The 57,671-nt window shown below is 47.6% G+C and carries 48 protein-coding genes, 1 tRNA gene and 1 riboswitch (2 of these 50 cut by a window edge); of the genes, 38 read left to right on the top strand and 11 right to left on the bottom strand.

What is annotated here, in order from left to right; genetic code table 11:
- Together DWZ40_RS12290 and DWZ40_RS12285 are read left to right on the top strand one after the other, a co-directional pair.
- Nucleotides 1-230, top strand: partial view of a J domain-containing protein gene (locus DWZ40_RS12290; RefSeq protein WP_118543308.1) — the end only. It extends 901 nt beyond the left edge of the window; the window shows 230 of its 1,131 coding nt (coding positions 902-1,131); the start codon falls outside the window, past its left edge; the stop codon is at nucleotides 228-230.
- Between the two features lie 30 nt (nucleotides 231-260).
- Entirely contained in the window at nucleotides 261-1,235 is a 975-nt protein-coding gene (locus DWZ40_RS12285; protein WP_118543307.1) for an alpha/beta hydrolase, read from the top strand.
- Between the two features lie 80 nt (nucleotides 1,236-1,315).
- Here DWZ40_RS12285 and DWZ40_RS12280 read toward each other — a convergent pair whose 3' ends face one another.
- The 4 genes from DWZ40_RS12280 to DWZ40_RS12265 form a co-directional block, all read right to left on the bottom strand.
- Nucleotides 1,316-2,443 (bottom strand): 5-methyltetrahydropteroyltriglutamate--homocysteine S-methyltransferase, encoded by a 1,128-nt coding sequence (locus DWZ40_RS12280; protein WP_118543306.1) that lies wholly within the window; start codon nucleotides 2,441-2,443, stop codon nucleotides 1,316-1,318.
- A 199-nt stretch (nucleotides 2,444-2,642) separates the two neighbouring features.
- The gene (locus DWZ40_RS12275) at nucleotides 2,643-4,007 is read right to left on the bottom strand and encodes a threonine/serine exporter family protein (RefSeq protein ID WP_118543305.1); all 1,365 of its coding nucleotides are present in this window, start codon (nucleotides 4,005-4,007) and stop codon (nucleotides 2,643-2,645) included.
- Between the two features lie 260 nt (nucleotides 4,008-4,267).
- Nucleotides 4,268-5,638 (bottom strand): MATE family efflux transporter, encoded by a 1,371-nt coding sequence (locus DWZ40_RS12270; protein ID WP_118543304.1) that lies wholly within the window; start codon nucleotides 5,636-5,638, stop codon nucleotides 4,268-4,270.
- Between the two features lie 91 nt (nucleotides 5,639-5,729).
- Nucleotides 5,730-6,560, bottom strand: coding sequence for a MerR family transcriptional regulator (locus tag DWZ40_RS12265; protein ID WP_207664513.1), 831 nt, complete (start codon nucleotides 6,558-6,560; stop codon nucleotides 5,730-5,732).
- A 387-nt stretch (nucleotides 6,561-6,947) separates the two neighbouring features.
- On the opposite strand from DWZ40_RS12265, the gene DWZ40_RS12260 reads away from it, so the two are divergent.
- The 6 genes from DWZ40_RS12260 (at nucleotide 6,948) to DWZ40_RS12235 (ending at nucleotide 16,870) form a co-directional block, all read left to right on the top strand.
- Nucleotides 6,948-9,017 (top strand): diguanylate cyclase, encoded by a 2,070-nt coding sequence (locus DWZ40_RS12260; protein ID WP_118543302.1) that lies wholly within the window; start codon nucleotides 6,948-6,950, stop codon nucleotides 9,015-9,017.
- Between the two features lie 36 nt (nucleotides 9,018-9,053).
- A riboswitch (cobalamin riboswitch) is annotated at nucleotides 9,054-9,240 on the top strand.
- A 252-nt stretch (nucleotides 9,241-9,492) separates the two neighbouring features.
- The gene (locus DWZ40_RS12255) at nucleotides 9,493-10,590 is read left to right on the top strand and encodes an ABC transporter substrate-binding protein (protein ID WP_243035327.1); all 1,098 of its coding nucleotides are present in this window, start codon (nucleotides 9,493-9,495) and stop codon (nucleotides 10,588-10,590) included.
- Between the two features lie 31 nt (nucleotides 10,591-10,621).
- On the top strand, nucleotides 10,622-11,689 hold the full coding sequence (locus DWZ40_RS12250; protein WP_118543301.1) for an iron ABC transporter permease: 1,068 nt from the start codon (nucleotides 10,622-10,624) through the stop codon (nucleotides 11,687-11,689).
- The gene (locus DWZ40_RS12245; protein WP_118543300.1) at nucleotides 11,686-12,474 is read left to right on the top strand and encodes an ABC transporter ATP-binding protein; all 789 of its coding nucleotides are present in this window, start codon (nucleotides 11,686-11,688) and stop codon (nucleotides 12,472-12,474) included. The genes DWZ40_RS12250 and DWZ40_RS12245 overlap by 4 nt, the downstream gene beginning before the upstream one ends.
- A 44-nt stretch (nucleotides 12,475-12,518) precedes the next feature.
- Entirely contained in the window at nucleotides 12,519-13,091 is a 573-nt protein-coding gene (locus DWZ40_RS12240) for a GNAT family N-acetyltransferase (RefSeq protein ID WP_118543299.1), read from the top strand.
- Nucleotides 13,092-13,243: 152 nt separating this feature from the next.
- Nucleotides 13,244-16,870 carry an AMP-binding protein gene (locus tag DWZ40_RS12235; protein ID WP_182431728.1) on the top strand — a complete coding sequence of 1,209 codons (3,627 nt, stop codon included), beginning with the start codon at nucleotides 13,244-13,246 and terminating at the stop codon, nucleotides 16,868-16,870.
- Nucleotides 16,871-17,127: 257 nt separating this feature from the next.
- On the opposite strand, the gene DWZ40_RS12225 is transcribed toward DWZ40_RS12235, so the two are convergent.
- Nucleotides 17,128-17,628, bottom strand: coding sequence for a pyridoxamine 5'-phosphate oxidase family protein (locus DWZ40_RS12225; protein ID WP_118543341.1), 501 nt, complete (start codon nucleotides 17,626-17,628; stop codon nucleotides 17,128-17,130).
- Nucleotides 17,629-18,297: 669 nt separating this feature from the next.
- Here DWZ40_RS12225 and DWZ40_RS12220 point away from each other — a divergent pair.
- The 13 genes from DWZ40_RS12220 to DWZ40_RS12160 all read left to right on the top strand — a co-directional run bounded on the left by DWZ40_RS12220 (nucleotide 18,298) and on the right by DWZ40_RS12160 (nucleotide 34,024).
- Nucleotides 18,298-18,672, top strand: a complete 375-nt coding sequence (locus DWZ40_RS12220) for a metal-sensing transcriptional repressor (protein WP_118543340.1) — start codon at nucleotides 18,298-18,300, stop codon at nucleotides 18,670-18,672.
- A gap of 108 nt (nucleotides 18,673-18,780) precedes the next feature.
- Nucleotides 18,781-21,336: a heavy metal translocating P-type ATPase gene (locus tag DWZ40_RS12215; RefSeq protein ID WP_118543296.1), complete on the top strand. Its 2,556-nt coding sequence runs from the start codon at nucleotides 18,781-18,783 to the stop codon at nucleotides 21,334-21,336.
- A gap of 202 nt (nucleotides 21,337-21,538) precedes the next feature.
- On the top strand, nucleotides 21,539-21,745 hold the full coding sequence (locus DWZ40_RS12210) for a hypothetical protein (protein ID WP_147354191.1): 207 nt from the start codon (nucleotides 21,539-21,541) through the stop codon (nucleotides 21,743-21,745).
- A 42-nt stretch (nucleotides 21,746-21,787) separates the two neighbouring features.
- On the top strand, nucleotides 21,788-22,147 hold the full coding sequence (locus DWZ40_RS12205; protein WP_118543294.1) for a heavy metal-associated domain-containing protein: 360 nt from the start codon (nucleotides 21,788-21,790) through the stop codon (nucleotides 22,145-22,147).
- A 136-nt stretch (nucleotides 22,148-22,283) separates the two neighbouring features.
- Nucleotides 22,284-22,354, top strand: a tRNA-Gly gene (locus DWZ40_RS12200).
- A gap of 169 nt (nucleotides 22,355-22,523) precedes the next feature.
- Nucleotides 22,524-23,150: a lactate utilization protein gene (locus tag DWZ40_RS12195; protein WP_118543293.1), complete on the top strand. Its 627-nt coding sequence runs from the start codon at nucleotides 22,524-22,526 to the stop codon at nucleotides 23,148-23,150.
- 85 nt (nucleotides 23,151-23,235) lie between these two features.
- Nucleotides 23,236-23,907, top strand: coding sequence for a DNA alkylation repair protein (locus DWZ40_RS12190; RefSeq protein ID WP_118543292.1), 672 nt, complete (start codon nucleotides 23,236-23,238; stop codon nucleotides 23,905-23,907).
- A 205-nt stretch (nucleotides 23,908-24,112) separates the two neighbouring features.
- Nucleotides 24,113-24,346 carry a hypothetical protein gene (locus DWZ40_RS12185; RefSeq protein ID WP_118543291.1) on the top strand — a complete coding sequence of 78 codons (234 nt, stop codon included), beginning with the start codon at nucleotides 24,113-24,115 and terminating at the stop codon, nucleotides 24,344-24,346.
- Entirely contained in the window at nucleotides 24,247-24,468 is a 222-nt protein-coding gene (locus DWZ40_RS12180; RefSeq protein ID WP_118543290.1) for a JAB domain-containing protein, read from the top strand. The genes DWZ40_RS12185 and DWZ40_RS12180 overlap by 100 nt, the downstream gene beginning before the upstream one ends.
- A gap of 308 nt (nucleotides 24,469-24,776) precedes the next feature.
- Nucleotides 24,777-28,700, top strand: coding sequence for a hypothetical protein (locus DWZ40_RS12175; RefSeq protein WP_118543289.1), 3,924 nt, complete (start codon nucleotides 24,777-24,779; stop codon nucleotides 28,698-28,700).
- 146 nt (nucleotides 28,701-28,846) lie between these two features.
- Nucleotides 28,847-33,001 carry a leucine-rich repeat protein gene (locus DWZ40_RS12170; RefSeq protein WP_118543288.1) on the top strand — a complete coding sequence of 1,385 codons (4,155 nt, stop codon included), beginning with the start codon at nucleotides 28,847-28,849 and terminating at the stop codon, nucleotides 32,999-33,001.
- 430 nt (nucleotides 33,002-33,431) lie between these two features.
- Nucleotides 33,432-33,695 (top strand): type II toxin-antitoxin system prevent-host-death family antitoxin, encoded by a 264-nt coding sequence (locus tag DWZ40_RS12165; protein WP_118543287.1) that lies wholly within the window; start codon nucleotides 33,432-33,434, stop codon nucleotides 33,693-33,695.
- The gene (locus DWZ40_RS12160) at nucleotides 33,692-34,024 is read left to right on the top strand and encodes a type II toxin-antitoxin system RelE/ParE family toxin (RefSeq protein WP_118543286.1); all 333 of its coding nucleotides are present in this window, start codon (nucleotides 33,692-33,694) and stop codon (nucleotides 34,022-34,024) included. The genes DWZ40_RS12165 and DWZ40_RS12160 overlap by 4 nt, the downstream gene beginning before the upstream one ends.
- Before the next feature lie 187 nt (nucleotides 34,025-34,211).
- Here the strand turns inward: DWZ40_RS12160 and DWZ40_RS12155 are convergent, their stop codons facing one another.
- Nucleotides 34,212-36,539, bottom strand: coding sequence for a glycogen/starch/alpha-glucan phosphorylase (locus tag DWZ40_RS12155; RefSeq protein ID WP_118543285.1), 2,328 nt, complete (start codon nucleotides 36,537-36,539; stop codon nucleotides 34,212-34,214).
- Between the two features lie 111 nt (nucleotides 36,540-36,650).
- On the opposite strand from DWZ40_RS12155, the gene DWZ40_RS19580 reads away from it, so the two are divergent.
- Entirely contained in the window at nucleotides 36,651-36,797 is a 147-nt protein-coding gene (locus DWZ40_RS19580) for a hypothetical protein (protein ID WP_182431727.1), read from the top strand.
- Between the two features lie 51 nt (nucleotides 36,798-36,848).
- On the opposite strand, the gene DWZ40_RS12150 is transcribed toward DWZ40_RS19580, so the two are convergent.
- The gene (locus tag DWZ40_RS12150) at nucleotides 36,849-38,333 is read right to left on the bottom strand and encodes a hypothetical protein (protein ID WP_118543284.1); all 1,485 of its coding nucleotides are present in this window, start codon (nucleotides 38,331-38,333) and stop codon (nucleotides 36,849-36,851) included.
- Between the two features lie 14 nt (nucleotides 38,334-38,347).
- Nucleotides 38,348-39,202: an MBL fold metallo-hydrolase gene (locus DWZ40_RS12145; RefSeq protein WP_118543283.1), complete on the bottom strand. Its 855-nt coding sequence runs from the start codon at nucleotides 39,200-39,202 to the stop codon at nucleotides 38,348-38,350.
- A 172-nt stretch (nucleotides 39,203-39,374) separates the two neighbouring features.
- Here DWZ40_RS12145 and DWZ40_RS12140 point away from each other — a divergent pair, with 172 nt between their 5' ends.
- Both DWZ40_RS12140 and DWZ40_RS12135 read left to right on the top strand, forming a co-directional pair.
- On the top strand, nucleotides 39,375-40,085 hold the full coding sequence (locus DWZ40_RS12140) for a LytTR family DNA-binding domain-containing protein (protein ID WP_182431726.1): 711 nt from the start codon (nucleotides 39,375-39,377) through the stop codon (nucleotides 40,083-40,085).
- Entirely contained in the window at nucleotides 40,085-41,449 is a 1,365-nt protein-coding gene (locus tag DWZ40_RS12135) for a GHKL domain-containing protein (protein WP_118543281.1), read from the top strand. The genes DWZ40_RS12140 and DWZ40_RS12135 overlap by 1 nt, the downstream gene beginning before the upstream one ends.
- 22 nt (nucleotides 41,450-41,471) lie before the next feature.
- Here DWZ40_RS12135 and DWZ40_RS12130 read toward each other — a convergent pair whose 3' ends face one another.
- Nucleotides 41,472-42,869 carry an amidohydrolase gene (locus DWZ40_RS12130; RefSeq protein WP_118543280.1) on the bottom strand — a complete coding sequence of 466 codons (1,398 nt, stop codon included), beginning with the start codon at nucleotides 42,867-42,869 and terminating at the stop codon, nucleotides 41,472-41,474.
- A gap of 239 nt (nucleotides 42,870-43,108) precedes the next feature.
- Between DWZ40_RS12130 and DWZ40_RS12125 the strand changes: the two genes are divergently transcribed.
- On the top strand, nucleotides 43,109-44,161 hold the full coding sequence (locus DWZ40_RS12125; RefSeq protein WP_118543279.1) for an XdhC/CoxI family protein: 1,053 nt from the start codon (nucleotides 43,109-43,111) through the stop codon (nucleotides 44,159-44,161).
- Nucleotides 44,162-44,318: 157 nt separating this feature from the next.
- Here the strand turns inward: DWZ40_RS12125 and DWZ40_RS12120 are convergent, their stop codons facing one another.
- Complete coding sequence (locus DWZ40_RS12120) at nucleotides 44,319-45,185, bottom strand: TylF/MycF/NovP-related O-methyltransferase (protein WP_118543278.1); 867 nt, start codon at nucleotides 45,183-45,185, stop codon at nucleotides 44,319-44,321.
- 225 nt (nucleotides 45,186-45,410) lie between these two features.
- Here DWZ40_RS12120 and DWZ40_RS12115 point away from each other — a divergent pair, with 225 nt between their 5' ends.
- The 7 genes from DWZ40_RS12115 (at nucleotide 45,411) to DWZ40_RS12085 (ending at nucleotide 51,790) form a co-directional block, all read left to right on the top strand.
- On the top strand, nucleotides 45,411-46,469 hold the full coding sequence (locus DWZ40_RS12115) for a molybdopterin-binding protein (protein ID WP_118543277.1): 1,059 nt from the start codon (nucleotides 45,411-45,413) through the stop codon (nucleotides 46,467-46,469).
- Between the two features lies 1 nt (nucleotide 46,470).
- A complete protein-coding gene (gene moaC / locus DWZ40_RS12110) occupies nucleotides 46,471-46,992 on the top strand; it encodes a cyclic pyranopterin monophosphate synthase MoaC (protein WP_118543276.1) in 522 nt (173 codons plus the stop codon).
- Nucleotides 46,993-46,994: 2 nt separating this feature from the next.
- Nucleotides 46,995-47,951 carry a GTP 3',8-cyclase MoaA gene (moaA, locus tag DWZ40_RS12105; protein WP_118543275.1) on the top strand — a complete coding sequence of 319 codons (957 nt, stop codon included), beginning with the start codon at nucleotides 46,995-46,997 and terminating at the stop codon, nucleotides 47,949-47,951.
- Nucleotides 47,952-47,955: 4 nt separating this feature from the next.
- The gene (locus DWZ40_RS12100) at nucleotides 47,956-48,906 is read left to right on the top strand and encodes an MOSC domain-containing protein (RefSeq protein ID WP_118543274.1); all 951 of its coding nucleotides are present in this window, start codon (nucleotides 47,956-47,958) and stop codon (nucleotides 48,904-48,906) included.
- Nucleotides 48,907-49,079: 173 nt separating this feature from the next.
- Complete coding sequence (gene modA, locus DWZ40_RS12095; protein ID WP_118543273.1) at nucleotides 49,080-49,964, top strand: molybdate ABC transporter substrate-binding protein; 885 nt, start codon at nucleotides 49,080-49,082, stop codon at nucleotides 49,962-49,964.
- A gap of 74 nt (nucleotides 49,965-50,038) precedes the next feature.
- Nucleotides 50,039-50,716, top strand: coding sequence for a molybdate ABC transporter permease subunit (modB, locus tag DWZ40_RS12090; protein ID WP_118543272.1), 678 nt, complete (start codon nucleotides 50,039-50,041; stop codon nucleotides 50,714-50,716).
- 3 nt (nucleotides 50,717-50,719) lie between these two features.
- Nucleotides 50,720-51,790, top strand: a complete 1,071-nt coding sequence (locus DWZ40_RS12085; protein ID WP_118543271.1) for an ATP-binding cassette domain-containing protein — start codon at nucleotides 50,720-50,722, stop codon at nucleotides 51,788-51,790.
- Here the strand turns inward: DWZ40_RS12085 and DWZ40_RS12080 are convergent.
- Nucleotides 51,787-52,182 (bottom strand): LysR family transcriptional regulator, encoded by a 396-nt coding sequence (locus DWZ40_RS12080; RefSeq protein WP_118543270.1) that lies wholly within the window; start codon nucleotides 52,180-52,182, stop codon nucleotides 51,787-51,789. The genes DWZ40_RS12085 and DWZ40_RS12080 overlap by 4 nt on opposite strands.
- A 248-nt stretch (nucleotides 52,183-52,430) precedes the next feature.
- Between DWZ40_RS12080 and DWZ40_RS12075 the strand changes: the two genes are divergently transcribed.
- The 6 genes from DWZ40_RS12075 to DWZ40_RS12050 form a co-directional block, all read left to right on the top strand.
- Nucleotides 52,431-52,742, top strand: a complete 312-nt coding sequence (locus DWZ40_RS12075) for a hypothetical protein (protein ID WP_118543269.1) — start codon at nucleotides 52,431-52,433, stop codon at nucleotides 52,740-52,742.
- Nucleotides 52,743-52,914: 172 nt separating this feature from the next.
- On the top strand, nucleotides 52,915-53,424 hold the full coding sequence (locus tag DWZ40_RS12070; protein WP_118543268.1) for a histidine phosphatase family protein: 510 nt from the start codon (nucleotides 52,915-52,917) through the stop codon (nucleotides 53,422-53,424).
- Nucleotides 53,425-53,587: 163 nt separating this feature from the next.
- Nucleotides 53,588-54,379 (top strand): EFR1 family ferrodoxin, encoded by a 792-nt coding sequence (locus DWZ40_RS12065; protein ID WP_118543267.1) that lies wholly within the window; start codon nucleotides 53,588-53,590, stop codon nucleotides 54,377-54,379.
- Complete coding sequence (locus DWZ40_RS12060) at nucleotides 54,376-55,743, top strand: MATE family efflux transporter (protein WP_118543266.1); 1,368 nt, start codon at nucleotides 54,376-54,378, stop codon at nucleotides 55,741-55,743. The genes DWZ40_RS12065 and DWZ40_RS12060 overlap by 4 nt, the downstream gene beginning before the upstream one ends.
- A gap of 144 nt (nucleotides 55,744-55,887) precedes the next feature.
- Nucleotides 55,888-56,679: a ZIP family metal transporter gene (locus tag DWZ40_RS12055; RefSeq protein ID WP_118543265.1), complete on the top strand. Its 792-nt coding sequence runs from the start codon at nucleotides 55,888-55,890 to the stop codon at nucleotides 56,677-56,679.
- Between the two features lie 138 nt (nucleotides 56,680-56,817).
- A protein-coding gene (locus tag DWZ40_RS12050) for an alpha-hydroxy-acid oxidizing protein (RefSeq protein ID WP_118543264.1) crosses the window boundary here: on the top strand, nucleotides 56,818-57,671 show its 5' portion. 169 nt of this gene lie beyond the right edge of the window; only the first 854 of its 1,023 coding nucleotides appear in the window; its start codon is at nucleotides 56,818-56,820; its stop codon lies off the right edge, out of view.

The raw sequence follows: 57,671 nt of genomic DNA, 5'->3' as shown, positions 1-57,671 counted from the left end.
TGGGTCACCTTTCGCTGAAAGAGGACTGGCTGTATTTCTGTCTGATTCCGCTTCTGAAAAAACGGAAAGGCCAGATAAAAATGGTGGTGCGGCAGAAAAAGGCGGTGCGAAAGAATGGAAGACGCCAGACTATGGCAGAGATTGATCTGTATTTCCGTATGGAACCGGAGCTATCGTGGCATGCTGACAGTGATACGAATCTTGAAATTGCAAAGATTTTGAACTTTTGATCTTCGGGAAAGTTGGGGTGATATTATATAATGAAGAAACGGGAATTTTACCTGCCGTCCAGTGACGGGAAAAACAGGCTGCATTGTGTGGAGTGGATGCCGGAATTAAAAAATGGACAGCAGCCGCAGATTCGGCTCTGGGTACAGCTGGTACATGGGATGAATGAGCACATGGGCCGCTACGGAGAATTTGCATCTTTTCTGGCAGAGCATGGCATTGCCGTGATCGGGCATGACTGTCTTGGACATGGCTCAACAGCGCCGTGCAAAGAAGAACGGGGATTTTTCGGGGAACATCAGGGTGGAACGTTCCTGATTCGTGATATGCACCGCATTGCCAGCTACGGAGCCAAACGGTTCTCACATGCAAAGCATGTGATGTTGGGACACAGTATGGGTTCTTTTCTGACCAGACGGTATCTGGCGGCCTATCCGGGGGCAGAACCGGATGGCGTGATCCTGTTAGGCACAGGTTTTCCATCTCCCGGCCTTGTGTTTACCGGCGAAATGCTAGCGATGATGTTTGGAAAATTATGTGGAAATCATTATCGGAGCCGTCTGCTGTATGAAATGTCGATTGGAAATTACAGCCGGAAATTCTGGCCGATCCGGACACATTATGACTGGCTGACCAGGGACGAGCGTTATGTAGACCGTTTTCTGCACAATGAAGTCTGTAATTTTATCTTTACGGCAGGAGGATACCGGGACTTTTTCCATGAGATCCGCGCTGCAGAAGAGGCAGAACAAGACGGATATATTCCGAAAACGATTCCGTATCTGATCCTGTCCGGTGACCAGGACCCGGTGGGAGAGCAGGGGAAAGGTGTCAAAAAGCTGGTGAAGCTGTATCAGAAAATTGGAGTGGAAGATATCACAATGAAGTTATATCCAGGGGCACGACATGAAGTGCTGAATGAGGTGAATCGGGAAGAGGTGTTTAAAGATATATTTGAGTGGTTAGGAAAATGGCTAGACAGTAAGCATGAGGACGACAAAGAATAGCCGACTGGATGCTTGGCCAGGATAATAAACAAGAAGAAGCCCTCAACTGTGCGGCAACACGGTTGAGGGCTTCAATGATTTTACAAACATTCACTGCGCCAGACTTCCTCAGCAATTTCTTTGACCAGAGCCAGTTTTGCCCACTGCTCTTCTTCGGTGAGCTTATTGCCAATTTCGCAGGATGCGAAGCCGCACTGCGGGCTGAGATACAGGCGGTCGAGCGGGATATATCTGGCAGCTTCATGGATCCGGCGGATTACGGTCTCCTTGTCCTCAAGCTTCGGGGATTTGGTTGTGATCAGACCAAGTACCACTTTTTTGTCCGGGCTTACCTTTGCGAGCGGAGCGAAGCCGCCGGAACGCTCATCGTCATATTCCAGATAGAGGGCATCAACGTGTTCCTGGGCGAAAACATAATCTGCAACGGAGTCATACGGACCGCTGGTAAAGAAGGTAGAGTGGTAGTTTCCGCGGCAGATGTGAGAGTTGATCACCATGTCGGCCGGTTTTGCTTCCAGCGCCAGATTGTTGACTTTCAAAAGTTCGGTCTTTACGTCGTCCAGATTAAGACCGAGAGCACTGTAACGCAGTTTGGCAGCATCGCCTACGACTGCGCCCCAGGTACAGTCGTCGAACTGGAGGTTGCGGCATCCGGCTTCATAAAACTGACGGATCACGTCCTGGTAAGCGACACCGATGTCATGGATCAGTTCTTCGTTGGTCGGATAGAACTTTCTGGTGCTTTCCAGGTTTAGCGGAACGATCATCTGCTGGAACATCTGGGCTGGAGCCGGAATGGTATATTTTGCAACGGTATTCTCATCCTCGAACTGCTTTAAGAATTTAAAGTACTCTACAAAAGGATGTGCTTTCGCTTTTACCTTGCCAACCAGATAAGTATCTTCAACTGCTGCAAGCTCTGCGTGAAACGGTACGCCGGAACCGCTCTGTTTGTGGGCAACACCCTCAAAACCCCACATAAAGTCTAGATGCCAGTAGGTTCTGCGGAATTCTCCATCGGTGATCACATGATAACCGGCAGCCTTCTGCTTTGCCACAACATCGCGGATCGCATCGTTGATCACGGTGTCTAACTGATCTTTGCTGATCTTGCCTTCTTCGAACTGTTTTTTGGCCTCTTTTACGGATTCCGGGCGTAAAAAGCTGCCTACGTAATCATAACGGAATGGTGTATAGAAATTGCTCATGGGGAATGCTCCTTTTCGATTGTTTTTCCATTTGCAGTTTGGAATTGATGTATTTATTGTACGGACAAGCAGGGAATTTGTAAAATATGGGAAAACAGCGGTTTGCCATAGGATAAAACTATAGCGAATCGCTGTTTTTGTTGTCTGACATATCGAGGCGGTGGCAGGGGAGAGCCTGTTGATTTTATTGGAAATTTGGTTACGTGCAGTAACGGAATGCTTTGTCGGTTATGATCCGGGCAAAGATCAGTCCAAGAGGCAAAGCAATGATGATCATGATCGCAGCGGCGAACCAGGAGACTGCTTCGGTCAGCGACATGATGCCAAAGTTGTAGATTGCCCGGTACAGATAAAGCCCCGGAACCATGATTACGATGGATGGAACGGTAAGAGAGATCCGCGGATAACCATTGTATTTTTTGATCAGGGAAGACAAAAGTCCTGCCGTGAGCGCACCGCTGAATGCGGCGGCTGCAGCTGGTACACCGGCAAGATCCACAAGCTCCAGACGGAGGGTATTGGCGATGGCGCCTATGATGGCGGCGGTCGCAGCAATCGGGATGGAGCTGTTGAACATAATGGAGAAGCCAAACACACCAAAGAAGCTGGCAATCAGTCTTAGCAGCAGGTGAAGACCCGGGGCAAGATTCATGGAAGAAAAATCCTGCGGATGCAGGTTGAGAAGAAGTGCCATGATCCAGGCAAACATGGTTGCCACAACAACGATGATGATGGAATAGGTAAGCCGTTCCAGACCGGATCTCAGATCAAGCTTTGCAAGGTCGATCCCGCTGGTAATAAACGGGAATCCAGGGATGATGAAAAGCATGGAACACAGGTATCCAGCCTCATGAAATTCGGGTATATGAAAGATAAGTTCGGCCAGGTTCAGCAGCAGGGCATAGACCAGGCATGCTGCGGATACGGAGACCGCGATATTCATATAGAGGGTAAAATGATGCTTGATCAATTTGGTGCGGATGAGGTTTCCAATTCCGGCTGCAAGAAAGGCAAGGATCATTTCCACAGGACCTCCGCCAAGCAGAAAGGTGAAAGCACAGCAGGCGATGGCGGCCGCCAGACCCAGCCGGAGCGGAGAGTAAAGCGCATGAATTCTCTCGATTTCATCCAGGCACTTGTGGATTTCTTCTCCAGTCAGGTGCGCTTCCTCGTGCGGAAAACTGTCAACAAACTGCTCCATGCGGTATAGTTTGGCTGTGTTGACTCCGGTGTTGGCGATGCACAGTGACTGGGAAACACAGTCATGACCGTCAAAACAGTTAAATTCAATGGACATAAGACCAACATCTACCGCGCACGTAACCCCCAGTTCTCTGGAAAGCCGGTTCATGGAAGTGCGGACACGCCAGGCTCCGGTTCCGCAGGAAAGCATGATCAGCCCAACCCGACCGATGACGGATGCTTTTTCAATCAATCCGGCTTTTGCGATCAGCACGTGGCTGTCTGCATCTGCATAAGCATGCCATGGAATTTCCATGTGATTTTTTTCCATAATGTCGGTATAGGCCTGCGGCTGACCGGTTGTGAAGGGATTATTTATCATCGGTACTCACTCTTTTCTGGTATTTTTGCTGCTGTTTGCGCTGCCCGTAAACAGTGACATATTTTTCTCAAAGAGATTATACCGTTGTGTGTACAATATGAAAACAGTATCATTGATATAGTGATTATATAAAATTTGTATGGCTTGATTTTCGAAAAAATCTGCTATTCCACCCGCAGCCCTCCCCTGGTTTCATAATCCATGCGGCTTTCTGCCACATTCTGTTCAATCAAATAATTTATATAAGTAGGGCGTGCTCTTTAATCATGATTGGTCTGTCGGGAAGTTGTGAAGAGTTTTTCTGCGTGTTTCCCATGCTTCATCCACATAAACGCGCCGGTGCAGATGATCACAGACAGAAATGAACCGGCTGGTGCGGCAAATCCCATCGGGAACAGCGTGTCCGGGTATTGTCTGGATGCCAGGTAAGCAATCGGAATACGTGCGCAGATAATGGCCGCCAGGTTGTGCATAAAGGAAATACCGGAAAGGCCATACGCGCAGAAATATCCGCTGAAGCAGAAGTGAATCCCGGCAAAAATGGTGTCCCAGATATAGCTGTGCAGATACTGGCTGCCGAGACGGACCACATCGGCGTTATCCGAAAACAGATGGACTGCCGAGCCACCCAGAAACTGCATGAGTACGGAGATCACAATCCCGTAGAAAACGGTAATACTCATGGCGCAAAGCAGCGTCTGGCTTGCCCGCTCGTGCTTTCCGGCACCGATATTCTGGGCAGAGAGTGCGGAGACAGTGGAGAGCATGGAGGACGGGACCAGGAAAAACAGGCTGATCATTTTTTCCACGATACCGACTGCCGCTGCATCGTTTAAGCCACGGCGGTTGGCAATGATGGTGATCACGATGAATGCGATCTGAATGAATCCGTCCTGCATGGCGATCGGAAAGCCAATCTTTAAAAGATTTCCCATAACCGCTCTGACCGGTTTTAAATCAGCTGCATGAAAGCCCGGAATCATTTTTTTACGGAATACCATGGTCAGGGAGACCAGCACGCTGATCGTCTGGGACAGGGTAGTGCCAAGTGCTGCACCGGCAGGCCCCATATGCAGTGCTCCAATGAACAGGTAGTCGAGGGCAATGTTAAACGCACAGGCAATGGCGATGAAATACATCGGACTTTTCGAGTCTCCCATCCCGCGGAAGATGGAGCTGATGATGTTGTAAGCCGTGATAAATGGAATGCCGATAAAGCAGATCGTTAAGTAGATGATGGTGTCCTTCACGGCCTCCTGCGGAGTGGACATGATTGCTGCGATCGGCTTTACAAAGTACAGCAAAACTACGGTAAGGCAAATGGAAAGCAGCATGAACAGCGTTACGGTATTGCCGATGGACCGGTTGACCTGTTTGCGGTCACTGGCTCCGACGGCACGTCCGATCATGACGGTTGTTCCCATGGCCAGTCCGACGATCATGACAGTAAGCATGTGCATGACCTGGCTTCCGATGGAAACGGCCGTGGTAGCACTGACCCCGTTAAACTGACCGATGATGAACAGGTCGGCAGTTCCGTAAAGCGTCTGCAAAAAATAGGAAAGAAAGTACGGAAGCGAGAACAGCAGGATGGTTTTCGGCACGCTTCCAGTTGTTAAATTGTGTTCCATGAATATGTCTCCTTTGATTGAAAATAGGTTTTACAGGCTGATAGCTTTTTAATCTGTGAATAGTTAAGCTCCATGCGTTCGTGAACAGTCATTACGCATTGCACTGTATTGGAATGCAGATTTCGGTTACAAATTTGTCCGTGTCGTTTGTGACACCGTAGTCGATCAGCGTGATTTCGCGGGAAAAGCCGGTAATCTGCATTTTGTGCATGGAAATATAGTCCAGCAGCTTCCGGTACTCTTGCGGTGCTTCGGTATGCTGCCCGTGAAAGCGGATCCGCACAGCCAGCGTTTCCGGCAGTGTGAGTGTGCTGCCGCGATAGAGATCCTCCTGCTCCAGCATGAGGAAGATTCCATCGTACGAAGTAATCTGATGACTCAATAGATGTTCGCAGGAAATGCCGACTCCGACTTTGCCAAGGAAGATCAGTGCTTCGGACTGGGATTCGTCGAGCTTCTTCAAATTGGTTTCCATATCGAGCGGTTCGCCGGTTTTTAGGGAATCATCGATCCATACGATCCGGCTTGCTGGCAGCTGAATCAGGGAGATGGTATCAAGTGGGACACTTTGTGCGTCTAAAAGCCAGTTCAGGCGATGCTCGATTTTTCGTTCGATGCGTTTTAACGCTTCCTGTTTTTCAAGAACGATCTGCCTTTGATGAAGCAGTTTCTCTTCGATGGAAGAAATATCCCGGTTCTGCAAAAAATCAATGATCTCAGCCAGCGACATATCCAGGGCTCTCAGATAGCGTATGGTATTGAGAATTTCAAACTGTTCGGTACCGTAATAGCGGTAGCCGGAATCTGGGGAAATGTATTCCGGTGTGAGCAGACCGATCGTTTCATAATGTCTCAGGCTGCTGACACTGAGATGAAACAATTTCGACACTTCTCCGATTGAAAACAAATTTTTTTTATCCATAGGCAGGACCTTTCTGTACTGCAAAGTTTTTTTGATGAGTTTTATATGCTGCTGCATTTTGTATTGCACGTTTTTTATTATAAACACTACAATGATTATAGAGTCAAGAGAAAAAGTAATAAAACAAAATTTTTCAATACGGAATAAAAATAAAGAGAACTAATTGACAATAATTGGGAATATTTATATAGAAGAAACAGGAATGGAAAGACCGGTGAAACTTGGAAAAAAGCCAGTTTCACCGGTCTTTTTGGACGGAATTTTATGGATAGTTATGCTCAAAATCGACAAGTTTCGCCATAAATCTGCCAAGCATATCGCGTAGGATGTTGAGGCTGTGTTATAATACTATTATATTGCGCCTAAATATAGAAAGTGTATCAGAACATGGAAACAAAAGAGAAACATATGGACTTAAATAACCGTTTTTTGGAAGAAGCTGTTTTTGCGATTGCAGATGGTTACTGCAGCATCAACCTCACGAAGAACCTGATCCCAGGTGTCATGCATCAGGTCGTGGACGGGGTAAATTATGACTTAAATAAACAGCTTGGAATGCCGGAAAATTCCAGCTTTACAGAGATCGTGGCGCAGTGGGCCCTGACGATCCCGGAAGAAGGACGAAAGGATTTTCTGGATGTTCTGGACCGGGAAAGTCTTTTGGCGCGTTACCGAAAGGGGGAACGCCATATTTCCTTCACGTATTGGACGAGGACGGCGACCTACGAGCCGATGCTGGCAGAGGATCATCTGGCGATGTTTGAAGATGAGAAAACGGGCGATATCCTGGGGGTAAATTATGTGCTGGACCGCACGGAGCAGCACCGCTTAAAACAATATAAAGCACAGCTGGAGCAGAAAACGCAGAAGCTGGAAGCTTTGCTGGAGGTGGAAAAGGTATACAATACCAAGCTGTACCTCGATGCGCTGACCGGTGCTTATAACCGCCGTTATTATGAAGAAGTTGTGCATGATTTTACCGGTCCTTCCGGTGTGGCATTGATGGATCTGGATGATTTTAAGATCTATAATGATACCTATGGTCACCAGGCGGGAGACCGTGCCCTGGAAACTGCGGCGAAAGCGGTCCGCGCCTGCATCCGCACGGGAGATATGTTTATCCGCTATGGCGGTGATGAATTTTTGCTGGTTTTAGTCGGGATTCCGTCTCATTTCTTCCAGGCAAAGCTGGATCAGGTACGCGAAAAGGTATACCATGCCAGTGTTCCAGGGTATGCGCATATTCAGCTTTCCATGAGTATCGGAGGTGCCATGCAGACGCTTGCAGAGCCGATGGAAGCAGTTGTCTGCCGGGCAGACCGCCTGATGTACCAGGCAAAGCGTCATAAAAACAAGGTGATCGTGGAGGGCAGCGAAGAGGAACAGAGTCTGGCACATGGCGCTGCCTCCAGCCGGGAACACCAGAAGATCCTGATCGTGGATGATTCCCAGTTAAACCGGGAGCTGCTTGCTGCAATCTTAAGTGACGATTACCAGATCATGGAGGCAGAAGACGGTCAGGAAGGATTGAAAATCTTATATGAGAATCAAAAACAGATCGCGCTGATACTTTTGGATATCAATATGCCGAAACTGGATGGGTTTGGGGTATTGAAAGCCATGAATGCAAACCATATCATCGAAGATATTCCGGTCATCATGATCTCCAGCGATGACTCGGAGGTGGTGATCCGTGAATCTTATGAGCTTGGAGCTTCTGATTATGTGAACCGCCCGTTCGATGCGCGGATCGTGTACCGCCGTGTGGCAAATACCATCAAGCTCTATGAAAAGCAGCGGCGTCTGGTGCAGCTGGTGTCCAGGCAGATCCGTAAGCAGGAGCACAATACGTCCATGCTGGTTGGGGTGTTGAGCCAGATCGTGGAATTTCGAAATGGGGAAAGCGGCTCTCATGTGCGTAACATCCGCAGAATCACAGAGCTTCTGTTAAATTGTCTGACTGCGATCACGGATCAATACAAGCTCACGTCGCAAGAAAAGGAAAATATTCCACTGGCTTCTGCCCTGCACGATATCGGCAAGATCGCAGTGGATGAGAAAATCTTGAATAAGCAGGGAAGACTGACAAAGGAAGAGTTTGAGATCATGAAAACGCACAGCATGATGGGAGCCGAGATGCTCCAGAAGCTGGAGAACTTTGAGAAAGAACCGCTGCTGCAGACAGCCTATGAAATTGCCCGTTGGCACCATGAACGATGGGATGGAAGCGGATACCCGGATGGACTGAAAGAAGATAAGATCCCGATCAGTGCACAGCTGGTATCCATGGCTGACGTTTACGATGCACTCACCAGTGAACGGTGCTACAAGCAGGCGTTTTCCCATGAGACTGCGATTGCAATGATCAAAAATGGGGAGTGCGGGGCATTCAATCCATTGCTGATCCAGTGCCTGACCCAGGTGGAAGAAGAACTGAAAGGGAAAAGTAGAAAATAACAGGTTTTGTATTGACAGTTTCAGCCTGTATGTCGTAAACTATGCTGCGGAATCAGTGTCGGTCGTTTGGGACCGGTGAAAAGGGAAACGGGTGGAAGTCCCGTGCGGTGCCGCCGCTGTAAGCGCATAAAAGGCAGTCTGCATTTCACTGTATCATTATGGGAAGAAATCGGACAACATTGCCGCGCAAGCCAGAAGACCTGCTTTTTCCACTTTTGCTGTCACGGTCCATGACATGGCAAGGGAAACAAGGGGAAAGTCTGCTGTTTGACACGCATGTGTGAACAGGAATAAACGTGTCCCCTGGATGCAAAATACGGTGCATCATTCGGTTTATCGTTGGATAGGCTGAATGGTGCTTTTTCTTTTTTATATGACATTGCGATAGGGCAAGTTATGTTTTTGCATCACATTCCTGCATGGGTGTACAGAAAATTAATTTTTACTCATTTTCAACATCAGGAGGAAAACAATTATGAGAAACAAGAAACTGGTAACATTCACGATGGCTGCCTGCATGATGACAGGCCTGGTAGCTGGCTGCGGCGCAAAAAATGCAGATACTGCTTCCAAGGCAGAGACTGCTGCTGAGAGCAGTACTGAAGAATCGAAACAGGCAGAAACCGAAGAATCCAAAGCTGATGAGGCAAAGACAGATGGTGCAGAGGAAGCTTACGAGCCGGTTACCATTACCTTAAACCTGCAGCGTTCTGGTCTGGGTGAAAATGTAGAATATACCTTTACCAAAAAGCTATCTGCTGTTGTGGCATCCGGTGATCAGATGGCAGATTTCTTCTTTGATCTGGGACTGGAAGACCAGATGGTTGGTTACACGAAGGGAAGCTGCTGGAGTACGGTTTCCCAGTATCCGGCAAGAGACAAGGTGCCGCAGCTTCTGGAGGCAGGAAAGGGCATTTCCAATCTGTCCAAAGAGGAGCTTGCAGCTACCGGCTGTGATTTCCTGATGGGCTGGGACTCTGTATTTTCTGATAAAAACTTCGGAAAAGAGTTCTGTGATGCAAACGGAATTGCCATGTATTTCCCATACGTATGCTCCGATCAGGCAACCTTTGAGGATCTTTACAAGGACTATGAGACCTTAGGAAAAATCTTCCAGGTAGAGGATGTTGCTTCTGAGAAGATCCAGGCAATGAAGGACACCCTTCAGGAAGTAAAAGATACTCTCGGTGAGGATGTTTACCAGAATCCGGTTACCGTATTTGCTTATGATTCCGGTGAGGATGCACCGTTTACCGCATGTCAGGGTATGCCGGGCGACATCATCAAACTGGCTGGCGGAATCTCCATTTTTGATGACATTGAGGCTGGCTGGGCAACTCCTTCCTGGGAAGAAGTTGTAGAGCGCGACCCGGATGTGATCCTGATCCTGGACTACACCGGAGACATTTCTGAGAAGAAAAATTTCCTGGAGACCAACGAGTTCACCAAGGATTTAAGAGCTGTCAAAGAGGGCAAGATCTACTCTGCATGCTGCAGTGATATGCAGGGTTCTGCAGGTTCTGCAGAGGCTGTCAAAGAGATCGCAAAGCAGCTGTATCCGGACAAATTCTAATTGGCCCCGTTTTAGGAGAAAAAAACAGAAAATGAAATCAGAAATCAGTAAAAACAATGGACGGAAAACGGGCCGTTTTGCCGTAACACTCCTGATTGTCCTGCTTCTGATCGCGTTCGTCACAACCATTTCCGTGACACTTGGAGCCATCCATGTGTCGCCGGATGAAATCTTAAAGATCATCGTAAATAAGGCATCGGGAAGTGATCTGTTTCCGGTTACCTGGGAGCAGAAAACGGAAAATATCATCTGGAATATCCGCTTTCCGCGCGTGATCATGGCCTTTATCGTGGGAGCCGGATTATCGCTTTGCGGTGTGCTGATGCAGGCGCTGACGAAGAACCCGTTGGCAGATCCGTATGTGCTGGGCATTTCCTCCGGTGCTTCTGCCGGTGCGGTCAGTGTGATCATTTTGGGGTGGTTCAGCTTTCTGGGCGGCTATGCGGTAATCTTTGGCGCAACGCTGGGAGCGGCAGCGGCCATATGCCTTTCCTTGAGCATCGCCTCCCTGAAGGGCAGGATTACCTCCACGCAGCTGGTTTTAGCCGGAATTGCCACTTCTGCGTTGTTTTCCGCGACCACAAACCTGATCGTGTACGGATTCAACAACGGTTCGGACAAGACAAAAATGGCGCTGTACTGGATGGTGGGTTCCTTAAGCGGTGCTACCTGGAGCCGGGTAAAATACGTCTTTATCGTGGCGGCTGTGACCATGATCCTTATCATTTTAGTTTCCAGGGAGTTGGATGTGCTGCTGCTTGGTGATGATGTGGCAGAGACATTGGGAGCTGACACCAGACGCATCAAACTGCTGATCATTCTGGCTTCCACGGTGCTCACCGGCGTGGTCGTTTCGGTCAGCGGCGTGATCGGATTTGTAGGCTTGGTCGTGCCGCATATCATGCGCGGATTTGTAGGTTCCGTGCATAAGCGGCTGATCCCGGTATCGATCCTGGGAGGCGGACTGTTCGCCATGATCGCGGACCTGATCTCCCGCGTCATCATTGCGCCGGAAGAACTGCCGATCGGTGTGATCGCGGCATTTTTCGGTGCGCCGTTCTTCCTCTATCTGATCCGGAAAGGAAGTGTGGGCCGATGAGTTTATATGTAAAAAATCTGGATTACCAGATTGGAAATGACCAGATCCTAAAGCAGATTTCCCTGGAAATCCGGGATGGAGAGTTTGTGGGACTTGTGGGACCGAACGGCTGCGGAAAGTCCACGCTGTTAAAGCATATTTACCGTACGTATAAGCCAAAAGGCGGCACGATCTTTTTAGACGGCAAAGATATTACAGAGTTTTCTGCGAAGAAAATGGCGGGAGAACTGGCTGTCATGGCACAGGAAAACCAGCTGGAATTTGACTTTACCGTGCGGGATATGGTCATGTTTGGCCGCTACGCACACAAGAAATTTTTGGAAGGTGACACCGCAAAAGACCGGGAATTGTGCGAACAATGCCTGCGGGAAGTCGGCCTGACTGGCTATGAAAACCGCTCATATTTAAGCCTTTCCGGTGGGGAAAAACAGCGTGTTCTGCTGGCCCGTGTACTGATGCAAGAAAGCCGCTATATCGTGCTGGATGAGCCGACCAACCACCTCGATGTCAGCTACCAGTACCAGATCATGGATATTCTGCGCGGGCAGAATGTCACCGTCTTTTCCTCGATTCATGACTTAAATCTGGCAGCACTTTACTGTGACCGGATCCTGTTTTTGTATCAGGGAAAGATCGTGGACAGTGGGACACCGGAAGCGGTGCTGACGCAGGAAAACATCCGGAAGTATTTTGGAATCGAAGCGCAGATTACGAAAAATGATGTGACCGGGAAGATTCAGATTTATTATCTGCCGGGATGGGTGAGGAAAAAAGCTTGTAAGTAACAGCAGAAATTTTACAAAATAGGAATGATTTAGGAGAATTTACTATGTTGCAGCGAATGGTATTATCGCAATTTCCAGAAATTTACCGTATTATGGAAGCCAGCTTCCCTGATGATGAGTACCGTCCATATGAAGAACAGCTTGCTCTATTCGAAGAGCCGGAGTATGGCATTTATTATATGTCAATTTCATCGGAAAGCTTGGAATCACAAGTTTCTGATAGTGTTTTGAAAGACAAGCCTGCCGGCTTTCTTGCAGTGTGGGAATTCGTTGAGTTTATCTTTGTGGAACATTTTGCAGTAGATCCGAAGCTTCGTAACAGCGGGACAGGCTCCGGTATGCTTCAGGAACTGGTAAAACTTAGTAAAAAGCCGGTTTGCCTGGAGGTGGAACTTCCAGACGCCGAATTGGCACGCAGACGTATTGGCTTTTATGAGCGCAATGGTTTTGTTTTTAATGATTATTCGTACATGCAGCCGCCGATTTCCAAGGGAAAATCTCCGGTGCCGCTTCGTATCATGACATACGGAAAGGCTGTGTCGCAGGAAGAATTCGAGCAGATTCAAAAAAGTCTTTATCAGCGTGTTTACAAGTGTGAGCCAGGCTCTTTCGTTTAAAAATTCGAACTGGTCAAAAGGTTTACACAAAAACTGTGCAGTGCTATATTTGAGACAGATACTAAAAATCTGTCTCATTTTTAATTTGCGGGATCTTGAAAATGTATCGTCGATGCGTCCAACCCCGGAAAGTGGGATCCACAGGAGTACATTTGCTCCATGAAAGGAATGGTATGATCACCTACGAGTCTACAAGAACGGTCCACGCGCTGGTGCACAATGCGGCAGCGGAGCATAAGGACCGGGTATTTTTACAATATGAAGAAAACGGAGAGGTTTTCCGTGTTACTTACGAGCAGTTTGCGAAGGAGTGCGATGCGATCGCGGCCTGGACCAGGGAGAAGCGGGCCGAGGTGGGGCATAAGCTGAAGGTCGGCATTCTCGGTGTCAGCAGTCACCATTATCTGGCGGTGCTGCTTGGGGTTATGAGCGGCGGTGATACGGGAATTCCGCTGGATGTACAGCTCAATGCGGAGAAGCTGGCGGATTGTCTGAACCGTTCGGATGTGGATGTGCTGTTTTATGACTGGGACTTTCATCCGATCACGGAGCAGGTGCAGGATGTCTGCCCGAATGTGACGGAGTATATTTCACTGCAGCATGGCAAGCATGTAAACTGTTCCGATAAGATCCTGAAGGCATACGAAGGCAGACAGGTGGAGTCAGATGCGAAGGCGGAGGAGTGCGCCATGATCCTGTTTACTTCCGGTACGACCGGGCGCGGGAAGGGCGTGATGCTGTCTAACGGCAACCTGATGGATAATAACTTCTGTACCACGGACACCAATCATCCAGAGAATGAAATCTATTTAAATGTCCTGCCGATCCACCATGTTTTCTGCTTAAACGGTGATGTGTTTACGGTCATGCGTTATGGCGGGATCCTCTGCTTAAACCGCGATATGAAGAAGCTGGCAGAGCATATTCTGCTGTTTGAGCCGACGGTCATCCGCATGGTTCCGATGATGGCGAAAGCACTGTATAACCGCATTGCAATCTTGAACCGCCAGCACCCGGAAATCCCGGTCCGCAAGGTGAAGGAGCAGGTGCTTGGCAGAAGACTTCACAAGATCATCAGCGGCGGCGGCTACCTGGCACCGGATCTGGCAGCGAATTACCAGCGTCTTGGCATTGCCATTGCACAGGGCTACGGCATGTCGGAGTGTTCCCCGAAGATTTCTTCCCCGGACTGGACGAGACCGGATAAGATCGCATCGGTTGGCCGTATCGTGGACCGCTGCCAGGTGCGGATCGTGGATGGCGAGATCCAGGTAAAGAGCCCGTCTGTCATGATGGGATATTATAAGGAGCCGGATAAGACGGCGGAAGCAATCACGCCAGATGGATGGCTTTGCACGGGCGATATTGGTCATGTCGATGAAGAGGGCTTTTTATACCTGACCGGCCGGAAAAAGAACCTGATCATCTTAAGCAATGGTGAGAATGTGGCACCGGAGGAACTGGAAAATCTCTTTGAAGATGAGCGTCTGATTGAGGATATTCTGGTGTACGGGGCAGATGACAGGATCTGCGCGGAGGTGTACCCGAACTACAAGTATGCGGAGGCTGCGAACATCACCGATATTGAGGGAACCGTGGCCCAGATCATCAAAAAACACAATGAGGAGCTGCCGACCTTTAAGCGCATTTTGCGCAGCAGTATCCGGGAGGTCCCGTTTGCGAAAACCTCTTCGAAAAAGATCATCCGCAACCAGTATCTGGAAGGAAAAAAGGCTGAGGAACAGAGTGAAAAGAACCTGCGTATGCCGGAAACGGAGTTTCAGAAGCAGATCTATGAGTGTATTGCAGGCGTTCTGGGACACCGCCGTTTTGGCATTGATACGGAACTCTATGAGGCTGGTCTGGACTCCCTTGGAAGCGTTATGCTGCTGACAGATCTGTACCAGATTTTAAAGATTTCCATGACGCTGGATGATCTGGTGCAGCATGCAACGGTTCTGAAGCTGGAGGCATTTGCAAAGGATGGAGCAGGAAAAGACCAGGTGGATTACACGGTGCGCCCGGTATATCCGCTGACCAACCTGCAGCTGTATTTTGCCTATGTTATGCGTGGAAATACCACGGCAAACCTGCCGTTTTTCTACAAGCTGGATGAGCGTACCGACCTGCGCCGCCTGAAATTTGCGGTGGAGCAGCTGTTTGAGGTGCATCCGGAATTAAAGGCCATCATCCAGATGTCCGAGGGCCGTTACCAGATGTTCCGCGATGATAAACGTAAGATTGAGATTCCGGTCGTGAAGCTTGGGGATGCCCAGTGGGAGGAGACGCGGAAGGGACTTTTGTATCCGTATCTGTACGGCGAGGGAGAAAACCTGTTCCACATTGGCATTTACCAGACTGATTCCGCAAACTATTTCTTCTTTGACATTGCCCATATCATCGGCGATGGCATGACCATGAATGTGCTGCTGGAGGACTTAAACCAGCTGTATCTGGGCAAGGCGGTAGAGCCGGAAACCTATACGTTTTACGAGTACATCCTGGATGAAAAAGACCGGGATGCAAGAGGACTGCGTGCGAAAAATGAGGAATATTTCCGCGGCCTGATGAAGGATTTCAAGGTAAGAAAAAGCATCCTTGCCCGGAAGGACTGCTATCATCTGGAGCATGGAGTAGATGCTGTGTTAAAAGGCCGTTTTGAGAGCCTGAACCGGAAAAACGTTACGGCATTCTGCAAAAAATACGGAGTGTCGGAGAATGTCTTTTTCCTGACTGCGTATAACTTGAGTATTGGTCTGTTCAGCAATGAAAAGGACACGGTTTCTTCCTCGATTCACAGTGGAAGAACCGACAGCCGCTGGAACCGTCTGGCGGGTCCGCTGTTTCTGACGTATTTCTTCCGCTGCACGGAGGAAATAGACCAGACCGTGCCGGAGCTGCTAAAGAAAAACGGAAAACAGATCATGGATACCATGCGCTGTTACATATCGAACCTGCATGCGGACGAGATGTTCTTCCAGTATCAGGGTGACATTGTGAACTTAAATACCGTGGGAGGGTATCCGGCGAAGCGGGAACATCTGCAGTTAGATTCCCTGCCGTTCCATCTGCAGGTATTTACCGATGATCGCGGTTATTACTATGAACTGCGTTACTGGGAGAACCGGTTTGACACCCTTCAGCTTCAGAACTTTATGGAAGTGATGGAATGTCTGATGGATGCCATGCAGGAGGAAACACTGGTGCGCCGCTTAAAACGGCATCTGCCGGACAAGCTCTTCCCGCTGCATTACACGATTTTGGTGGAAGCACTGAACCAGGAAGCCAGAGGACAGCTGGTAAGCGGTGTCGATGGAAAAAAGCAGATCAAGGTGTATGTCTTTGATGAGAACTGCAAGAAGAAGCCGTTTGGAGCCTGGGGAGAGCTGTATGTGATGGATCACAAGCCGGAAACCTGCTTAGATGAGATCACAAACCCGTACGGCCCTGGAAAGCTGTATGATACTGGCCGGATCGCAAGAATTTTGCCGGACGGTTCCCTGGATTTTCTGGAGCAGGGCGGCAGAACCATCATGCAGGAGGGACTGACTGGCCGTCATTTCCATGACCTGCATCAGCTGGAAACTGTGCTGATGCAGATCCCGGGTGTGGAAGAGGCAGAAGCGTATGTCCGCTACGCAGAGGGCAACAAACTGCTTCTGACAGCCGAAGTCAAAGGAACCATGGAGCAGGACGAAGATGCGCTGAAGGCTTATGTAGAGGCGCAGTGCGGAAAGGCACATGTGCCGGCGGAGATTGTGATACAAAGAAACGTGTAAATGCCATATTGGAGCGGACCGGCTGCTTATTTAAAATCTGTGGAGATGAGCAAGGTTTGCTGCGTTATCGGCTTGGAAGGCATTCTGAATTGTCTCAAAAATAAAAAAATCAACAGGGGCTATTGCAAAATGAAGTCCAGAATTTTTAACATATCGGTGAATGCGAGCGTACAACGATATGGGAAAGTGCCGGACTGCATTTTGCAGTAGCCCCTGTCTTGCGTTATGTATCAGAAAAAGCTTTTTAGACCAGCAGATTAGGAAAGACTTTCCTGTTTTCTGGCCCGTGTCAGTTCAATTGCTTCCTTCCCGGTTACATAGTCAATGCTAATCTCCACACAGCACAGCGCATTCCATTCCCGGTGGATTTCCTGATCGACAGCTTCCTGGTTCGGATTGTATTTCAGACCGAATACTTCTGCGGCGTGAAAAATTTCTTCTTCGGTTTCCAGAATCCGGGCAGTTCCAAACAGGATCACGCTCTTAAAGTACGTGGTCAGTTCCTCAGAAACGATGTCATCTTTTTCGATGACGCAGAGGGAGACTTTGCTGTTTCGTTTGATCGAGTCAATCTTGTGACCGGTTTTTGCACCGTGAAAATAGATCTTGCCATCTGCGTAAACATAGTTCACCGGTACGGTGTAGGGGTATCCGTCATCTCCGGAAAGTCCAAGGATGGCCGTCTTTCCGGTTCTTAAAATTTCAAGAGTTTCTTCTTCTGATAACTGCTGTTTTTTTCTTCTCATTTCACGAAACATCATAAATTCCACCTTTCTGAATGATAATAAAAAATGCGTAACGGTTCTGTAGCTTTCTGGCTGCAAAAACGAAAAAACACCCGCCTGTACATCTTCTAAGGCCTGACGATGTACATCGAGTGTAATGCTGATTCTACCCGGCGGCAGAACATTCATTGCTGTTTGCATGCTGCGAAAACAACAAATAATCGTATTTATTATAAACGGGTTTAGGCAGGGTGTCAATTTGTTGATGCTGGATTTGTGGTGTTTTTGGCAGGAGATTTGCCAATTTGAAATGGATTGAAAGGGGATTATCGTACAGTGCGAATCCTTGTTGAGAAAAAAACTTCACGATGCCTATTGACAGAGTGGAAGTTTTTTTTTATACTCAATATACCCCATGGGGGTATGTGAGGCGGATGGATCGTATCAGACATAACCGTATGGAAAATGATCGGATACATTCGTCCTGACAGCGGCAGATGGTTGTCTATGCTTTGCATGACAGACCAAAAATCGGGCATGATAACAGGACTGCCGGGCGCGCATGCGTGAACCGCAGCATAACAGGAAAGGTGGAATTACATGGAAGATACAACCCCAATGGAAACCAGATGCCAAATGGAAGAGACAACTCCAATGGACAATACAGCCTCAATGGAAGAGAAAATTTCAATGGAAGAGAAAATGTCAATAGAAGGGATAGTCTCAAAGGAAGAGAAAGTTCCCAAAGAACAGGCAGATGCACTTGAGCAAAAAGAAGAAAAAAAGTGCTGCTGCTGTCATAAAAAGAAAGAGCGTTCCGAAAAGGAATACAAGGACCTGATTCACCGCCTGAACCGCATCGAAGGGCAGATCCGCGGAATCCGCAATATGGTGGAGCAGGATGCCTATTGTCCGGATATTCTGATCCAGGTGGCAGCGGCGAATGCAGCGCTCAACAGCTTTAACAAGGTGCTTTTAGGGAATCATCTGCGTACCTGTGTGGCGAATGACATCCGCGAAGGACATGATGAGACGATTGACGAATTGCTGAAAGTTTTGCAGCGTCTGATGAAGTAATAGCCGTAGTCTGAGTGCCATAGAAACGGTGCAGGAAAAAAATGGAGAGCGAAAACGCTGTAAGGTGTTTTTGAGATAGAAACAAAGAAGGAGGAATTTGCAAGCAATATGGAACAATATACAGTAACCGGGATGAGCTGCGCAGCCTGCAGCAGCCGCGTGGAAAAAGCGGTTTCCAAGGTGCCGGGCGTGACATCCTGTTCGGTTAGTCTTCTGACCAACTCCATGGGAGTGGAGGGGACAGCAAGTGCAGCTGATATCATTTCGGCAGTGCAGAAAGCCGGATACGGTGCATCGTTAAAAGGTACCGGAAAAGACGGAGCAGTCAAAGCGCAGGCGCTGGATGCGGAGGAAGCATTAAAGGACCATGAGACACCGGTCTTAAAGCGCAGGCTCTGGTATTCCCTGGGATTTTTGATCGTGCTCATGTATTTTTCCATGGGTCACATGATGTGGGGATGGCCGCTTCCGAAGTTTTTCGATGGAAACCATGTGGCCATGGGACTGATCCAGCTGATCTTAACTGCCATTGTCATGGTCATCAACCAGAAATTCTTTCTCAGCGGATTTAAGAGCCTCTGGCATAAAGCGCCGAACATGGACACGCTGGTGGCGCTTGGTTCCATGGCAGCGTTTGTTTACAGTACCTATGCACTGTTTGCCATGACCGACGCCCAGGTAAAGGGCAATGCAGATGCGGTCATGAGCTACATGCATGAATTTTATTTTGAGTCCGCAGCCATGATCCTGACACTGATCACAGTCGGAAAGATGCTGGAGGCCCGCTCTAAGGGCAAGACAACGGATGCCTTGAAGAGCCTGATGAAGCTGGCACCGAAGACGGCGGTGGTGGTGCGCGGCGGCGAAGAAGTTACCGTTGGCATCGAGGAAGTCCAGAAGGGCGATGTCTTTGTGGTCCGCCCGGGTGAGAACATTCCGGTGGACGGTGTGGTGTTAGAGGGCAGCAGTGCCGTAAATGAGGCGGCCCTGACCGGTGAGAGCATTCCGGTCGATAAGACGGTGGGAGACAGTGTGTCTGCCGCAACCGTGAATCAGTCCGGCTTTATCCGCTGTGAAGCAACGAGAGTCGGCGAGGATACCACTCTTTCCCAGATCATCCAGATGGTCAGCGATGCAGCAGCGACCAAGGCGCCGATTGCAAAGGTTGCTGATAAGGTATCCGGTGTGTTTGTGCCGACGGTCATCACCATTGCAGTGCTGACCACGCTGGTATGGCTGTTTGCCGGACAGAGCATTGGTTTTGCTCTGGCACGCGGCATTTCCGTGCTGGTCATCAGCTGTCCTTGCGCGCTGGGTCTTGCGACTCCGGTTGCCATTATGGTAGGAAACGGCATGGGCGCGAAGCATGGCATTATGTTTAAGACTGCAGTTTCCTTAGAGGAAGCTGGCAAGATGGATATCGTGGCACTGGATAAGACCGGTACCATTACAAGCGGTGAGCCGAAGGTGACCGATATGGTCCTGGCAGAGGCAGACAGTGAGCAGGAACTTCTGAAACTGGCTTATGCATTGGAAAAGAAGAGCGAGCATCCGCTTGCTCGTGCTATCAACGAGCGTGCAGAGGCAGACGGCATTACCGCAGGCGAGGTGGAAGACTTCGCAGCCCTTCCGGGCAATGGCCTTTCTGCCATTTACGAGGGCAGCGAACTCTGCGGCGGAAACTTCACCTTTATCAGCAGCGTTGCATCCGTATCCGGTGAGATCCGGAAAACGGCAGATCAGCTGGCAGAAGCTGGAAAGACTCCGCTGTATTTCAGCCGGGACGGGAAGCTTCTTGGTATGATCGCGGTGGCCGATGTCATCAAGGAAGACAGTCCGCGTGCCGTGAAAGAACTGCAGAACATGGGCATCCGTGTGGTGATGCTGACCGGAGACAATGAGCGCACGGCAAAAGCCATCGGCGCACAGGCCGGTGTGGATGAAGTCATCGCCGGAGTACTTCCGGAGGGCAAGGAAAGTGTCATCCGTTCTTTAAAGGAACAGGGCAAGGTAGCCATGGTTGGAGACGGCATCAACGATGCTCCGGCCCTGACCCGTGCCGATATCGGAATCGCCATCGGCGCAGGAACCGATATCGCGATCGATGCGGCCGACGTGGTTCTGATGAAGAGCCGGTTAAGCGATGTCCCGGCAGCAATCCGCTTAAGCCGCGCAACGCTGCGTAACATCCACGAGAACCTGTTCTGGGCATTTTTCTACAATGTGATCGGAATCCCGTTAGCAGCCGGAATCTGGTATCCGCTGTTTGGACTGAAGTTAAATCCGATGTTCGGCGCGGCGGCTATGAGCCTTTCCAGCTTCTGCGTGGTAACCAATGCTCTGCGTCTGAACCTGTTCAAGATGTATGACGCATCCAAAGACAAGAAGAAAAAACAAAGCAGACCACATGATGAAAGTCATGTTGATCATAAAGAGAAAAAGGAGAAGAGAACTATGACGAAAACCATGAAAATCGAAGGAATGATGTGCGGTCACTGTGAGGCAAGAGTGAAAAAGACTCTGGAAGGTATTGAGGGTGTAACCGGCGCAGAGGTAAGCCATGAGAAGGGAACCGCAGTCGTTACCCTGGAGAAAGAGGTCGCAGACAGCGTGCTGAAAGAGGCTGTAGAGGCACAGGATTACAAGGTGGTATCTGTAGAGTAATCGTAAGTAACGTGACATGTGCGGAAGTTCCCTGTTTTACAGGAAGCAAAGCGAAACGTCCGGCGCATGCATGATACAGCTTAAGTTGCGGCTGACAAGATCATGCGGCTGTCTGGGAAAGCACAGGCAGCCGCAGACATTGAAAAAAGAAAAAACTGGATTTGGGTCAGAAATCCAGACGAAACAATCAGGAGGAAGAGCCGTGTCACATTCACAAAATTCTATGGGCTACATGGTGGTGCTTTGCATCATCCTGTACATAGTGGGCGTATCCATTTATCTCTTCGTAAAATTTGTAAGAAAAAAACTGGATGAGGCGAGAGACCGCAGATTCCAGAGAGAACATCAGGTAAGTCCGATGAGCGAAATGAAAACGGAAGATCCGTCGGAAAAGCAGATTCATTCATAAGAAAAACGAACAGAAAAAGAAGACAGAAGGGAGCAAGCTATTATGACAGACATGATTGTAATCTTAGTCATTGCAGTATTTGTACTTTTTGGTGTAAAATCCACCATCAAGCATTTTAAAGGCGAGGGAGCCTGCTGTGGAGGCGGCGGTGGAAGCCTTCCGCCAGAGAAGAAAAAACTCGAGAACCCGGTCATCGGAAAGAAGACCGTTAAGATTTCCGGCATGCACTGCGAGCACTGCGTCAACGCTGTCACCGAAGCCATCAACAAGATTGACGGTGCATCCGCAGAAGTCAGCCTGCACGGCAAAAAAGCCGTGGTAAGCTATGACCGCGAGCTGGATGAAGCACTGCTCAAAAAAACGATTGAGGATGCCGGGTATAAGGTGGAAGCGATCAAATAACAATTTGATTAACTTTAATAGGGCCGTGTGAGTTGCCTTTCGGCAACTCACACGGCCCTTGTCATATGTTAATATTGTTAAAAATTGTGATTGCATTTTTGAAAATTTTATGATATGATAACTTTCGTCGTGAGACGCGGGTGTAGTTCAATGGTAGAACACCAGCCTTCCAAGCTGGATACGTGGGTTCGATTCCCATCACCCGCTCTATTTTTTTGGGAAGTCCGATGAATTTACGGATTTCCCTCTTTTTTTGCCTGTTTGGAATTTATTGAGATTTTCCATCAACAGCGTTATAATAAAATAACATAGTTGCGAATCAAGCGTTATGGGAATTCGTACAAAACGGATAACAAACAGAATGGAGGACGAGCAGATGAACGAAAATATGGTAAAAAGAAATGAATGTCTGGCCAAGACGGTGATCAAGGGTCTGGAGTCACGTAACATGTCTGGTTATTATGCGGCAAACAAAGAAGAAGCATTAAAACAGGCATTGCAGTTGATTCCGGAAGGCAGCAGCATTGCCATGGGCGGCTGCACCAGTGCTCATGAGATCGGACTGATCAAGGCTCTGGAAGAGGGAAATTACCATTATATTGATCGTGCAAAACTGGAACCAAGAGCAGGCTTAATGGCAGCTTATGATGCTGATATTTTTCTTAGCAGTGCAAACGCCATTACAGATGATGGTATTATGGTCAATATCGATGGAAATTCCAACCGCGTCTCCTGCATTGCACAGGGACCGAAAAAAGTTATTTTCATTGTAGGAATCAATAAAGTCTGTGCGGATCTGGACAGTGCCATGAAGCGTGCAAGAAACGTAGCTGCTCCAATCAATGCCCAGCGCGTGAAAAGCAACACGCCATGCAGCAAAACGGGCACATGTATGGACTGCAAATCTCCGGATACGATTTGCTGCCAGTTTCTGATTACAAGATATTCCAGACATGCAGGAAGAATCCACGTCATTCTGGTAAATGATGCATTAGGATTTTAACAACATACTGCAAGAATTCTCTTATTCTTTATAAGTGTTGAGATGAACTGCAGACAGGAAACTTAACGGCAGTGGGGGAGAAAGTATGATTCAGGACCGTTTATTGGCATTGCAGGATCAGACATATGGTGATTTCCAGAGTAAGCTGCTTCCGGGAATCTCAAGGGACCGTGTGATCGGAATCCGTATGCCTGCCATGAGAAAACTGGCAAAGGAATTTGCCAAAGAGGAGGAAGCGGACCGTTTTTTACGACAGCTTCCGCATACCCATTACGATGAAAATGTGCTTCATGCGCTCTTGCTCATGGAAATAAAAAACTATGAGGAGTGCATGAAAGCGGTGGAAGCATTTTTGCCCTATATTGACAACTGGGCGGTATGTGACTGCCTTTCCCCGAAGGTTTTTCAGAAGCATAAAAAAGAACTCCTGGAAAAGATCCGGATCTGGATCGCATCCGGGCATTCTTACACTTGTCGTTTTGGTATGGGGATGCTCATGCGCTGGTTTCTGGATGAGGATTTTAAGCCAGAATATTTACGTCTGCCTGCATCCGTACGTTCAGATGAGTATTATGTCAATATGATGACTGCGTGGTTTTTTGCGACTGCGCTGGCGAAACAGTGGGATGCCACGATACCGTATTTTGAAAAGCCGCATCTGGATCGATGGACTCACAACAAGGCCATTCAGAAAGCGCGGGAAAGTTACCGTATTACGCCGCAGCAGAAAGAATATCTGAAGACGCTGAAAATATAAACAATATTGCACAGTAAATAGCAATAAGTCCAAAAGCCCCACTACATAAAAAAATGCAACCACTACTGAAATGGCAGAGATAGGCTAACTATCTGCCAAGATTCAGACAAAGACGGAGAAGATGCTAAGGGAAGCGAAAGAGTGTTTAAAAAGAAAGCATTTTTCTTTCGGTTTTCACAGGTAGAACCAATACGGAGGGCAGAAGATGAATGTGAAAAAGTATGATGTCAGAGTAAGGGAAAGCCGGATACCGTATCTTGTAGCGGTAGGAAAGACAAGGATTACCGATGAAGATATGCACCAGTCTCCAAAACGGATAGCAGATGTGATAGGGACGGTATACCATGCGGACCGATTGCCGGAAGAGCATATGTTTTTGCTGTCGTTCATAACCATCCGAGTGGAGACCCAAGCCCATCAGATGCAGATATTAAAATAACAGAACGAATTGCCATGGCTGCCAAGGTATGCGGCGTCGATATGTGCGACCATATCATTATAGCCGGGGCACGGAAAAATGCGTATTTTAGCTTTCGTGAGAATACGGGTATTTTGCAATAATTCGTACAGGCTAAGTGATGCGGGTACAGGGGAGCCCCTGTGCCCGCGAGGGAACCCCCGATGCTCCCCGGCCCGCCTGGGCCGCGCCCGTTCCCTCGACCCTCCCGTAAAAACTTTTGCTAAAAAGCTATCAAAATCCATATATATTTGACAGTTATTGTGGAAAAGAGTATTATTTAAAATGAATTTTGTCATAAAGATAAGGTCGATAAAATTAAGCGCTTATATAATGAGAATATGGGATTCCTTTTATGTTACAGTGGGACCACACACTTTCAAAATGTATTCGCATGAGGAGGAGGAATACCATGAAAAAGAAAAAGTTACTGTCGTATATCTTGTCTACAAGTCTATTGATTTCTCTTACATCCAATCCAGTTTTGGCTATGACTGGGGGGGGGGTAAATATCAATCAAGAGATAACATCTGTACAGGAAAATCAAGATAATAATTCCAATCAAAACGAAAAAGATCAGGAGTCAGATTCAAAGGATATTTCAGATTCCAAAGACCAGGATAATGAACCATCATCGGATACTCCGGATAAATCGGAAGAAGACTCTGATAGCGGGGACAAAGAATCTGATCAGGACAAGGGTTCGGATAAAGCTGAAAAAGGATCTGATGCTGATGATCTGAATAAAGATCATAAACAGGATGATCCGGAATCGGAGTCAGATAAAGGCAAGGATTCCACAGATTCTGACAAATCAGATAAGGAAGATGATAAAGATCCGGTAAAAGAAGATTCATCTGAGAAAAAGGATGATGTATCCGATTCAGATTCCACAGATCAGGAAAAGAAAGATACTGAGAATGAAGATAAAACTGGTGAGAAACAGGAAGATGATTTAGAAACATCTTCTGGTAAGAGTGATTCTTCATCAGAGACCAAAAAAGAAGAGGAAGAAGCAGATCCGGATTGTGCCCAGTTGGAAGGCTGCGTGAATGGGAAACACGATAAGGATTGTCCTTTGTATGAAGAAGATGTGGATTTGCTTCCAGATCTGGAATGTGCGCATCTGGCTGGCTGCGTGGACGGAAAACATGATCCAGATTGTCCATGTTATAAAGAAGCAGATCCGTTGATGCTTGCCCGTGGCGTTCAGGTATCGGATGCAATCTATCTTGATGCGTCCGGAGACAATACAAATAATGGTACAAGCGCAGAGACAGCTGTTCAGACCTTAGAAAAAGCTTATGAAATAGCTGAAGATGGAGATACCATTTATTTGCTTTCTGATATTGTGTTACATCAGCCAACGGTATTAACGGGTGATAAGTCTGTGACCATTGAAAGCGCTTCTGATGATGAAACACATACAATTACATATGCAAGTGCCACTTCACCTAAACCAACAAATGAAGATTACATGATCAAGATAGGTAATGAAAAAGGCACCCAAGTTCATCAAACGCAACAAGTGGTACTTGCGAATTTGGTGATAGATGCTGAACCCCAGGATATGCGGTGTCTAAGAGTTTGCTCTGGCGCCAGTCTGACTCTGGAGGATGGCGCAACCGTAACAAATGGACGGGCAATCTCTCATGATGGAAACACGGGATGTAACGACTGGGGTGGTGGCATTGTGGTAGATGGCAATGCAATGCTGACGATGGAGGACGGATCTAAAATTACAAATTGTTCTGCAGAGTGGGGCGGCGCAGTTTACGTAAGCGGTGAAATGGTAATAAATGGAGGCGAAATCAGCAATAATACAGCAGTTGGAGATATTTTTGAGATTAATGGAGTAAATAGATCTGCAAGTGCACATGGTGGTGCTATTATGGTCCGGGCATGTAAGGCAGATTATGATAACACTTATAATGAACCGGCGAAACTTATCATGAATGGAGGAGAGATTAAGGATAATGCGGCTACTGCGGATGCCAGTGCATTTGGTGGTGCTATAGCAATCCTTGGGGCACCAGATGCATCGAATGAGCCAAATGTGTTTGAAATGTCAGGAGGCTTAATTTCAGATAATCATGCGGTTGATGGTGGTGCGATATCTGCTTATATTGCGGATAATTATTGGCAGGGAAATGTAGAGATTCAGATTTCAGATGATGCTACTATAAAAGAAAACAAAGTAAGACGTTCTGGTGGTGCCATCTATTTGAATAGCAATAATGCAGGAAACTATACAAACAAACTGGAAATAACAGGTGGTACTATTTCTGAGAATAAGGCTGTCAATAGAGGAAGTAAAGGCGGCGGTATTTATTTATTGGGACAGGGTGACTTGCTATACCTGGTAGATGGTAAAATTGAGAATAATGAGGCAGGTATTGGTGGAGCCATCTCGATTAATTCATCAGGAGAGAAAAAAGCGAAAGCCTGTGTACTTGGGGGTACAATTGCGGATAACAAAGCTACAGACGGATATCCAGCGCAAGATACTCAGCCGGAACGGTATTATTATGGCAATGCGATTGATCAGGATGGTGAGTTGTACCTAAATGGCATAAGTGCGGATATCCGTGGAGACATCCGGATTAAATGTGATGCAGTTGGAAGTAGAATTTTCACAAATCGCTTTGTAACATTAATTGGCGCGTCGGAAGATATGAATGATTATGAACTTTCTTCTGATCAGGCTGGATCGGTAGATGGAAGAGCGGTTGTTGTGCCTGGTAATGTTACGTATGATGGAATGGATTATGAGGTTGCGGATGCTGAGCCGTATGTGTCCCATTTTAAGCAGAACCATAAGAGAATCGTTACTAATACGGATTATAAGAATCAGGTTCCAACAGGTACGAATCATGAAAAGAGCCTGGTTCTGTATGGAAAACATGCTGTGGAAATCACCCCGATGGATATTACCATTTACGTCGGTGGAAATGGGTATGATGGTGTGATTGGTTCTGATGGTCAGTTTGCTACAAATGATCTTCCAGAGATCGGATTTTACCTGACACTTCCGGATGAATTAAATGAGCTGCTTGGAAGTACGCAGGAAGAACCGAAAGACCTTAGTGACTATGTTGCCCTGACTTATAACGACAGTTCTAACCGCACAACGCGTGACTGGGCTTTACAGTTATATGGAGAAGAGGACAGCAGTCTGGCAAAGGTAGATGGCCAGCATGTTTATATTTACAAGCTGATGTCGAGTAAAATAAATGGCACGGCTGAGCAGATACCGCTTCGTATGCAGTTTACGGATGAAGCTGGCAATGTTATGGTAGATTCCAAATTCCCTGTCAATGATACAGACCAGTTCCGTGACTATAAAGTTGATTTTTATTCCGGAGATTTGGATGCAAAGTTTTATAACGTTACCGTCCAGGTTAATGGAAGCACGCAAACATATCCGGTCATTTTGAACAGCGGAAGTTTGAAAGTACGTGGAAACAAGGATCAGACCTATCGGGATATTTCCGATACCATGCCAAGTGTGGATCCGCAAAACAAAGGAGTTATCCTGGCAGAGACAGCACAGGATAATACGCAGTATTTCATTAATAAAAGCAATGTGAATGCAGACCCTGCAGGCGTAAAACTTCTGGTTGATCACAGCCTTGATGATACGCTGTTGACTGCTTACCTGAATCAGAATAAAAATGCGGATGGTAAATATGTTTATCAGTTCAGGTACCTTGACCTGGTTGATACACATAACGGAAACGCATATATGACGATGGCAGGTGGTCAGAAGATGAACATTTACTGGCCGGTTCCGGAAGATGCGAAAGAAGATTCTACATTCCATATTGTGCATTTCGGAGGATTGAACCGAGAGAGCAATGCGGATATGAATGATTTACTGAGAAATCATATTCCGGAAGAATTATCCAGTGAAAAAGTTTTCATTGACGGTCAGGCGTTCATTAAGTTTTCGGTTGGAAGTTTTTCACCGTTTGCCTTGATGTATGAAAATGGCAGCACATCCGGTAATGGAGGAAATTCCGGTAACAGCGGCACATCGAATGGAAATAATGGTTCTTCTGGTGGAGGAAGCAGTTCATCTGGCAGTGGAAGCAGCGGTAGTCATTCCAGTGCTGGATCCGTTACTGCAGGAACCACACAACAGGAAAAGCCGGAAGAAACTAATCTGGCAGAAAATGTATCTGCAGTGGATAATACAGACGAGATAAAAGAAGAAAATCAGGTTGAAACTGTACTTCCAAAAACAGGTCAGTCAGATAACTGGTCTGCAGTGCTTCTTTTCAACAGCGCAATCCTTCTTCTTTTCACCTGTTTTTTTAAGAAAAAAGAACACTAACAAAAAAATGAAGCTGGGCAGCAAAAGTTGCTGTTCAGCTTCTTACAAAGCAAAAGAGCGTATATATTGCGAGAATATGTGATTCCTTTCTTCATTGGGACTATTTAATTTCAAAATACATACATTCGGAGTAAGAAAGGAATAATATGAAAAAGAAAAAATTATTATCGTACATCTTAACTACAAGTCTACTGATCTCTCTTACTGCTAATCCGGTATTATCCATGGCCGAGGAAACAAATCTGAGCCAGGAAATTACGGTTGATCAAGATAATCCTGATCAAGATTCTAAATCCCAGAACATTTCATCAGAAAAAAATGCAGACTCAAAAGATAAAAACGAGAACGATGGATCAGACCGTGGTGATGAAATAGAACCGTCTGAAGATGGAAAAACAGAAGATCTGCAGGAAGATGAAGACAAAGCCAATTTATCTTCTGGAAAAGATGAAAAGCCGGATCTGAATGGATCGGATGGTGACCAATCAGAAGAATCGAAGAAAGATTCGATAAATGATTCTTCTGAGGAAGACTCTGATCAGGCAGATGCAGACTATGGCAGATTGGACGAAGATGAAAATATTGATCCTGATTTTAGTCAGCCAGTTGAAAATCCAGAGGAATCTTCTAGTGCTGCAGGTACTACTGCAAATTCTGGAAGTACTTCGGGCGGTTCTGGAACATCGAAAAAGAATGATGCTGATTTAGATGAATGTGAGCATTTAGAAGGTTGCGTGGATGGCAAACATGATCCAGAATGCCCGTTATATGAAGGAGAAGTGGAACTGCCGTCAGAAGCCGAATGTGCGCATCTGGAAGGGTGCGTTGGTGAACTTCATGACAAGGACTGTCCGCTCTATAAGGAGCTGAATGCTGCACTTTCAGCAAAACTTCCTTTGGCAGTACAAGAAAATATTTATGAAGATGTTTATATCACTGTTGATGGAGTCGAGTATCGGTTTGATTTTTATCCAGATACTCACGATGCAAAATTGACAAGGATAACAAATCCAAATGCAACTACAGACGTTGAAATACCGGAAAAAGTAAGTTATCACAATGAAAATGAGAGCGATGATGAAGAATATACGGTAACAGAATTAAGCCTTAGCTTTTGGGCGTCTAAGTGTACAAATGTTACTAAGCTGAATATACCAGACACCGTAGAAACATGTAACAGTTATTTTAGATGTTTTTCTAACTTAGAAGAAATTACAATTCCAGGATCGGTAAAAACATTTTCCGGAAGCTTTCAATCTATGGACCATTTGAAAACTATAACTTTTGAAGAAGGTGTAGAAGAACTTGCCGGAAATTCACTGTTAAGTAATTGTGCTGTAGAAACAATTCATTTACCAGATAGTTTAAAAAGAATCACTGCACCTAGTGCGTTTTCTGGTGCTTCAAAATTAAAAACGATAGAACTTCCAGAAGGAATTGATATTCGTGAAGGAAGCTTATTTGCAGAAGATAGTTCACTTGTTTCAATAACATTGCCTGCGTCAATTACAAAAATCAATGATTCCATGTTTAAAGATTGCAGTAGTCTGGAGACTGTAACTGCAGAAGGAACCATTACAGAAGTAGGTCAAGAGGCATTTGAAAATAACACAAAGCTGACCAATATTCCAGATCTTAGTCAGGTCACATCCATGGGGACTTTTGCATTTTCTGAATGTAATAATCTGAAAGGCGAAGTTAATTTAGCAAGTTTGAATGATATTCCATATCGTGCTTTTTTAAATACACCCATTGAATCGGTTGTTTTGAGTGACAGTCTGCAGAAGATTGATGATGAGGCATTTTCAGGTACTAAAATAGCCTCGATCACATTTCCGGAATCACTGACAGCCATTGGAAGTGAATCTTTTGCAAATACTCTGCTGAACCAGGATACCTTAATCATTCCGGATAATGTGGCAACGATTGGATCGTCTGCGTTTTCTGGCGCAACCATCAAAAAACTTGTTTTGGGAAGTGGTTTGACTAATACATCAAATAATGAATTTTCAGGGATAGATGGATTGGAGTCTGTAACGGTTCAAAATAGTTCAGATGTATTGAATCTTTCCAATGCAGGTCTGCCGCAAAATGTAACCATAAATTATACGATTCCATCTATTTCAGATACAGTAGGTGATACGATTTCCAGTGAGGCAGGTGCTCCAAGTCTGCAGGAAGCTGTAGACACTGCAGCGGATGGAGAAACCATCAAAATTAAAAAAGATATTAAGCTGAGCAGTCAAGTTACGATTCCACAAGGAAAATCGATTACAATTACTTCTGATGATGATTATACGATTGTCGGCGTAAAAGACGGTACTAAGCCGGAAAATTTATTTGAAGTGTTAGAAGGAGCAAATGTTATTTTTGCCGGGAAACTTATTTTATCAGGTAGGTATAATGACAAGAGCATTATAAAGAATCATGGTACCGTAACGATTACAGATGACGTAACCGTTCGGGATGCAACCATAAAATATGATGAAACCGGTGCGCTGGAAAATAGTGGGACCAATGCGAAACTTGTTATTTCAGGCGGGCAAATCACAAACAACAAAATCATAAATCATGCGGAGTATAGTGCGACAGTCCTGATCAAAGATGGTGCTGCTTTTGAAATGACTGGTGGCAGCATTCAAGATAATAATTCTGTTAATGCAAATTACTCCCATTCCACTGGTGGCGTGTTATTTTTTGGTGCGAGCAAAGGGGAAATGTCAGGAGGACGCATTCAAAGGAATATTGGACATCGTGGCAGCGTTGTAGTTCTTAGCAATGACCGCGATGCTGATCAGCAAGCAGCGTTTACGTTATCTGGTGATGGATTGATCACAGAAAACAGTGGTACTTCCGGTAATAATGTTGATGCAGGTGGGGCTGTATTTATAGAAAATAATGCAGTATTTGAGATGACCGGTGGAAAGATAACGAATAATCATTTCATTCAAGGCGGCGGAGTTTGTGTCGTGGATGATGGAGTACAAGACAGCACAATTGAAGAATATGGCACTGCGTTTGTAATGAATGGAGGTACAATATCTGGAAATCACGCATCCAATGGTGGCGGAATTTATAGTTTTTCTAACGGAACCGTTCTTAATTCTGGAAAAATAGTAAATAATACGGCAGGTGTTTCAGGCGGAGGTATTTATTCCGAGGGAACACGTAATAATGGCTACAGTTCTATGCATTTATATAATGCGATTGTTACAAATAATACAGCCCAACAGGGAGGTGGCCTGTGGTTTTGCGCAACTGGTACCACAACCCTGAATATCAAAGATGGTATTGGCATCTTTGAAAATAAAGCGGTGGAATCAGATGATAAAGCAGCCGGTGATGATCTGGTATTTAGTGTTTTCGGTAATGGCGATCCCGACTATACAGCTACATTATCAAGTCGTATGTTAGGTGGCGGTGCGATCCAGTGGTATCCGGATGGCAAAATATATAATGGAGTCACCTCATCTTATCCAAGCGTGATTTCTGATATACGCTATAATAAAGATGATCCAACAAGTACAGCATTGGAGTCTGGAAAACTGGCAGATATTCAGACAAGCCAGGCTTTAAAAACGATAATGTCTGCGGATGCGCAGGATCTGGCAGAGAATGAAGCAAAGCTCTTTATAGAGGGAAATACAGCAAAATATGGCGGAGGCATCGGTGCAAACGGAGGTATTATTGTAGGAGAAGATGATACGATTGATATATCGGTCAAAAAAGTCTGGAACAATGCCCCGGCTTCCGGAACGCCGGATTCGGTCACGATTCGCCTGATAAATGAGGGACATGTGATTGACAGAGCTGTTTTAAATGCGGCAAACAACTGGGAATATCAGTTTGAGGATCTTCCGAAAGGATATTCTTATTCTGTATCAGAAGTTGTTCCTGCAGATTATACGCCAACGGTATCTGGAAATCAGACAGAGGGGTTCCAGATATTGAACACCTATACTCCTGGAACACCTGCAGAACCGGAAAAACCGGATAATGGAGGAACAAATCCTGGAAATTCAAATCATGGATCAGGAAGTTCTGGTTCAAGTGGCTCTGGCAGTTCAGGAGGATCTGGAAGCAGTACAAGAACGGCACAAGTTGTTGAAACAACTCCGGTTGAACCGGTAAAAGAAGATATACAGCCGGTTCCAGAAGATATTCAACATGAAGATTTTGCTTCCGAAGCTAATATTGCGCTTCCAAAAACCGGACAGGCACCTAACCAGTCCGCACTTGTATTTTTCTCCAGCGCATTGCTTTTACTTGTTACATTGATTTTCAAGAAAAAAGAAGACTAATAAAGAAACTTATGATTTTCAGATCCTTATGGGGCTGGTAATAGGAAAGTGCTTGTGTGAGAATATCCATCAAGCACTTTCTTAGTGTTGCGTTAACATATCAAGCAGTATAATCATTACGGACTGTTTGTCAGCATGATTTACAATTTTGTTTTACGGGGGAAGAGATGAAAACGATGAAAAGAAATACGGATCGACGATGTTGTTTTATGTTATGTTTTTTGGGACTCTTACTATCGTTCTCATTTCCTGCGTCAGCTGCTGATACAGCAGAAAAGGTTGTACGGGTTGGATGGTATGAAGATTCTTACAATGTTACAGTGAGATTTTTAACTTGTACTTCACGATCATGCAAATTTATTTGAATCTTAATATTGATTATATAAAGAAATTTGTGTATAATTTTGTTATCATATAAGGGGGTGTTTTTATGCCAACAATCAAATCCAGTGCTGATCTAAGAAACAATTACAATGAGATTTCAACTCATTGCCACACTTACACTGAGCCAGTTTTTATCACTAAAAACGGAAAAGGTGACCTTGCCGTGATGAGCATTGAAGCCTACGAAGCACTAACAAGCCGCTTTGAGTTATACGATCAGATTCATGAAGGAATGGATGATATTAAATTCGGAAATACACGACCGTTTTCAGACGCATTATCAGAGATCCGGAAAGGACGTCGTAGATGAGTTATACAATCCACATCACTGCAACAGCAGAGAGAGATCTTCTGAAAGCAGCCGACTATATAGAATTTTCCCTTAAAAATCCGGATGCTGCAGACCACTTACTGGATACTGCAGATGAACAAATTTCTTCTTTAGCTGAAATGCCTCAGAGATACCGGATCGTAGATGATCCAGTCTTATCCAGTTGGGGAATCCGTTTCATAAAAGTCAATAACTATCTGGCATTTTATACTATAGATGAAAATAAACAGTTAGTAATCATCGTGCGTTTTCTGTATCAAAAAAGTAACTGGGCTTTTATCCTTCATCACGGGATTCCGCTTCAATAAAGCCAAATGGCCAACTTGAAAAGAAAAGGGGCTGTGAAAAAACATAGCCTATAAAAAAGAAGGGGCGTGTGAAAAAATGAGAAATCATTTTTTACACGCCCTGGATGTATGTTACACACGGAATTTTCAGTTACATTGCACATCGAGGAGGCGCTAGTGGCGCGTCCGCTGATTCAGAAAATTCTATCTACGACAGTTTCCAAATCTCTTCATTATACTGTGCGATTGTCCGGTCAGAAGAGAAGAATCCAGCCTTGCTGATGTTGACGAGCATCTTCTTCGCCCATTCGGTGCGGTCGGTGTAAGCGGCGTAGGCCTCTTCGCGGGTCTTCACATACTCTTCGAAATCCGGGAAAGTCATGAACCAGTCTTTGTTTAGCAGTTCTTTGTAGAGACGCTCCAGGTTTTCTTTCTGGCCGATCTTAAGCAGCTCTTTTCCGACGATGAAATCGACAGCGGCTTTTAAGTCTTTGTCTTTCTCATACCAGTCTTTGGACTTGTAGTCGCCGCGCCCGTAGCGGGCAATGACGGTCTCGGAGGATTCGCCGAAGGTGAAGATGTTGTCTTTTCCGACCAGTTCAGCAATCTCCACGTTTGCGCCGTCCATGGTTCCAAGGGTCAGCGCACCGTTTAACATGAACTTCATGTTGCCGGTTCCGGATGCCTCTTTGGAAGCCAGGGAGATCTGCTCGGAAATGTCGCAGGCCGGGATGAGCTTTTCAGCCAGGGTTACATTGTAGTTTTCCACCATGAAAACTTTCAGGTGTGGACTTACCTTTGGATCTTTGTTGATAAGTTCCTGTAAACATAAAATTAAGTGGATAATGTCCTTTGCAATGACGTAAGCGGGAGCTGCTTTGGCACCAAACAGTACGGTGATTGGTGTTTTCGGGATCTTTCCGGCTTTGATCTCCAAGTATTTGTGGATGACATAGAGGGCATTCATCTGCTGGCGTTTGTATTCATGCAGACGTTTTACCTGGATATCGAAAATGGAATCCGGGTTTAACACCAGTCCCTGGGTCTCTTTTAAGTAGGAAACCAGCTGTGTTTTCTTTTCGGTTTTAACTTCCAGAAGCTTGTTTCGAATAGCCGGATCGGACACGAAAGCGCCCAGTTTTTCCAGCTCCATGGCATCTTTTTTCCAGCCTTCCCCGATAAGGGAGGTAATGAGAGCGGAAAGCTCCGGGTTGCAGGCCATGAGCCAACGGCGGAAGGTGATGCCGTTGGTCTTGTTGTTGAAACGTTCCGGGTATAGTTTGTAGAAGTTGTTTAACTCCGTATTTTTCAAAATCTCAGTGTGCAGGTATGCCACACCATTGACGCTGTAGCCATAGTGGATGTCCATATGCGCCATGTGCACCAGTCCGTTCTGGATGATGTAGGTGCTCTCGTCCTTTACAGTGGCACGAATGCGGTTGTCCAGTTCACGGATGATCGGCATCAGCTGCGGTACTGCTTTTTCCAGGAAGGAGATCGGCCATTTTTCCAGAGCTTCTGCCAGAATGGTGTGGTTCGTGTAAGCACACACTTTGGAAACGATGGAGATCGCCTCATCCATTAAAATACCGTGCTGTCCTAAAAGGCGGATCAGTTCCGGGATGACCATGGACGGATGCGTGTCGTTGATCTGAACAGCAGCGTAGTCAGCCAGGTCGTGCAGGTTGGAGCCGCGGGCGATACACTCATCTAAGATCAGCTGGGCTGCGTTGCTGACCATAAAGTACTGCTGGTAAACACGCAGCAGACGTCCCTTGTCATCGGAGTCGTCCGGATAGAGAAACAGGGTCAGGTTTTTCTCAATTTCAGTTTTATCGAAGTCGATGCCATCTTTGACAATGCTCTCGTCTACGGATTCCAGATCAAAGAGGCGCAGGCGGGTGGAGTGGTTGTTGTAGCCGGTCACATCCATGTCATAGAGGCGGGAGGTAACGGTAAAGCCGCCGAACGGAACCTGGTAACTAGTCTCGGTTTTGGTGAGCCAGCTTTCTTTTTCAATCCACGGGTTCGGAGTTTCCTGCTGGAGATGCTTTTTGTCGAAGACCTGCTTAAACAGGCCGTAATGGTAGTTTAAGCCGACGCCGTCTCCGTTTAAGCCGAGTGTGGCAATGGAATCCACAAAGCAGGCAGCCAGACGTCCAAGACCGCCATTTCCAAGTGATGGCTCCGGCTCCAGCTCCTCAATCTCTGCAAGGCTCTTGCCTGCGGCTTCCAGTTCTTTTTTGACATCATCGTAAAGCCCGAGGTTGATGAGGTTGTTGGAGAGCAGCTTGCCGATTAGAAACTCTGCGGAGATGTAGTAGAGTTTGCGCTTGCCGGAAGATGTTTTGGATTTTGCAAAGATGGCTTTTGCAGTGTCTGCTTCTGCAGAGGAGGCAATTGATTTTTCATCCATATCTTCCTTTTCTTTCGCAAGTTTTTTCACCTGTTCCAAAAGGCAGAGGTAGATTTCCTCATTGGTGCAGGATGCCAGCGGCTTTTTATATTTTTCCTTTACAGCTTTGGTCAGATTCATGATCGTGAAAAACTCCCTTCTTTGAAGTGTAATGAATCACAGAATGAAAAAATTAACAAACTGTCTATATTATAACAAAGTGGGCTATGGGTGCGCAAGAGTGAAAATGAGATGAGAACAGTAACAATGAAACCTAACAATGAAAATATCTACGGCAAGAAAATTCCACCGGCTGCATGGCGACAGAAAATCCCCGGCGAAGCAATCGGAGAAAGATTCGCCGGGGATTTTTGTGTCCCTGTTTTCAAACAGATTTGAAAACAAAGACAAGTTGGGGATGACTTATTACAATTTTTTGAGACAGGCAATTTATAAGAGATAAGCGCAAAGAATGTAGGCCAGGGACGATGTGATCGTCACAATCGGGAAAATCAGCAGTCCATAGCTCCATACCCATTTCGGATCATCTTTCATACAGTCGGAACCAAGGTAGAGTGGTGCTGACCCGCCTGCTGCCATGGTAAGGAATGCGCATAATGCAGACATGACAATGGCTGGAATGAGGCAGCTTGGGTTGATTCCAATGGTTGTTGCATATTTGATCAGGAACGGACCGACTACGGTACCGATGATGACTGCAGTTGCCGTGTTGGAAAATACATTGGTGCACAAAAGCGTAGCTGCTACCAGAATTACAACAAACAGCGGGAATGGCATGTTGCCGAATACATGATTCATGATCATGCTGAGCCAGTTTCGGATTCCAAGTTCTTCATTGGCAATCATGCCGCCAATGGCAGTAAATGCGCATACACACATGACAATGCCCCAGTTGATGGCTTTTCCCATGGCACGCTCTACATTCAGGAGTGGTTCGCCGTCGATGTGGATCAGTGCCATAAGGATCAGCATCAGAACAAACCAGAAGCCCTGTCCGATGCCATTTATGATATCATAGCCTGGCATGGATTTGGGAAGCCAGATCATAACAACGGAGTAAGCAATTCCAACCAGGAAGATCAGGAAGGTTACTGACTGGCGTTTATTAAAGCTGGTACCGCCGTGTGCACAGATGGATGCAACATCGGCATCTTTCATTTTGGAAAAATCCACACGGAACAGAGGTTTCAGGCAAAGACCCAGTGAGACGGAAATAAAAAGTCCGGACACGATCGCGGAAACCAGATAAGAAATCTGATCGATCTCAACGCCGGCCTCCAAAAGTCCGGGAGCCAGAAGGTTGTAGATCATCATGGCCATACCTTTAAATGGCAGAATTCCGCCGCCTACAGAAGAGGCAATCAGGGCTCCGGTTGTCATGGCTTTCTTCCATTGGCTTTTATCATCGTAACCGACGGATTCAGCGATGGAATTGACCATGGCAACGCTGAAGAGAAATGCGCCAAGGGCACTGGCCAGGGCACCGAGGGTCGTTACTGCGATCATAAAGACACAGGTAAAGAGGACCGGATGTCCGTTTAATGCTTTTCTTGAGATCATCCAGCGTGCAAGGACGCTGTCCGCCCCGCTTTCGGTCAGTGCAAAGAGCAGGACAAAGATGATGATCAGTTGCCATACCGTTGGACTTCCGAGGGTTGTCTGGATGATGGTGGTGCCATCGGTGTAACCGGTAAGAAGCATGGCAAACATGATGATGAAAGAAGGAATGACCATGCCAAAACGGTTTGCGATCAGCCAGATCCCGCCGATGAAGATTCCAATGGCACGGACTCCAAGACGTGTGATCCCGCCCCAGGTCGGGCAGAATGCTCCAAAGAGAAAAATAAAACAAAAGCTGATTGCCAGGTGAAGCAGTTGTTTCTTTGTATAAGCGTTACTTCTTCGATTTTCCATAGGATACCTCCTGGTTATTTGCGGACCGGCTGCGGCGGGAGCAGATCATCTGCTTCTTTTGCCTGTTTTTTCATGGCAGCCAGGCAGTTGTCGGTAAAAGCTTTTTCATAATATTTGTAGTTCTCTTCTCCAAGAACGAACGGGTTTGGGATTCCGTCTGAAATGGTGCGGAGAATCTGCAGCCGTTCCGTTCCCTTGTCCACAAACGGATGGGTGGAGATTTCCGCGTCACAGTGCATCTGCCCGGTTTTTTCGGCAAATTTTAAGGTGGATTCCAGATAGAGCACTTTATCGCTCATTTTATAAGGAATTCCGGTTCCGCCCCACATGGCGACCATATGCGGACGGCCTTCATCGGTGACCGGAAAGATGAAGCTCATCCCTCCCGGGGTATGTCCCGGAGTCTGACAGCAGTAAATTCGGGTATTTCCAAGGGGAAACCAGGTATCATCTTCCAGATATCCGTCGACATCCCATTTCAGGACACCGGTCCGGTTTCTGGTATCCTGTTTGGCAAAAGCAGTATCGGTTTCGGACATATAGATTTTGCAGCCGGTCTGTTCCCGGAACCAGTCCGCTTTTCCGTAGTGATCGCCGTGTCCGTGTGTGATCAGGATGGCTTTGAGATCTTTCAAATCCAGACCAAGCTGTTTGAAACCGGAAACGATCAGGTCACGGTGTTCATCGAGCGGCTCCATACAGTCTAATAGAATCAGTCCATCGGAAGTCTCCAGAACAAAACATCCGACATTGGGAGTTCCGATGAAGGAAAGCTGGTCAAAAAATCTGGTAGCAGGAAATGGCTCTACGTTCTGATCGAAAAGTGGTTTATGCGGAAGGGGAGTCCGCCAGGAAGCTGGTGTATTCATTGCATGCACGTCCTTTCTTCTTTAGATTAACAATAATTTATCAAAGCTCCTGCACTTAAACAATGTGTGCAGCATGAACGGAAATTTCACAGCGTAAATGGACGATTTGACGGAAAAAAGAAAATCGGGTATGATATTTTGTGGAAAAGGTCTAAGAAAAGAGGAACCGTATTTGTTGAAATTGATGATATGTGATGATGAGAGTGTGATATGTGAAAGCATCCAGCGGATGCTGGAACGTTTTTCGGAGGAATGCGGGATCGGACTGGATATCAAAATCTGCAGATCTGGTGAAGAATTGCTGGAACAGATGACCCCGGACTTTGATATTTTGTTTTTGGATATCAGGATGGGGAAGATATCCGGAATGGATGCTGCACGGAAAATCAGAGAAAAATATTCCGATGTCTGCATGATTTTTGTTACAACCATGACGCAATATGCATTGGAGGGATATAAAGTTCACGCATTCGGTTTTTTGAAGAAGCCTTTGACGTATGCACAGCTGAGACTTCAGATGCTGGATGCAGTCCATATGTTAAAAAGCCGCAGGTCAGAATCCATTATGGTGAAGTCTGGAAATGATTCCTGGCGTCTGGACCTGAATAAGCTGTACTATATGGAAATTTACGGGCATGACATTCACGCAGTGTGTGCGGATCAGACCTTGACTTGTTACGGAAGTCTTTCCGAGTATGAAAAACTTCTGGAAGAAAAAGGATTCTGCAGGTGTCACAAGAGCTATCTTGTGAATCTGCGCTACATCCGCCAGATTGGGGCGACGCAGATTTTTATGACAGATGGGAGTGTGATACCGGTAAGCAAATACCGGAAGAAAGAATTGTCAGAAGCTTTTGCACGCTGTATAGGAGGTAATATCTGATGGATGTTCCGCAGCTGTTCCGTTATATGTTTGATCTTTTGATGATGTACTGGTTTTTTGTCCCTTTGAAAAAGAAAACGCAGGAGGATGTCCCTGGTAAAGAAAAGGAAAACCTGGTGCGGGAGATAGCCGGATATGGAAGTCTGCTGCTTCTTCTCCCGATTTATCTGTATGCCGGGAGCGGAAGTCTTTTTTCGATGCTTTGGCGTTTCCTGCTTCGTGTCCTTGTGTATTCGTGCTGGGTATTTGGGGCAAAAAGAACCGATTTTCGGTTAAGCCTGTATTTGGGAATTCTGTGCTGGCTGGCATTTACCAGTGAAAATAATATTTTTCTGACACCGCAGCTTTCCGGTTTACGATGGATCCGCCAGTCCCAGTCAGTCGGAAGTACGTTTGGAAATGTGGCAGAATTGCTACTGGAAGCAGGATTGATCACGCTGGTGAGCAGACTGGTCCCTTTGGCGGCCATTGAACGTGTGCCAAAAAGCAGGTGGATCCTTTCGGCAGCGCTGATCGGGTGTGCGCTTTATGTAAAAATGACCTTAAAGCTGCTTTCCATGGTGCCGAGTGGTCAATATCCGACGGAACTGACCAGTTATCCGATCCTGATGCAGCTGCTCAGCATTACTGCCATGATCCTGTTTGAACGTTACCTGTACAACCGGAAAATCCGTGAAGAGGTGAGGCTGAATGAGGCCATTAACCACTACCGTTATGAAAATGCAGTAGCGCATCTGAAAGCCGATGAAGATGTAAAACGCATTCATCACGATATGAAAAATCATCTGATCGTCCTCCAAAACCTGATCGACAGCAATGAGAATGCGGCAGCTTATGTGCAGAACCTGATGGAAGAAATCTCCGGATACGGAAATCTGGCAGAAACCGGCAATCCGCTGCTGAATGGTCTGATCTCCGAGAAAATCTATCAGGCATCGCGGTTTCAGATTGACATCAATGCGTGTTTTGATTTTTCAGAGGGAGATTTTATCGATGCGATGGATGTCTGTGCGATTTTTGGAAATGCATTGGATAATGCGATTGAGGCTTCCAAAAAAGTGAAAGATCCGGAAAAACGCAGCATTCTTGTGAAATGCGGCAGAATTTCCGGCAATCTGGTCATAACATTCCGAAACTATTTTGAAGGAGATTTAACATTAAAGGGAACACTTCCGGTCTCTTCCAAACAGGGGCATCTGCATGGCATTGGACTTAGCAGCATCCGCCGCTCCGTGGAGAAGTATGGAGGAAGTATGGCAGCGCAGTGTGATCCGTACCACAATTTTGTCCTGACGGTAGCGCTGCCGATCCCGGAAACAGAACAATTGCAAAAACCGCAAACATCAAAAAAGCCGCAATCATAACCATGACTGCGGCTTTTAAATTTTAAAAATCCCCCGGCTTTACGGAGTCCGGAAGCATGGAGCGATAGGTACGGCTTCCTTTTATGCGCTGGTAGTCAGCCTGGATGCATTCGCAAAGTTCCGGGCTGGAATAGAGCTGTTTCGCTGCGGCAAACAGAATCCGCGCTGCATAGTGCATCCCCTTGTGTGCGAGCGGACTCTTGCCCTGTGCCACGATCTGCCAGGTGTGCAGGACACAACCAGTGGCTTCGGCAGCTACGCTGATGAGCCCGGTAGGAACCTGCCAGCTTACATCGCCGACATCGGTGCTGCCAAGGTAGATGGTCTGGTCGGCAGGAAGAATCTCTGTATCAATCGAAGTGTGGGCAGAAGCAGCTTCTTCTCGCATGGTCTGATCTATGGAAGCAGCGTCAGCGGTGCCGGACAGATCGGACAGCTCAGGCAACCGCATAAACTTCGCTGCAACCGCATAATCTTCTTCGGTGTACTCCGGTTTTTCTGCTTCCTGCATCGCTTTCATCATGAGCGTTTCCATAGCCGGAGCCGATAATAAATCTGCGTAGGCACTGACTGTCCGGTAAGAAACTTTCGTTCCGGTCATCAGTGCAGCACCCTTTGCCACATCGGTGACCCGGTCGTAAAGCTCTGCAACATAGGAACTTTGCGGTGCCCGCAGGGCATAGAGCAGGGTGGCGGAAGCAGGAACGATGTTCGGCGCGTCGCCGCCGTCATTTAAGTAGGCGTAATGCATGCGGGCATCACTTTTTACGTGTTCCCGCAGATAGTTGACACCCACGTTCATCAGTTCGCAGGCATCCAGCGCGGAGCGGCCAAGCTCCGGGTGGGCGGCAGCATGGGCACTTTTGCCGGTGAAGTCGAAGATCACACGGATGTTAGCAAGTGCTTCTTTGATCAGTCCGGTTTTGGAACCAGGGTGCCAGGCAAGGGCAAAGTCCAGACCGTCAAAGCAGCCACTGCGGGTCAGGAAAGCTTTTCCGGCGCCGCCTTCCTCTGCCGGGCAGCCGTAATAGATCACGGTGCCGCTAAGTGATGTTTCTTCCAGCCAGTTTTTGATGAGGCAGGCAGCTTCCATGGTACCGGTGCCAAGCAGATTGTGCCCGCATCCGTGACCTGCTGCGCCGGGGCGGTCTGCCTGCCGCTCACAGGCATTGGCTGTCTGGTTCATGCGGGGCAGGGCATCGTATTCGCCCAAAAGTCCGATCACGGGGTGACCGGAGCCGAAGCTTGCGGAAAATGCGGTGGCGATGCCGCCAGGGTTTTTGGTTATCTGAAATCCCTGATCTTCCAGAAAATCTGCCTGCAGGGCGCTGGAGCGAAATTCCTGGTAACGGGTTTCTGCAAAGTCCCAGATCTGGTCGCTGATTGTTTCAAATTGCTGTTCAAACTGTTGTTTGTTCATGACGAGATTTCTCCATCTGTTTATGTTTTTTCTTTTTATCTGAATTTGCCATGTTTTCTATGCCTTAGTATAACATTTCTAACCTGATTTTGGAATGAGATTCTATGGGAGACTCCAGTGTGAAAAATAAAATGAAAAAACTATAGTCATACGATATTTACAAAAATGATAAAAATTGCTACAATAAAGCGATGATTTAAAAATAGTCAGATATAACACTGGAAAGGAGAAGAGAAAAGATGGGGAGTAATGTATATGGGGAGCTTTTATCCGGACTTCAGTCAGAAAAACCGCAAATCCTTCTGACCAGACTTCATGAAGATGCAACGCTGGAAAAGCATATTTATGTGCCGGGACAGGAACCGGAAGAGGCCGAAGCATTGGCGCAGCAGGCAGCGTTTGAAAAGAAGGTGTGTATTTTGGGTTTTGAGCCGGGGCAGAGTGGCGAGAAATGGGTCGCAGAGCCTTTCTGCAAGGAAAACCGCATGCTGATCTTTGGCGGTGGTCATGTGTCCCTGGCACTTGCAGAGTTTGCGGCCCGAACCGGCTTTGACGTGACGGTAACCGATGACCGTCCAAGCTTTGCCAACCAGCTTCGTTTCCCAATGGCGAAGGAAGTACTTTGTATGGATTTTGATACCGCGATTGAAAAACTCGGTGTCAATGCTTCGGATTTTGTGGTTATCCTGACCCGTGGCCACCGTCATGACGGTGTCTGCCTGAGGGCACTTTCGAAACAGCCACAGACAGCATACCTGGGGATGATCGGTTCCAGAAAGCGCGTCCGCGAGTTAAAGGATACACTGGAAGAGGAGGGCATTGACCGGACCTGGCTGGACTGGATCCACACACCGGTAGGGCTGGATATCGGTGCGGTGACCCCGGAGGAGATCGCGGTGGCGATCCTTGCGGAAACCATTCAGGTAAAGCGCAAGCCAGAGAAAGAGGGAGGCAGAAAGGTATCCCAGTCTGACATTGACATGGAGGTCATTCATGATCTGGCGGAACCGGACGAAAAGTTTGCGGACCAGAAAAAGGCAGTGATCACCATTTTAAGCAGTAAAGGCTCCACACCGAGAAAGGCGGGAGCCAAGATGATCGTTTATGAGACTGGCATGATCCAGGGAACCATCGGCGGCGGCTGTGCGGAGGCAAACCTGATGCAGCACGCCAGAGAGGTGATCCGTGACGGCATATACCAGATCCGGCATGTAGATATGACCGGAAAAGTGGCAGAAGAGGAAGGGATGGTCTGCGGCGGTGTGATGCAGGTGCTGATCGAGCGGGCGTGATTTTATCATGGAGGAAGCTGCTTTTTTTATATGATAGGAAATTGCGTCCTATCATATAAAAATGCTCCGCGAGGAAGCGCACTCGGCGCAAAGGTAGATGGTTGCTGAAGCAACCGCGCCTCGGCGCGAGAATGTGCCAAGGCACATTCTTTTTTGTTTATGGTTTCAGGATCACGGCGGTACCGTGCAGGTCACAGAGCGGAACCAGTAAAAGTGGAGTGGCGGTCTGTTCATACTGGCGTACCGCCTCTTTGCAGCCGCGAAACTGTGTATTGTTGTAGTCGTGCAGCAGGATCATACCGCCGGAACTGAGCCTTGGATAAAAATACTGCAGTCCGGCCAGAATTGGCTCATACAGATCGGTGTCCAGACTGACTAACGCAAACTGTTTGTCCGGGAGTCCGCAGGTTGTTTCTGGAAAGTATCCGGGATAGAAAAGAGCCTGATTGGGAAACGGAAGCCGGCTTTTGACATAGTCTGCAGAGGTGTCAGAAAAGTTCTGGATTTCCGCTCTGGAAAAGCACCGTTCTTTTTCGGTTTTCACATCTTTTGCGTCAAAGCCCTGAAAGGTGTCGAACAGCAGCAATTCCCGTTCCGGAAATAAGGCATTTAACTGCCAGGCAATATCTCCGCGGTATACGCCAAGCTCGGCAATGCTTCCGGGAATCCTCTGCTCTGTGATTCGGTTTGCCATGCGGTGAAGCGTGGCACTCCGGATATCTAAAATCCGGGAGAGATCTGGAAGCTTTAAAAAGGAATTCTGATAGCCGGCCTGTATGGCCTGGTCCATCAGAGCCTGGGTGCGCGTCTCGTCGCTTATGGCAATGAGCATAAGGTCTGGCTGCAGCTTCGCTGCCTGCTCTACGGAAATGACTGGAACTGTTCCAAGTGCGGTAGAAAGACCGGTATTCCAAAGTGTCTGGTTGTTATCTCCAAATGCAAGGAGCTGGAACTGGTTTCGGTTGACCAGACCGACAAAAGAACGGCCAAACTGACCTGCACCGAGTATGATAAGTGTCTGCATAGGATTCTCCTCTGTCAAAATGATATGTTTATTATACAATACAATTTTTGAAAAAAGCAAGAATGCATGACAGATAAAGGATTGCTTTCACACAGAAAACAAGTTATAATATTGACATTAACCGGCTTGTCTGTACAGGTCGGTCATTGTTTCGGACCGTTATATATTAAAAAACATAACGGTATTGACGTTTATATTCACATGGAAAATTTGGGGGACAAACAAATGAAACTGATCAAAACCGTTGATGCAGAGGGGGCTGTTCTCTGCCATGATATCACGCAGATCATTCGTGGTGTGACCAAAGATGCAGTGTTTCGTAAGGGACATATCGTAACCAAAGAAGATATTCCGGTACTTTTAAGTGTTGGAAAGGATACCCTTTATGTATGGGAAAAGGAAGAGGGAATGATGCATGAGAACGATGCAGCTGAGGTCCTTTGCGAACTCTGTAAAGGGGAGCACATGGACCGTTCCCAGCCGAAGGAAGGCAAGATTGAGCTGATTGCGGCCTGCGATGGTCTTTTGAAGATTGACGCAAAGGCATTAAAAGGGGTCAATGCCTTTGGACAGATGATGATCGCCACCCGCCATGGCAATTTTGCCGTGAAGAAAGGTGACAAGCTGGCGGGTACCCGTATCATTCCGCTGGTCATTGAGGAAGAAAAGATGAATGCGGTCAAGGCGCAGACGATGGAGCTGACTGGCGGAAAGCCGATTCTGGAACTGAAGCCGTTCCGCCATAAGAAGGTTGGCATTGTTACTACCGGCAACGAGGTGTTCTATGGACGTATCCAGGACACGTTCACCCCGGTGATCGTGGACAAGCTGTCCGAGTTTGATGCCGAGGTGACCGACCATGTGACCTGGGACGATGATGACAAGAAAGTAACGGCCAGCATTCTCGACATGATCGAAAAGGGAGCGGACATTGTTATCTGCACCGGAGGCATGAGTGTGGATCCGGATGACAAGACTCCGCTTGCGATCAAAAATACCGGAGCGCGCATCGTGTCCTACGGTGCACCGGTACTTCCAGGCGCTATGTTTTTGCTGGCTTACTATGATCGCATGGAGCAGGGGAAGAACCGCAGAACCGTCATTATGGGGCTTCCGGGCTGCGTGATGTATGCAAAACGCACCATTTTTGATCTGGTACTTCCACGTGTCATGGCGGATGATGAGGTTACGGCGGATGAACTGGCAGCGCTCGGCATGGGCGGCTTATGCTTAAACTGCTCGGTCTGCACCTTCCCGAACTGCGGATTTGGAAAGGGGTATTGATATGGAATTTACGCATTTTGATGAACAGGGCAATGCCCGCATGGTGGATGTCACGGAAAAAGGCGAGACGGTCCGCGAGGCGGTTGCCAAAGGCCGCATCCGTGTGAGTGCCGAGTGTTTTGAGAAGATCAAAGCGGGCACCATGGCAAAGGGAGATGTACTTGGCGTGGCACGCATTGCCGGGATCATGGGAGCCAAGCGCACTTCGGAGCTGATTCCGCTCTGCCATATCTTAAATCTGACCAAGCTGAACGTGGATTTTGTCATGTACCCGGAACGCTGCGAGATTGAGGCAGTCTGTACCGCCAAGACCACCGGAAAAACCGGTGTGGAGATGGAGGCGCTCACCGGTGTATCTGTGACGCTGCTTACCATTTACGATATGTGCAAGGCCGTGGATAAGACCATGGAGATCGGAGAAATCCATCTGGCTGAGAAGACCGGAGGCAAGAGCGGTCACTTTGTAAACCCAAAAGAGCAGAAGGGGCACTTCGTGAATCTCCAAGAGCAGGGTGGTGAGTAAGTGTGAAGGATGCGTATGGAAGAGAAATCCGGTATTTGCGTATTTCCGTGACGGACCGCTGCAATTTGCGCTGCAAATACTGCATGCCGCATGGCATTGAGTGCGTGGAGCATAAAGACATCTTAAGCTTTGAGGAAATCCGGCAGATCGCAGTGTGCGGGGCAAAGCTTGGCATTACCAAGATCCGTCTGACCGGCGGGGAACCGCTGGCGAGAAAAGGATGTCCACAGCTGATAAGGATGCTGAAAGAGATTCCGGGCATTGAAAAGGTTGCCATGACCACGAACGGGACTCTGGTAAGAGCCGTTCTCCCGCAGCTTGTGGAGGCAGGACTGGATGAGGTCAATATCAGCCTAGATACGCTGGATGCAGAAACGTTTGCTGAAATTACCGGACAGGATCTTTTGCCGGAGGTATTAAAGAGTATCGATGCTTCTCTTGCCGCTGGGCTTAAGGTGAAGGTCAACGCGGTATCCATGCCGGATACGGACTGGAAACGCCTGATCTTACTGGCGAAAGAAAAACCGGTTGATGTCCGTTTTATTGAACTGATGCCAATTGGAGCCGGAAAGGAGTCGAAGGGGCGCAGCAATGAGGAACTTTTTAAAGAAATCCTCAGCGAATTTCCAGAACTTCAGGCAGATGACAGCGTACATGGAGCCGGTCCGGCGGTCTACTATAAAATCCCGGGATATCAGGGAAGCATCGGACTGATCAGTGCCATGCACGGAAAATTCTGCAGTTCCTGCAACCGGGTGCGCCTGACATCGACCGGATTTTTAAAGACCTGTCTTTGTTATGAGGATGGCATGGATTTGAGAAGCATCCTGCGTGGCGGTAGTCCGGAAAAACTTCTGGATGCCATGGCTCGAACGATATACGGCAAACCGGCAGAGCATTGTTTTGAACAGCCGGATCAGATTACAGAAGCGCACGGTATGAGCGCGATTGGAGGGTGAGAAAATGGAAGTTGGAAAAGAGGGGGTAGTGAAGGCTATCTGCATCAGTCCGGCCCGGGGAACGGAAAAGCATACGATCCCGGAGGGACATTTCATTCCAAATTTTGGAATCGAGGGCGATGCGCATGCTGGGACATGGCACCGTCAGGTGAGTCTTCTCTCCTACAATAAAGTAGAAGAATTTAATAAAAAGGGCGCAAACGTAGGCGATGGTGCGTTTGGCGAGAATCTGGTGGTGGATGGAATTGATTTCCGTGCCCTTCCGGTTGGAACCAGACTTTACGCCGGAACCGTTGAGCTGCGCATGACCCAGATCGGTAAAGAATGTCACAGCCACTGTGTGATCTATCACCGCGTGGGCGAGTGCATCATGCCGAAGGAGGGTGTGTTTGCTGAGGTAGTAAAAGAGGGAATCATCCGTCCGGGCGATGTGATGAGAGTCGAAGCACCGGATGAGAACCGTCCGTTTACGGCGGCGGTGATCGTGCTGAGTGATAAAGGCTCCAAAGGTGAGCGGGAGGACTTAAGCGGTCCGGCAGCCGAGGACATGTTAAAGGAAGCAGGCTATGAGGTAGTGGAGCGTTTTGTGATCCCGGATGAGCCGGAGGTGTTAAAACATCACCTTATTCGTCTGGCAGACAGCCGACAGGTAGACCTGGTAGTGACCAGCGGCGGAACCGGATTTTCCATGCGGGACCAGACACCGGAGGCAACTTTGGCGGTGGCTGACCGGAACGCACCTGGCATTGCGGAGTACATCCGCATGAAATCCATGCAGATCACAGACCGCGCCATGTTAAGCCGCGGCGCATCGGTCATCCGGAAAAAGACGCTGATCGTCAATCTGCCGGGAAGTCCGAAAGCCGTAAAAGAGAGTCTGGACTTTATTCTGGGGGCACTGGATCACGGCTTGAAGATTTTGCGCGGTACTGCTTCTGAGTGTGCCAGAAAATAGCATGTGAAAGCAGTGCATAAAAGCAGCATATCAAAAGAGTTTATGAAAGCAGTACATGAAAACAGACAATAACGGGTGTTTGGACCTTGTCGGAATGCGGCAGAAATCAGATCATAGCATTGGTGATTCAAAACGATTCACATAAAAGTTTCAAGAACAGGGGAAAGAAAGTGATGAAAAAACAGTTCGCAGTTGTAATGGCAGCTATGATGGCAGCAGGTATGATGGCAGGATGTTCCTCCAAACCGCAGGAAACCACTGCGGCAGCAACCGAAACAGAGACTACTGTAGCGGAGACCACGGAAGCAGAAACTGAGGCAGAGAGCGAAAACGCTGGTGCGGCAAAGGCAGATCTTGGTGGGCAGAGCATTCTGGTTGCGGCAGCAGCAAGCTTAAAAAATGCATACGAGGATAAGCTGATCCCAATGTTTGAAGAACAGTATCCGGGCGTAACCGTTGAGGGAACCTACGACAGTTCAGGAAAGCTGCAGACCCAGATCGAGGAAGGTCTTGAGGCAGATGTATTCATGTCTGCAGCAGTTAAGCAGATGAAGGCTCTGGATGAGGAAGGTTTGATCGCGTCTGATACCATGGTTGATCTGTTGGAGAACAAGATCGTTCTGATCGTTCCGGCTGGCAGCGACAGCAAGATCGATTCTTTCGAGAAGATCGGTGATGCTGAGTCTATCGCCCTGGGCGATCCGGAGAGTGTTCCGGCTGGTCAGTACGCGAAAGAGGCTCTGACAAACTTAAATGTCTGGGATGGTATTCAGAACAAAGTAAGCTTCGGTACCAACGTAACCGAGGTATTAAACCAGGTTGCAGCAGCAAGTGCTGATGCAGGTATTGTTTACGCAACCGATGCAGCAAGTATGGCAGATCAGGTAACTGTCGTTGCAGAGGCACCGGAAGGAAGCCTGGAGAAGAAGGTCATCTATCCGGTAGCAGTTGTAAAAGCAACAGCTCATGAGGATGCAGCGAAGGCATTCGTAGATTTCTTACAGACTCCGGAAGCGATCATGGTATTTGAGGCCTACGGTTTCGTGGCAGCGCAGTAAATATAGATACGGTAGCATTCCGGCCTGCATAAACACGGAACTGCGATCATGTGTAACAGAGAGGAGAAACAAAAATGGACTGGTCCCCAATTCTGATATCCATGAAAACTGCCAGTGTTTCCATCGTGATCACCTTTTTTCTTGGAATTCTGGCGGCCTGGCTGGTGGTCAGCATGAAGAACGAGCGTATGAAGATCATTCTCGATGGTATTTTAACGTTGCCTTTGGTGCTGCCGCCTACGGTGGCGGGCTTTTTCCTCTTATATCTGTTTGGTGTGAAACGGCCCATCGGAATCTTCTTTTTACAGTTTTTCGGCGTGAAAATTGCGTTTTCCTGGACAGCTACGGTACTGGCGGCGGTGGTCATGTCCTTTCCGCTCATGTACCGTTCTGCCAGAGGAGCCTTTGAACAGGTCGATCCAAACCTCATGGCAGCGGCGCGTACCCTTGGCATGAGCGAATGGAGCATTTTTTATAAGGTACTGATCGCAAATGCCATGCCTGGCATTGTAAGCGGTGGAGTCCTGGCATTTGCAAGAGGACTGGGTGAGTTTGGCGCCACTGCCATGATCGCAGGCAATATTGCGGGAAAGACCAGAACCCTTCCCATGGCAGTGTATTCGGAAGTGGCTGCCGGAAACATGGATGCGGCATACCGCTATGTAGTGATCATCGTTGTGATCGCATTCCTTTCCGTGATCTTAATGAACCGGGCGGCGCTGAGAGAATCCAAAAAGAGAGGACAGTTTTAAAAAATGAGGGAACAATTATTAGCGGTTGATATCCGAAAAAAACTGCGGGAGTTTGAACTCCAGGTCCGGTTCACTTCTGGCAAAGGCTGCCTCGGAATTCTGGGACCTTCCGGCTGTGGAAAGAGTATGACATTAAAATCCATTGCAGGGATCGTGGAGCCGGACAGTGGTTCGATCGTGCTGGATAACCGTACACTGTATGATAGCAGCAGAAAGCAGAATCTGAAACCGCAGGAGCGGCGTGTAGGTTATCTCTTTCAGAATTATGCGCTGTTTCCGAACATGTCTGTGGAGGAGAATATCCGGACAGGCCTGAAAGCCGGAAAACGTTATGATGAAGCACAGCAGAAAAAACGGACAGCCGAAATGATGGAGCGCTTCCGTTTGAGTGGTCTGGAGACGCGTTATCCTGCTCAGCTTTCCGGCGGACAGCAGCAGAGGGTGGCGCTGGCGAGAATTCTTGCCTACGAGCCGGAAGCACTGCTTCTGGATGAACCGTTTTCTGCGATGGATACCCATCTTCGAGAACGCTTGCGTTTGGAACTGGCCAGTGTACTTTCTGAGTACCAGGGAGCATCCATCATGGTCACACATGACCGGGACGAAGCGTATCAGCTGTGCGATCATCTATTGCTGTTCAGCAAAGGCCATGTAATCGCGGCAGGAAAGACGAAAGATCTCTTCAACGATCCGGGCAGCGTTGAGGCCGCAAGGCTGACCGGCTGCAAGAATATTTCCCGGATTGAAAAGATCGATGATTACCGGGTACGCGCGCTGGACTGGGATGATCTGGAACTGGTTACAGAGAAAACGGTGACAGAACAGGTGACTTCCATTGGAATCCGTGCCCATGATTTTGAGCCGCTGACAGATCAGGAGACTGACGCGGAAACAGAAAACCGGATTCCGGTGGAGAATCCAAAGATTTCGGAAATGCCGTTTGAATGGTATGTGACGATGCAGAACGGACTGTGGTGGAAAATCGGAAAGACCATCCACACACACAGTGCAGATGGTCTGATCCCAAAGTATGTAAGGGTTGCCCGGGAAGCGATTCTGCTTCTGAAAGATTAGGGCGTAAACGAATCAAAGTATTTTGTAAAGAGCTGGGCAGTGACTGCTTTCAGCTCTTTTTCCATACCCTGGAAACGGGCAAGAAAATCCTTTGCTTCTGCTGTCAGATGAGAGGAACCGCCGGATGCACCGCCGGAGCGGGACTCGATCAGGGAACAGCCAAGATAGCGCTCTGCTTTCTTGATGATTTTCAACCCTTTGCTGTAAGACATTTCCATTTCCCGGCAGGCAGTCTGCATGGAGTTGGTCTGGTCTACCAGAATCAGAAATTCCGCAACACCGGGACCGAAGAAGGTATCCTGTTTGGCAAGACGAAGTTTCACCGAGGGGCGGAGCGGAAGCTTGGCTGGGGAAATCGAAGGATCAACGACTGGTTTGGCTTTGCGGTTCATGAAACAACATCCTTTCTGACTACAAATTCATTCTGTTTTTACTATAAAAGTTCTGCCGACGATCAGGCGGCGTTAATTCAGGGATGCCAAATGCGCCTGTCAAAACTTTTATTTGCGGTGGTGCACTTGGCTGCAGGTGCATGCATGTTTAGTATAGCATGCGACAGCAGCGTGGGCAATTTTTTCTCGACAAAAAGCAGAAAAACTCTTATAGTAATGGATAGATTAGAAAGATGAGGAAACAAGTTATGAAAGAAACGAATAAGATCGAATTGCATGGGGATATTTCCATCCCTTTCTTAAAAAAGAGCCGTTTCACGGGAAGTTTTAAGGGAATGCGCTATGTGCTCATCAAACATGAAAATGAGTTAGAGCCTGCTACGGAGGAGACACCGGCGAAAACAGAAACGGTGATCCGGGCTATTATCTGGCCGGAACCATTTAATTTTGAAGTGACACCGGATGAAAAAAAGCATCACCAGGATTTTCCGTTTACGACGGATGGAATCTGGGAAGCGGTGGACTGGTTGAATGCGGAGCATGAGGCAGGACATTTTTAATTGAAAAAGGCATTTGCAGCCGAAAACTGCAAATGCCTTTTTCAATCGAATCAATCTAACGGTTCAATAAATCAGTCCTGTTTTGGTTTTCCGCATAGTTTCATGGTCAGCGGCAATCCGGTGTAGAGACCAATCAGCTGGAACTGGAAAAACAGTTTGAAAAGGGGAAAATTTGAGAAACATATATCTGGTGAGGCACGGAAAAATAAAACAGGAAGCGGGAGGGCGCAGATGCATCGGGCAGACCGACCTGCCGCTTGATGAAAAATATGTTTCTTCTATATTAAAACTGGGAAACTGGTTTGCGGAGAGACAGCATCATCAAAAAGCATCTGTAGTACTGGCATCCGGAACCTTAAAGCGTGCATGCGATACGGCAAAGTATCTGAAAGAAGGTGCGGGAGAAATCATTTTCGGGAATATCCTTTTTGATGAGAATCTGAATGAAGTTTACACTGGTTTATGGGAAGCGAGTTTGAAGAGATTAAGGTCAAGGATCAGAAGCGGTTCGAAGAAAGGGGAAAATCGCTTGGATGATTCCAGGGTAAAGGAAAATGAAATTGTCAGTGTAGAGGAACGTTATCAGGCCTCATACGGGAAATGTCACTGTGCGGAAGCATACAAAAAGCACGAAGTGTTGTACGAAAAAGCGAAGAGCATAGAAAAAAAGATATTTGGATAAAGCAGGCAGGAGAAGGTGTATGGAACCGTCTCCTGCTTGCTATTTCTATCCCAAAATGCTAAAATCGAACTACACACGGACAGGGAAAATTTGTGGGGATTTATTCTCTGTCTGTGTTCATAAAAATGTGAACGGGGGTTCATGAAAAAAGGGAGATTGTATTATGAATATTTCACAAATTACCGGGATTTACTTCAGTCCTACCGGCACGACCAAGAGCGTGACAGAGTGGATTACAGGGCAGATCGCGGCAGATAAACAAAAAACGGATGAGGTGGACTTAACCGATGCCATTCCTTCCCGCCCGGACTATACCTTCACCGAGCACGAACTTGCAGTAGTCGGTGTGCCGGTTTATGGAGGACGTGTGCCGGAAACAGCAACAGAGCGACTGAAAAAAATGCATGGAAAGCGGACCCCGGTGGTGCTTGTGGTTACGTTTGGCAACCGGGCATATGAGGATGCACTGCTGGAGCTTTCTGATATCTTAAAGGAGCAGGGCTTCATTCCGGCAGCAGCGGCAGCTGTGGCAACGGAGCATAACATTGCAAGAGTGTATGGCACTGGCCGACCGGATGAAAAAGATAAAAAAGAGATGGCTGCTTTTGCGCAGGCGGTAAGACAGAAACTGAAGAACACAGCCGGAAGCACAAAGCTGCCGGAGCTTTCCATCAAAGGGAACCGCCCGTATAAGCCTTACGGAACGCTGCCTTTGAAGATCAGCGTATCTTCTGCCTGTGAGAGCTGCGGGCTCTGCGTCAGCAAGTGCCCGGTTCAGGCCATTTCCAGGACCGATCCGAAGGTCACGGATGAAACAGCCTGCATTACCTGTATGCGCTGCATTCAGGTTTGCCCGAAGCATGCGAGAAAACTGGGAACTCTGGTAACGCTTGCCATCCGTCAGAAATTAAAGAAAGTCTGCACGGACAGAAAGGGTGCAGAGTTTGTACTATGAAGCTGGAAAATGACTTAGACACCGATGATATCCGGGGACTGGTCCTGCGTCTTGCGCTGCCGTCCATGCTGGCGCAGTTTGTCAGTGTGTTTTACAGCATTGTGGACCGCATGTATATCGGAAATATCCCGAAGATCGGGGAGACGGCACTGGCGGGTGTCGGTATCTGTGGCCCAATCGTGACTCTGGTTTCTTCTTTTGCAATCCTGGTCGGTGTGGGCGGTGCCCCGCTCATGAGCATCCGTATGGGCCAGAAAAATGAGAACGGAGCCCGGCAGATCCTGGCGAACTGCTTTCTGATGCTGACGGTGCTTGCCATGATGCTGACGGTCTGTGTGCTGGGACTCCGGGAAAAGCTGCTCTGGTGGTTTGGTGCGGGCGAGACAACGTTTCCGTATGCCTTATCTTATATGACCATTTATCTGTGCGGCACGTTTTTTGCACTGATGACAACGGGCATGAACCAGTTTATCATCTGCCAGGGCTTTGCGAAGGTCGGGATGAAGGCGGTTGTGATCGGTGCAGTGGCGAATATTATCCTCGATCCGGTATTTATTTTCGGACTGAATCTGGATGTGCGCGGCGCTGCACTGGCTACGGTACTGTCGCAGATGTGTTCCTGCGTTTATGTCCTGCGTTTCCTGTTTGGGAAGAAGGTACCGATCCGTATTACCTTTCACGGGTATGATCCGAAGCTGATGCTGCAGATCGTCAAAGTCGGCTTTTCGCCTTTTATCATCATTGCACTGGACAATGTGCTGGTCATCTCCCAGAATATGGTGATCCAGCGTCTGGGAGGCCCTGGTCAGGGCGATGTCCTTTTAACCTGTGCGGCCATTGTCCAGAGCTTTATGCTGATCATTACCATGCCGCTTGGCGGTATCACTTCTGGTACGCAGACCATTCTTGGGTATAACTTCGGGGCGAAGCGTCCGGACCGCATTTGGAAAGCGGAACGGTGGATCGTCACCTGCTGTCTGGTATTTAATGCGGTCATGTTCCTGGCGGCACAGTGCATTCCGGAGGTTTTTGTACGGATCTTTACCCGCAATGAAGAATACGTGGCCTTGAGTGCCTGGGCCATCCGGGTTTCCACGCTTGGCGTGCTCCCGCTGGCGATTCAGTATACCGTGGTCGATGGTTTTACCGGAATGGGCATTGCAAAGGTAGCGATCACCTTGTCACTGTTTCGGAAGTTTATTTACTTTGCGTCCGTCGTGGCAGTTCCGGTGCTCACCGGGGTGACGAATGTATTTTTTGCGGAAACCATTTCTGATTTTGCCGGTCCGGTGTTTTCCACGATCATGTTTCTCTGTGTGTTTAAAAAGGTTGTGGGGGATCCGAAGAAGGTGCCTGCGGCATGAACAGAACCGGTATGAAAATCCGCTCTGTCGGATTTTTCTGCCAGAAATTTTATCCATATAAAAACAGCAATCCGATTTTTCTGTATGGTATCGCATGTAGCCAGTTGCGGAATAAGATACTATAAGGAAAGAGGGTGATCTCTCATGCGAGAGGAGCTGTTTCATATTATTTTAGGAATTTTGATTCCGTTTCTGGGAACGACCATCGGAGCGGGCTGTGTTTTTTTTGTACAGAAGGAGATCAAGCCGGTCATCCAGAAGATGCTTCTGGGATTTGCCTCTGGCATCATGGTGGCGGCTTCGGTGTGGTCGCTTCTGATCCCGGCTATGGAGATGTGCGCGTCAGCAGGAAAGCTTGCCTTTATCCCGGCTGCAGTGGGCTTCTCCATCGGTATGCTGTTTTTGTGGGTGTTAGATAAGCTGATCCCGCATCTTCATATGGGAAGCGATACGCCGGAGGGACCAAAGAGCAACTTAAAGAAGACGACCATGCTGGTGTTTGCAGTAACGCTTCACAACCTGCCGGAGGGCATGGCGGTGGGCGTTGTATTCGCCGGGCTTCTGACTGGAAGCGCACCCATTACCGTGGCAGGGGCGTTTGCCTTGACCATCGGCATTGCGATCCAGAACTTTCCGGAGGGAGCGATCATCTCCCTGCCATTACACAGCGAAGGGCAGTCGAAGCTTCGTGCCTTTGTCATGGGAACGTTGTCCGGTGTGGTAGAGCCGATCGGAGCGCTGATCACAATCTTATGTGCGAAGGTCCTGGTACCGATCGTGCCTTATATGCTGGCCTTTGCGGCGGGGGCCATGATCTATGTGGTCGTGGAGGAGCTGATCCCGGAATCTGCCCAGGGCGAACATTCGGATATGGGAACCATGGGATTTGCGGTGGGGTTCCTGATCATGATGATTCTGGATGTGGCGCTCGGGTGATTCTCAACCCGATACACTGAAAAAGGCAACAACATGCAGCGATATAAAAACTGAAAATGGCTGCAAAGCAATAGAAAAGCCGGAATGCCTTCAAACGTGCATTTTCCGGCTAATACATAACAAGGAGTGAGTGTTAGAATGACACAGGAAGAGGTTTTAAAGAATGCAAGGACCTGTCTTGGTCCGTACTGTAAGGGATGCCCGGTCTGCAACGGCCGTGCCTGCAAAAATACCATGCCGGGCCCGGGCGCCAAGGGCGAGGGCGACACGGCAATCCGCAATTACGACAAGTGGAGAGAAATCCGCGTGCAGATGGACACGCTCTGCGAGAATGGTCCGGTGGATACCAGACTGGAACTTTTTGGAAAACAGTTTGCCTATCCGTTCTTTGCGGGTCCGGTGGGCGCTGTGAATCTGCATTACGGGGACAAGTACGATGACGCGGCGTATAATGATATTCTGGTGCATGCCTGCGCGGAGGCTGGCATTGCAGCATTTACCGGCGACGGAACCAACCCGGAGGTGATGCGCGCGGCTACCGCGGCGATCGGAAAGGCAAACGGACTTGGCGTGCCGACCGTGAAGCCATGGAATGCAGAAACGGTAGCAGAGAAGATGAAACTGGTAAGAGAATCCAAAGCCTTTGCGGCGGCCATGGATATTGATGCGGCAGGTCTTCCGTTCTTACAGAATTTGACTCCGCCTGCAGGCAGCAAGACCGTAGAAGAACTTTCTGGTATCATCCGCGAGGCAGGAGTTCCGTTTATCGTAAAGGGTGTTATGACCGTGAAGGGAGCATTAAAGGCGAAGGAGGCCGGTGCATCTGCGATTGTGGTATCCAATCACGGCGGACGTGTCCTGGACCAGTGCCCGGCAAGCGCAGAGGTGCTTCCTGAGATCGCAGAGGCTGTGGGCGGTGGTTCTATGAAGATCCTGGTGGATGGCGGTATCCGAAACGGCATTGACATCTTCAAGGCACTGGCACTTGGTGC

The organism is Clostridium sp. AF32-12BH (assembly GCF_003477935.1).
Classification (GTDB): domain Bacteria; phylum Bacillota; class Clostridia; order Lachnospirales; family Lachnospiraceae; genus Brotaphodocola.
The sequence above is the reverse complement of the archived record's forward strand: the minus strand, read 5'-3'. Positions and strand labels throughout refer to the sequence as shown.

Bases quoted from the DNA above. Each gene is read 5' to 3' on its own strand.
- DWZ40_RS12175 (WP_118543289.1), top strand. From the start codon at position 24,777: ATGAAAAAGAAAAAGTTACTGTCGTATATCTTGTCTACAAGTCTATTG.
- DWZ40_RS12260 (WP_118543302.1), top strand. From the start codon at position 6,948: ATGGAAACAAAAGAGAAACATATGGACTTAAATAACCGTTTTTTGGAA.
- DWZ40_RS12285 (WP_118543307.1), top strand. From the start codon at position 261: ATGAAGAAACGGGAATTTTACCTGCCGTCCAGTGACGGGAAAAACAGG.
- DWZ40_RS12270 (WP_118543304.1), bottom strand. From the start codon at position 5,638: ATGGAACACAATTTAACAACTGGAAGCGTGCCGAAAACCATCCTGCTG.
- DWZ40_RS12160 (WP_118543286.1), top strand. From the start codon at position 33,692: ATGAGTTATACAATCCACATCACTGCAACAGCAGAGAGAGATCTTCTG.
- DWZ40_RS12165 (WP_118543287.1), top strand. From the start codon at position 33,432: ATGCCAACAATCAAATCCAGTGCTGATCTAAGAAACAATTACAATGAG.
- DWZ40_RS12065 (WP_118543267.1), top strand. From the start codon at position 53,588: ATGAATATTTCACAAATTACCGGGATTTACTTCAGTCCTACCGGCACG.
- DWZ40_RS19580 (WP_182431727.1), top strand. From the start codon at position 36,651: ATGAGAACAGTAACAATGAAACCTAACAATGAAAATATCTACGGCAAG.
- DWZ40_RS12085 (WP_118543271.1), top strand. From the start codon at position 50,720: ATGAGGGAACAATTATTAGCGGTTGATATCCGAAAAAAACTGCGGGAG.
- DWZ40_RS12265 (WP_207664513.1), bottom strand. From the start codon at position 6,560: ATGGATAAAAAAAATTTGTTTTCAATCGGAGAAGTGTCGAAATTGTTT.
- DWZ40_RS12225 (WP_118543341.1), bottom strand. From the start codon at position 17,628: ATGTTTCGTGAAATGAGAAGAAAAAAACAGCAGTTATCAGAAGAAGAA.
- DWZ40_RS12100 (WP_118543274.1), top strand. From the start codon at position 47,956: ATGGAAGTTGGAAAAGAGGGGGTAGTGAAGGCTATCTGCATCAGTCCG.
- DWZ40_RS12130 (WP_118543280.1), bottom strand. From the start codon at position 42,869: ATGAACAAACAACAGTTTGAACAGCAATTTGAAACAATCAGCGACCAG.
- modB (WP_118543272.1), top strand. From the start codon at position 50,039: ATGGACTGGTCCCCAATTCTGATATCCATGAAAACTGCCAGTGTTTCC.
- DWZ40_RS12135 (WP_118543281.1), top strand. From the start codon at position 40,085: ATGGATGTTCCGCAGCTGTTCCGTTATATGTTTGATCTTTTGATGATG.
- DWZ40_RS12115 (WP_118543277.1), top strand. From the start codon at position 45,411: ATGAAACTGATCAAAACCGTTGATGCAGAGGGGGCTGTTCTCTGCCAT.
- DWZ40_RS12120 (WP_118543278.1), bottom strand. From the start codon at position 45,185: ATGCAGACACTTATCATACTCGGTGCAGGTCAGTTTGGCCGTTCTTTT.
- DWZ40_RS12055 (WP_118543265.1), top strand. From the start codon at position 55,888: ATGCGAGAGGAGCTGTTTCATATTATTTTAGGAATTTTGATTCCGTTT.
- DWZ40_RS12190 (WP_118543292.1), top strand. From the start codon at position 23,236: ATGATTCAGGACCGTTTATTGGCATTGCAGGATCAGACATATGGTGAT.
- DWZ40_RS12080 (WP_118543270.1), bottom strand. From the start codon at position 52,182: ATGAACCGCAAAGCCAAACCAGTCGTTGATCCTTCGATTTCCCCAGCC.
- DWZ40_RS12075 (WP_118543269.1), top strand. From the start codon at position 52,431: ATGAAAGAAACGAATAAGATCGAATTGCATGGGGATATTTCCATCCCT.
- DWZ40_RS12220 (WP_118543340.1), top strand. From the start codon at position 18,298: ATGTCAATAGAAGGGATAGTCTCAAAGGAAGAGAAAGTTCCCAAAGAA.
- DWZ40_RS12145 (WP_118543283.1), bottom strand. From the start codon at position 39,202: ATGAATACACCAGCTTCCTGGCGGACTCCCCTTCCGCATAAACCACTT.
- DWZ40_RS12150 (WP_118543284.1), bottom strand. From the start codon at position 38,333: ATGGAAAATCGAAGAAGTAACGCTTATACAAAGAAACAACTGCTTCAC.
- DWZ40_RS12215 (WP_118543296.1), top strand. From the start codon at position 18,781: ATGGAACAATATACAGTAACCGGGATGAGCTGCGCAGCCTGCAGCAGC.
- DWZ40_RS12185 (WP_118543291.1), top strand. From the start codon at position 24,113: ATGAATGTGAAAAAGTATGATGTCAGAGTAAGGGAAAGCCGGATACCG.
- DWZ40_RS12255 (WP_243035327.1), top strand. From the start codon at position 9,493: ATGAGAAACAAGAAACTGGTAACATTCACGATGGCTGCCTGCATGATG.
- DWZ40_RS12195 (WP_118543293.1), top strand. From the start codon at position 22,524: ATGAACGAAAATATGGTAAAAAGAAATGAATGTCTGGCCAAGACGGTG.
- DWZ40_RS12275 (WP_118543305.1), bottom strand. From the start codon at position 4,007: ATGATAAATAATCCCTTCACAACCGGTCAGCCGCAGGCCTATACCGAC.
- DWZ40_RS12125 (WP_118543279.1), top strand. From the start codon at position 43,109: ATGGGGAGTAATGTATATGGGGAGCTTTTATCCGGACTTCAGTCAGAA.
- DWZ40_RS12060 (WP_118543266.1), top strand. From the start codon at position 54,376: ATGAAGCTGGAAAATGACTTAGACACCGATGATATCCGGGGACTGGTC.
- DWZ40_RS12245 (WP_118543300.1), top strand. From the start codon at position 11,686: ATGAGTTTATATGTAAAAAATCTGGATTACCAGATTGGAAATGACCAG.
- DWZ40_RS12280 (WP_118543306.1), bottom strand. From the start codon at position 2,443: ATGAGCAATTTCTATACACCATTCCGTTATGATTACGTAGGCAGCTTT.
- moaC (WP_118543276.1), top strand. From the start codon at position 46,471: ATGGAATTTACGCATTTTGATGAACAGGGCAATGCCCGCATGGTGGAT.
- DWZ40_RS12205 (WP_118543294.1), top strand. From the start codon at position 21,788: ATGACAGACATGATTGTAATCTTAGTCATTGCAGTATTTGTACTTTTT.
- DWZ40_RS12170 (WP_118543288.1), top strand. From the start codon at position 28,847: ATGAAAAAGAAAAAATTATTATCGTACATCTTAACTACAAGTCTACTG.
- modA (WP_118543273.1), top strand. From the start codon at position 49,080: ATGAAAAAACAGTTCGCAGTTGTAATGGCAGCTATGATGGCAGCAGGT.
- DWZ40_RS12240 (WP_118543299.1), top strand. From the start codon at position 12,519: ATGTTGCAGCGAATGGTATTATCGCAATTTCCAGAAATTTACCGTATT.
- DWZ40_RS12250 (WP_118543301.1), top strand. From the start codon at position 10,622: ATGAAATCAGAAATCAGTAAAAACAATGGACGGAAAACGGGCCGTTTT.
- DWZ40_RS12155 (WP_118543285.1), bottom strand. From the start codon at position 36,539: ATGAATCTGACCAAAGCTGTAAAGGAAAAATATAAAAAGCCGCTGGCA.